Below are 56,527 nucleotides of genomic sequence, written 5' to 3' on the forward strand. Positions count from 1 at the left end.
CCGGCGCCGAGGCGGGGCTCTTCTCCACCACCCTGACCAGCTCGCTCTTCACCCTCCAGGTCGAGCTGGATCCGGCGCAGCGGGGCAACAACTCGGTGCACCTGTACGCGTACACCAAGGACAACCAGCCGCAGCCGGTGGCGGAGTGGCGGGCGACGGCCGCGCTGCCCTCGGCCGGGATCGAGCCGATCGAGCTGCCGCTGCTGCCGTTGACCGACAACCACTCGTACGGCGACGTCAGCCTGCCGGCCGCCGGCGACTGGCAGTTGAAGATCACCGTTCGCACGTCCGACATCGACCAGGCCACGGTGACCGCCACCGTGCCCATCCGTTAGAGAGGTTCCCCGCGCTCATGACCCGTCTCCGGCGTACCGCATCCGCCGCTGCCGCCCTGGCGTTCACCGCCGTCGCCACCGCCGTGCTCGGCTTCGCCGGTCCGGCGTCCGCCCACGTCACGGTGAACCCGAAGGAGGCGACCCAGGGCGGCTACGCCCGGGTGGCCTTCCGGGTGCCCAACGAGAGCGACACCGCGTCGACCACCAAGCTGGAGGTCGTGCTGCCGGAGAACGCGCCGGTCGGCTCGGTGTCGACCATCCCGGTGCCCGGCTGGACCGTGGCGACGGAGAAGCGCAAGGTGGACCCGCCGATCGACGTGCACGGCAGCCAGCTCACCGAGGCGGTATCCAAGATCACTTGGACGGCCACCGGTGACGCGGCGGTCAAGCCGGGCCAGTTCCAGGAGTTCGGCGTCTCCATGGGGCCGCTGCCGAAGGTCGAGTCGATGGTCTTCAAGACCCTGCAGACGTACTCGGACGGCAACGTCGTGCGCTGGATCGACGAGCCGCAGCCGGGCGGCGCGGAGCCGGAGAAGCCCGCTCCGGTGCTCACCCTCGCCGCCGCCGCGGCGCCGTCGGCGTCGGGCGCACCGGCCGCCACGGCCGTCGCCGCGGCCGACGATGACGACGACGACGAGAACGTGGGCGCCGCGATCGGCCTCGGCATCGCCGGCCTCGTCACCGGCCTGGCCGGCCTGGTGTTCGGCGGGTTCGCGTTCGCCCGCACCCGCCGGGGCCCGGTCGTCAAGTCCTGACCGTCTCGCCCCATCCGCTGGCCCGCCGGAGTTTTCCGGCGGGCCAGCGTGCTTCCCCGGGCCAAAGCCGCCCGTGCCGTCGATATCCCCTGATCAGCCGGTGTACGTCGGTAAGGTCGGCCGGGTATCTGGCTACGGAGGGGGACGCTGCGAATGCGGTTCGTGCGGGGGATCACCGGAATGCTGCTGTTGGTCATCGGGATTCCGGCGCTGCTCGCCGGCGGCGGGCTGTGGCTCGTGACCCGGCACGCCGACCCCGGTGGGGCCTTCGCCGCCCGGTTCGAGACGGTCCGCACACCCGGCCACGCGGTAGTGGTCACCGACCTGGACCGGCTGCTGCGGCGGGAGGCGCCCTTCGCGCGCGGCGCGCAGACCCACCTCCGGCTCGACGCCCGTACGCCCGACGGCCCGGCCTTCGTGGGGTTGGCGCCCACCGCCGAGGTGCGCCGGTGGCTGGAGTCCGTGCCGTACGCCTCGGTCCGCCGGGTGGCGTTGGCCCGAGGTCCGCTGCCGGTCCGCACCGACCCGGCGGTCCCGGCCGCGGCGCCGACCGCCGGTGCGGCGCTCCCGCCGCTCGGTCTTCCCTTCTGGGTACGCGAGGGTGTCGGCACCCTGGAGTGGAGCGCCGACGATCTGGGCGGTGAGTCGATGAGCCTGGTGGTGATGCGCCCGGACGGCCGCGCCGACCTGAGCCTGGATCTGCGCGCCGAACTGCGCGCGGGTTGGGTCGGCCCGGTTGCCTGGGGCCTGCTGGCGGCGGGAGTGCTGCTGGTGGCGTGCGCGGTGCTGCTCCTGCTGCGCCCGCCGCGTCCACGCGAGGTGGTCTTCGTGGTCGAACCGGATCAGGTGCCGGTGCTCGCCGACCGGCTCGGGGTCACGTCGCTCAGTGGCCTGAGCGCCCGGGATTCTCGTTCCGCTCCGCCGCTGCCGGCGGTGCGACAGCTCGCCCCGGTCGGCTCGGGCGCGGCCGAGTGGCCCCGATCGGCGACCGGTGCCGAACCGACCCGGCCGGTCACCCTCGCCGACCTGGACGCGCCGGCCCGGCTGCCCCGGCCGCCGGAGGTGGCGTTGAACCTGGCGTGGCCTCCTGCCGGCGCCGAACCCACGGCACGGCCGGTGCCGACGGACTGAGAACGGCGAGTGGCCCTCCGCGCTGCCGACGCGGAGGGCCACTCTCACCGGGGGATCGGTGCTACCCGAGCGACGCTTGAGGTAGGTGAGTCCAGATTAGCGCCGATCGTCGCTACTGGGGAGTTGTGTCCATTTGGCGCGACTTTTCCACCGCGCGGACCGGTCCGGCCGCGCGGACCGGCAGGGCCACCAGCAGCAGCAGGCTGAGCAGCACGTAGCCGTTGCGCAGCACGAAGTCCACCGGGTCGTCGGTGCGGACCGGGGCAACCCCCCAGTCGTGGAACGACACCACGCCATAGATGATCAACGCGGCGGTGCCCACCGCGAGCACGGCGAGCCATCGCCGCCGGCGGAACTCGTCCGGGCGGTTCGCGCTCAACGCCGCATCGGCGAGCAGCACCACCGCCGGCACGAACCAGTAGATGTGGTGGGTCCAGGTGATCGGGCTGACCAGCGCGCCGACCAGGCCGGTCAGGGTCAGGCCGGTCAACGCGTCGCCGGCACGCGCAGCACGGACCGCCCGCCACAGGCCGTACGCGGCCACCACCGCGACCACCAGCAGCCACAGCAGCCGGTCCGGCTTCTCCGGCGCGGTGAACCGGCTGAGCAGCCCGAAGAGCGACTGGTTGCCGGTGTAGTCGGTGCGACCCACCCGGTCGTTGTCCCACAGCTCCTGCGTCCAGAACCGCCACGAGTCCCCGGGCGCGACAGCCGCCGCGAGCAGGGTCGCCGCCGCCGCCGTCGCGCTCGCCACCGCGGCGGCCCGCCACCGTCGGGTGGCCAGCAGGTACACGATGAAGATGCCCGGGAAGAGCTTGAGCGCCGTCGCCAGCCCCACGCCGACCCCGGCCCAGCGCCGCGCCTGCGGTACGGCGAACAGCAGGTCGGCCAGGATCAGCACGACCAGCAGCATGTTGATCTGCCCGAACGTGATCGTCTCGCGGGTGCTCTCCACCGCCAGCACCAACAGCACGGCAACGGTCAGGGTGAACGTTCGCGGCAGGTGGTGGCGGGCGATCACCGGCGTCACCAGCCACCGGGTGGTCACCACCACGGCCACCACCGTGAGCACCGTGAAGATCACCACGGTGGCGCCGAGCCGGATCAGCCCGAACGGCCACAGCAGCAGCGCGCTGAACGGCGGGTACGTGAAGTACAGCTCACCCTGCACCCGGTCCGGCTGGACGTAGTCGTAGAGCGGGTGACCGGCCGTCCACCAGTCCATCGCCGACATGTAGATCTTCAGGTCGAAGAAGTTGTGCACCAGACCGGGCAGGTAGAGCGCGGGCAGCACGGCGATCAGCGCCACGATCGCGACCAGCCGACGGACCGTACGGCCGCCGGGATCGTCGTCGGTGACGGCGGGCGGTGCGACGGGATCGGCTGGCACTTGAGAAACCCTAGCGGTCCGCAGGGTCGAGAGCGCGCAGCCGTGGGGCGTGGGCTGCGCGTAGGCTGTCCCGGTGGCTGACCTCCTCGTCTGGATCGACTGTGAGATGACCGGGTTGGACCTCGGCAGCGACAAGCTGATCGAGGTTGCGGCACTGGTCACCGACCCCGACCTCAACGTGCTCGGTGATGGTGTCGACGTGGTGATCCACGCCGACGAGGCCGCGTTGGAGGCGATGCCGGAGATCGTCCAGACCATGCACGCCAAGTCCGGCCTCACCGAAGAGGTTCGCCGCTCGGCGGTCACCCTGGCCGAGGCGGAGGACCGGGTGCTGGAGTACGTCAGCACCTTCGTCAAGGACCCCCGTACCGCCCCGCTGTGCGGCAACTCGATCGCCACCGACCGTGGGTTCATCGCCCGGGACATGCCCCGCCTCGACGCGCACCTGCACTACCGCATGATCGACGTCTCGTCGATCAAGGAACTCTGCCGCCGCTGGTACCCCCGCGTGTACTTCGGCCAGCCGCAGAAGGGCCTGGCGCACCGGGCGCTCGCCGACATCCGGGAAAGCATCCGCGAGCTGGAGTACTACCGGCGCACCATCTTCGTCCCGCTGCCCGGCCCGGACGTCGAGACCGCCAAGGGCATCGCCGCCGACCTCTGACGGCGCCCGCTGCCTGCCGGCGGGGAACCCGCTGGACGCCGTGAGCGGTGGTGTGGCTATTATTGGTCCGCACCCCGCCCGGGGCGATCAACCGGGTGGCGGAGGCGTGGTGGCTGTAGCTCAGTTGGCAGAGCACCGGGTTGTGGTCCCGGTTGTCGTGGGTTCAATTCCCATCAGTCACCCAAATCTCAGGCCCCCTCCTCGGAGGGGGCCTGAGTCGCTTCAGGGCGTGATCCACTCCGTTTGCCGGAATCCGGGGTGTCCGACCGGGTCGGATACCCCGGATTCCTGGAACCCGGTGTCGATCGTGGCGCGTCGGTCAGGCGGTCGGCGTGGGGGACGGGGTGCCGGCGTCGTCCGGGGTCGGCGAGGCGTCCGGGTCGGCCGGCGGCTCGTACGGCAGGGCGCTGCCCTTCACGTACTCGTCCCAGCTCATGTTCCAGTCGGTCCAGCCGTTGCCGTTCTGGAGCTTGCGCTCGGTGCCCTTGACAGTGATCGGGTCACCGACCTGGGTGTTGCGGAACAACCAGTCACCGTTGGCCATCGACACGTTGACGCAGCCGTGCGAGACGTTGACGCTGCCCTGCTGTCCTTCGGACCAGGGGGCCGCGTGGATGAACTCGCCACCCCAGGTGAGCCGCTGCGCAAAGTCAATCTTGGTGCGGTAGCCCTCGTCGGGGCCCAGCTCCTCCATCGTGTCGAAGACGGTCTTGCGCAGCTTCTCGATCACGACCATCGTCCCGCTGGACGAGGGGGTGCTCTTCTTGCCCAGGCTGACCGGGATGGTCTTGATCACCGAGCCGTTGCGGGTCACCGTCATCCGCTTGGTCTTGTTGTCCACCGTCATGATCAGCGACGAGCCGATCTTGATGTCCACGGAGAGGTCCGAGCGGCCGTAGTAGCCGTCACCCATCGGCAGGCCACCGGCCTGGACGCGGTAGGAGACCTTGCTGTTCGCCTTCCAGAACTCCTTCGGCCGGTACCGGATCTCGGTGGGGCTGACCCAGTGCCAGATGCCGGCCTGGACCGGCGTCGAGGTCACCGTCATCCGACGCTGCACGTCGTCGCGGTAGTCCTCCGGAACGGCCCGGTCGAACTTCACGATCAACGGCATCCCGACACCGACGACCTGGTTGTCGCCGAGGAAGCTGCTCACCCGGATCTGCTTGGCCGGCTTGGCCATCGTGGTGAAGGTGCTCGTCGCGGTCGCCGGCCGGCCGTCGTCGCCGGTGGCGGTGACGGTGGCGGTGTAGCTGGTGCCGTACGCCAACGCCCCGTTCGGCAGCCACGTCTTGCCGTCCTTGGCGAGGGTGCCCTCGACGGCCTTGCCGGCTGCGTCCTTGAGGTCGACGGTGGTCTCCTCGGCGTCCTTCGTGGTGAAGGTGATGCCGGTGGACGCCGGTACGTCCTTGGCGTCCGCCGCCGGCTCGCTGATTGTCGCCGCCGCCTTCGGCGCGGGGCTCTCGCCGCCGCCCTGCCACGAGGACGGCTTGCCGCCGTCGCTGTCGGTGCAGGCGGAGGTGAAGGCCAGCGCCACGGCGAGAAGCCCCGCCGCGAGCACGCGGCGTCGCCCACGGGGCCGGATCAGCTGGTCCTGGCTAGCTCGCATGATGTCCTCACAGTCGTGGTCCCTGACCCATCGTCTCCTAATGACGCGCGGGAACCGGCCTCGGTTGCCGAGGGTGAACCGGAACACGCCGATCAGGATGCCGGAATTTTGGTACTATCCGGCGTTTCGTGATTCGGGCTCGTCTTTGTGCCCGGGAGTGAGGGGTCGCCGCCGCCGTCGTCGCGACGCGGGCAGTGCAAGGGTACGCGCCGGCCCGTGCCATCGGCAGGGGCCGGCGCGGAGGAGTCGCACCCTCAGAGCGCGGGGCCGGACCCACCCTTGGGCACCGGCAGCGCGCTGCCCTTCACGAACTCCGACCAGCTCAGGCTCCACGCCGTCCAGCCGTTGCCGGCGGCGATCTTGCGCTCGGTGCCCTTGATCGTGATCGGATCGCCGATCCGCGTCTTCTCGAACAGCCACCTGGCGTTCGCCGTCGACACGTTCACGCAGCCGTGCGAGACGTTCGACCGGCCCTGTACGCCCTCGGACCAGGGCGCGGCGTGGATGTACTCGCCACCCCAGGTGAGCCGCTGGGCGAAGTCGATCTCGGTGACGTAGCGGTTGGCCGGGTCCGGGTCGTCGCGGGTGTCGAAGACCGTGGACTCCTTCTTCTCCATCACCACCATCGTCCCGCTCGACGACGGGGTGCTCTTCTTGCCCAGGCTCACCGGGATGGTGCGCGAGAGCGCCCCGTTCTCGTACACCGACATCTTCTTCGTGGCGTTGTCGACCTTCATCACGAACGACCGGCCGATCTTCGCGGTGGCCTTGCGGTCGATGTCGCCGTACTTGCCGTTGCTCAGCGGCACGCCGGCCAGGGCGATCCGCACGGTGATGGTGGTGCCCGGCTGCCAGTACTCCGGTGCGCGGTAGTAGGCCTGGGTGCCGTTGTCGACCCAGTGCCAGGCGCCCGGCTGCGGCGGGTCGGTCTTGACGAACATCCGCTTCTGCACCGCGGCCCGGTCCTTCTTCGGGATGCCCGGGTGGAACTCGGTGACCACCGGCATGGCGACCCCGTAGCTCTTGTCGTCGAAGAGGTACAGGCCGGACCCGATCGTCGACTTCGGCTTGGCCATCGTGGTGAAGGTGCTGGTGCCCTGACTTGTCGTCCCGTCGGCCCCGGTGGCGGTCACCGTGGCGGTGTACCTGGTGCCGTACTTCAGGGGAGCGGACGGCACCCAGGCGGAGCCGTCGGTGCGGAGCTTGCCCTCCACCGCACCCCCGCCGGCCGCGGCCAGGGTGACCGTGGACACCTTCCCACCCTCCGGGAGCTTGGCGCTGATCTCCGTGCTCACGGGCTTGTTCTTCGTGTCGTTCGCCGGGCTCAGCGTCAGTGCCGGCCCGCTGGGCGCGCTCGACGCACCAGGCGTCGACGGCGCAGCCGAGTCGGGTACGGCACCTGCGTCTGTCGACGTTCCGCCGACGAATTCCGGCTTCTTCTGCTCGTCGCCGCACCCGGTCAGTGCCAGCGACGCCGCCAGGGTCAGAGCGCCCACCACCGCCCCGGCTCGCGTGAACCGTGCCATCCCCACCTCTGTTCTCGCGTACCTGGCGGACATCGTGCCGCATCAGTGCCCAGACCCACGCCCCCGTCCCGAGCCCGACGGCCCATTTGTGGCCGTATGCCCGTTAAGCTCGACCGAAGGGGGGAGTCGGGTAACCGGATTGGAGCCCCGGTTGGAGGGGTGCTAATGTTCTCTCCGTTGCCGACGAGCGCCGCTAGCTCAACTGGCAGAGCAGCGGACTCTTAATCCGCGGGTTCGGGGTTCGAGTCCCTGGCGGCGCACCAGCGATATCCAGGGGGCATGGCTCATCAGCCATGCCCCCTGGATCATTTTCCGGGCCGGCCGCCGCGCCGTGACGACGGACCGCACCCCCCATCGGCCTCGTCCGGTGGCGCAGAATCGACGCCGTGGATCTCTCTGCGGACTGGGTCGCGTTGCTGGGCCACCTCGACCGGAACGTGTCGTCCGGGCGGCTCTCGCCGGACACGACGACGGTGTCCGAGCTGATGAGCAGCTATCGCGTGCCAGGGGTCAGCATCGCCGTCGGGCACGTGGACGGGCAGGTGTGGACGTCGTCGTACGGCGTGACGGGTGGTGAGCCGTCGACGCCGGTGACGGCGGGCACCGCGTTCGCGGCCTGTTCGATAAGCAAGCATGTCGCCGCCTTCGGCGCGCTGCTGCTGGTCCAGGAGGGTGTCCTCGATCTGGACACCGACATCGCCGCGTACCTCACCTCGTGGCAACTGCTCGACCGGGCGGGTCGACAGTCCCACGTCACCGTCCGACAACTGCTGGCGCACACGGCGGGTCTGTCCGACACCTGGTACCGCGGCTACCCAGCGGATCGCGTTCCGTCGCTGGTCCAGGTCCTGGAGGGCAGCGGCCCCACGACGACTCCACCGATTCGGGCGACCCTGTTGCCCGGCAGCCGATTCCGGTATTCGGGCAGCCACTACTCGGTGCTCCAGCAGTTGGTGGCGGACGCGACCGGAACTCCGTTCGAGGACCTCATGCGAACTCTGGTGCTGCAACCGTTGGCCATGGCCGACAGCAGCTTCGACAAGCGTTTCCCGCACCAGCGGCCGCAGCGGGTGGCTCGTGGCCACCACGGTGACGGCACCGGCGTCCCCGGCGGTTGGCGCGTCCAGCCGGAGACGGCCGCGGCCGGACTGTGGAGCACCCCGACCGACCTGCTCCGACTCGACCTCGAGATCCTCCGGGCGGCCTCGGGGGACTCGAGGCTGCTCGGTCGCGACCTGGCCACCGAGATGTGGAGACCGCAGATCGCCGGCGGTGGCTACGGGCTCGGCACCGAGATCGACGACCGCGCCGGGTACCGACGTTTCGGCCACACCGGGTTGAACGTCGGCTACACCTGCTTCTCCTACGTGTGGCCGGACAGCGGCACCGCCGTAGCCGCGATGACCAACTCCGAGGACGGCTGGGAGCTGCTGAACAGCATCCGCGCCGCCGCCGACCGCCGGTACGCCACAAGCGTCACCGCCGCGCCGCTGGATGCCGTGACGGGCCGCTACGTCCTGCGCGACGACTACCCGATCGACATCGCGGTGACCGACGGCCACCTGACCTTCTCGGCAGCCGCGCAGCAGCCGGTGGCCCTGCTGGCCGACGCGGACGGTCGCTACCTGCACCCGGGGCTCGACCTGGAGGTGCGGTTCGTGCGGAGCGACGACCAGCGGTACGTCCTGGAGCTGCGGCAGGAAGGGGTCACGCAGACCGCGAGGAGCCAGTGAGGGCGGCGCGCTGCGGCCGTCGAGCCGACCCGCGACCTCCTCAGCTGTCCAGGCTGGTGAGGCGTCCGTCGCGCATCTGGAGGGCCCGGTCGCAGCGTGCGGCGATGCCGTTGTCATGGGTGGCCATCACGAGGGTCGTGCCCTGCTCGTCGCGCAGTCTCAGCAGCAGGTCGACGATCGCGGTGCCGGTCTGACTGTCCAGGTTGCCGGTCGGTTCGTCGGCCAGTAACAGGGCGGGCTGGTTGATCAACGCGCGGGCGATGGCTACCCGTTGCTGCTGCCCACCGGAGAGCCGCGACGGCAGGGCGGCGGCCCGGTCGGCGAGCCCGACCATCGCCAGCAGTTCGCGTGCCCGCGCAGCCTTGTCGAAGTCGGTGCGGAACGGGATCAGCGGTGCCATCACGTTGTCCAGGGCGGTGAGCGTGGGCAACAGGTGGAACCGTTGGAACACGAATCCCACCCGTCGTCGGTACGCCGCCAACGCCCGGCCGGACAAGCCGGTCACCTCCTGGCCGCCGACGTCGATGCTGCCGCCGTCACTCCGTTCGATGGCGCCGATCAGGTGCAGCAGCGTCGACTTGCCGGAGCCGCTCGGCCCGGTCAAGGCGATCGCGGTGCCGGCGTCGATCGAGAGGCTGACGTCGTTTACCGCTACCAGCGGTGGGCCGTCGGGCAGCGGGAAAGCCTTCCGCACACCCGTGAGACACACCAGAGGCGTGGTGACCGTGGTCGACGCCCCGACTGACGTCCGTTCCATCGGACCTACTCCTTCGTCGCTCACCCCTCGGCGAGCAGTTGGGCGGTGGGCAGTCTGCGGAGCACGGCGATCGGCACCACCACCGACGCGGCGGAGACGGCGACGCCGAAGACCAGTGCGGCTGCGGAGCACCAGACGATGGGTGCGGTGACGCCGCCGGCGAAGACCGCGGCGGCGCCGAGGCCTGCGGCGGCGCCGAGCGTGCCGCCGATGACGCCCATGCCGATCGCCTCGACGACGACCAGCCGGTTGAGCATGGCGTCGGTCCAGCCGACCGCGCCGAACAGCGCGAACTCGGCGGCGCGCTCGGAGATGTTGAGATAGAGCACGTCGGCGACGGACACGATGCCCAGCACGATGGTGACCGCCACGGCGATGTGATCGACCGCGCGGGCCTGGAGGGTGACGGCATCACCGAGCAGGGTGCCGGTGAGCGCCCCGCGGAACGCGAACGTGATCGCCAGCAACATGGTCAGCGCGGCCACCCCGATCATCAGGCTCATCGCGCCGAGCGCGGTCCGACCGGGTGTGCGGGCGAGGTTCGCCAGGGCGAGGGTCGTCAGCCGGCGCGGGGCCTGCCGGTGTACGGCGAGACCCAGGACCGCGGGGCGGATGATCTCGCCGGGATCGGGTCGGGCGGCTCGCCAGGCCGGCCAGCCACCGGCGAGCAGGGCGAGGGCCACCGCCGCGGGAACGGCGAGCAGGGTGTGGCTCCAGGCGATGTTCAGCCCGAGACCGAGTGCGATCCCGAGTGCGAGCCCGGTGCCGGCGACGCCCGCCGCGAGGCCGATGCCGACGATCTCGATGAACATCAACTTGAGCAGATGTCGCCGGCCCCAGCCGAGGCAGGTGAGGATGCCGAACTCGGTGCGTCTGGCGCGGATGGCCGCGGTGTTGGCGTTGAGCACCGCCAGCGCGCACACGGCGAGCACCAGGACGGACAACAGCACGCTCTTGCGGTCGGCCGCGCGGACGAGCACCGCCGCGACGCCCTTCTGCACCCACGGCTCGGCGACGGCGAGGTCGGGCCGGCCGTAGTTTCCCGCCGGGTAGTGCACAGTCATGGCAGTGGGTGACGATCCCAGCGTGATGTCGACCTGGAGGCCGGTGCGTTGCGCGATCTCCTCGGCGATCACCCGGACCCGCTCCCGGGAGAGCGGGTCGACCCCCACGTCCCCGGCCAGCCGCACCCGCACCACGCTGATCGGCGCGGCCGTGTTGAGCTGGTACTCCGGGTAGCTGGGCTCGGTGCTGTACGCGCCGGGGTCGAAGACCGCCGGCAGAGCGTCCATCGTGGTGAGCATCAACGGCGGTTGGCTGAGCAGGCCCGTGACGTTCGAGTTGGGGGCCAGACGCCGGCCGCCCAACGCCTGCCGTGACGCCTCGTCGGCGCCCTCGGCGCCCGGGTTGAAGTACGTGTCCATGGGCACCGCCGACAAGGCGCTGCCCAGCGAGATCCGGGCGGGGTCGAAGGTGCCCACCGCGCCCAACGCGGCGTCCGGCATCTGCACGTCACCGGGTTGCGCCTCGTATCCGTGCGACAGGTTCCGGTGCACGGCGACACCGCTGCGCACACTGGTGTCGGCGAACTCCATCGGCACATGCCGGGACGACCCGCCGTCGTCGGCCCCCTGACCCCAGATCTTCAGGTCGTACGGGTCCGGCTGGGCACGCAGGCCGTCCCCGGACTGCACCCTCTTCGGCGGTCCGACGGTCCAGAACTGGTCGAGCCACATGGTGTTCGCCGTTGCCAGGTCGTACTCGACGCCCAGCTCGTCGGGCCGGAGCATCCGGTCGACCATGTCCTGGTACGGCTTCCGCAGCGGCGTCGACCTCTGTGCGACAGGGGTGCCGGCCTCGGCGCCCAGGGCTGCGCGTAGCCGCTTGTCGTCGGCTGTCGTCCGGACCAGCTCCGCAGCGTCCGGGTTCAGACGCTGCACGGCCACGTCGAGTGTCGAGTCGACCTGCGGCTGGTCGGCGACCAGGACCGGCAGCACCGAGTACGGATAGGGCATCCCGTCCAGTCGCCGTTGCGTCGGCGCCTCCGCGGGCGTGAAGTACCGGCCCGACGTCACGGCGTCATCCAGGCCCGCCAACGCCGCCTCCGAGTCGGGGTCCACGGCGGCCATCAGGAACGGAACCGTCCACACCAGAGTGACGACCGGCCGCATCGCCCTGCCCTCGCGATCAGTCGATCCGGGACCACCGACGCACGTCAGCGACGACCGGGCGCGCGGATCCGTCGGTGACAGCCAGTCCTGCTGGTCGACAGCCGCTGCCGCGGGGCAGATCTTCACCCGCCGGCCGTCGGCGTCGATCTCCTCGGGCGGCGGCAGGCCCCCGCCGCTGGTCAACTCCTTGTTGGGCACCACGTCCAGACGGTTCCGCGTCACGTAGAGAAACGCCGGTCCGTCCGGGATGTGACTCAGCCCCGCGTCGGTCAGCCACGTCGGCTGAACCCGCAACACCTGGCGCTCGGCGTTCGGGTCGAGGTGCTCCGACAGGTCGACAGTCACGGGCACGGTGCGCATCACGTACCCGATCATCGCGACCGGCGCCGCCACCGACACCCCCTGCACCGCCTGGATCTCGCGCCACTGGGCAGGAGTGATTCCGCCACGCATGCCCGCCAACTGACCCGACTGGACGAGGTTGCGCTCCCGCTCCAACGGCAGCACCGCGTCCTTCGGCCGCACCAGAAGGTCGTAGACGGGGCGGTAGTTCGCGCTCACGGTGCCCACCGCGTCCAGACGCGAGGTCACCGCGGCGCCGGTGAGCAGGGTGAACCCCGCCACGGCCACGGCGATCATCGACAGCAGGGCCACCGACCGACGCAGTCGTACTCGCCATTGCGACGCGGCTATCGCCAGCATTGACGCACCATGCCCCGCATTCGGTCCTCCAACGTGCGGCCGCCGGCCGGATGGCGATCTCCGGCCGGCGACAGCGTATCGACGATCAGCAGCAGCCCACGGTGTAGCTCACGGAGGGCGCGTCGCAGTATCGGCCCGTGTTGGCGACGCAGCGAACCTGACCCGCTACCACCTTGTTGTAGTAGTAGTAGCAGAAGGGCCCGCCACACCCGACATAGGCGAGAGTGCAGACGTTGCACGCGGATGCCGTGGCCTTCGGCAGCAGCGCAGCGAGTAGCTTGTCGCTCAACCTGTTGATAATCATACGACCTCTCTCCTTCTCCGTTGGTCCGGCGGTTCGCCGACCGGGCCCACGATGTCATCGACCACTTACGATCCGCTAACGATGCGCTAATGGCATCGCAGCCCTTGGTGGTGCCGCGTTTTCGCTGGCCACGGTCGACCGTGACAGGTGGTGGCGGCGCTCGACGCCATCCGGAGAGGTCGCTGTTCAGGAGAGGTGAACGGCGCGACTAACGCTGGCCGGCCGCCCGGATGATATTGACCAATCGGTTGATTCGTTGACCGGGCTTGACGCCGAGGTCCCCGGCCAGGATCTGGCACAGCCGCTCGTGCGTGGCCAGAGCGGATGCGATGTCCCCGCGCCTCATGTGCGCCTCGATGAGATGCTCCCAGGCCCGTTCCCGATACGGCCACTGCCGCACGAGCGGCTCCATCGCGTCGATGACGGAGTTGTGGTCGCCGAGGACGAGTTGCGCCTCGGCCAGATCCTCCATCGCCCGCCACCGACGCTCGTCCAGCGACGCCGCGAGGACCGCGACCCCGGCCGACCGGGCATCGACGCAGGTGTCCCCGCGCCAGAGCCGCAGTGCCGCGGACAGGGCCGCGACCCGGGCCGCGGCCCCGTCGGGGAGCCGGGCGCCGGCGGCACGGTGCGTCAGTTCGTCGAAGCGGGCGAGGTCCGTCGAGGTGAGGCGGGCGCACAGCAGGTACCCCGGTGGACGGGTCTGCAGCACGTTCACGGCGTCCGGGCCGCCGAGGCGTACGAGGCTCCGCCGCAGCGCGCTCACGTGGCCCTGGAGCTTCGTCGTGGCCGTCACCGGCGGGTGATCGTCCCAGATGACCTCGACGAGACGATTGACGCCGACCACCGTGCCCGGATTGAAGGCGAGTGCCGCCAACAGCGCTCGCCTTCCCTGGCCGCCGATGGCCATCGGCTGGCCTCCGACGGCTGCCTCGATCGGGCCCAACAGGGACACTCGGAGCAGCGTGTTAGCGTTCACATCGAGGTCCGACTGCTGATCGCGCCGTCGTAGCCGGACGCCTGGAGATGGAACAACTCGGCATAGCGTCCTCCCGAGGTCATCAGCTCGTCGTGACTGCCCTGTTCGAGGATGCGACCGTCGGACAGGACGGCGATGCTGTCCGCCTCACGGACGGTGTTGAGGCGGTGCGAGATGAGCAGGCTCGTGTGGGTGCGACGCAGCGCCATCAGCCGTCGGTTGATCTCGTGTTCGGTCGCCACGTCGAGACCTGACGACGGCTCGTCGAGGATCAACATGTCGGCGCCCTCCCGGAGCGCGGCCCGGGCGAGAGCCAGTCGCTGCCACTGACCTCCCGACAGCACGACACCCACCCCGGGCGCGTCCCCGTCGCTGAAGGCCCGCGTCAGCATGGTGTCGTACCCGTTGGGCAGCGCGTTCAGTGTGGAGTCCAGGTCGGCCGTGGCGGCTGCCCTTCGGACCCGCGCGCGGTCGTCGAGGGCGCTGATGTCGCCGACCGCGATGTTGTCGTGGGCCGAGAATTCGTAGGTCATGAAGTCCTGGAACGTCGCCCCGAGCCGGGCGCGGAGCGACGCCGGATCGATGGTGGTGATGTCGATGCCGTCCCAGCGGATGACGCCTCGGTCGGGAACGTGGAAGCCGCAGAGCAGTTTGACCACCGTCGACTTGCCGGCGCCGTTGTCGCCGACCAGGGCGAGAGAGGAGCCGCGGGGGATCCGCACCGTGAGGCCCCGCAGGACCCAGTCGTGGTCGGGGGCGTAGCGGAACCAGACGTCGTCGAACTCCAGACCCTGCTTGAGGGGCGGCGCGGAGGGCAGCGCAACGGCACGCCGGGACTCGCCGATCACCGCGGTGATGTCGACGTAGTGGCCGAACACGATCAACGTCTCGCCGAGCATCGCTATCTGCCGGACCAGGCTCGACGCGGACGTCTGCAACGCGGCCAGTGCCGCGATCACGACCACGAGGTCGCCCACGCTGCCGTGCCCGTCGGCGACCCGTGCGACGAACACGGCCAGCGCGACAAGCGACACGACGCCGGTCAGAGCCGCGAGAGTGCTGTCGACCCACAGAGCCAGGCGGTCCTGGTGACGCTCCTGTGCCTGGGCCGCTCGCAACTCGCGCAGCAGGCGGCCCTGGAAGAACTGGCCCAGCCCGAACAGTCGGATCTCCTTGGCGGCGCGCATGTCCAGGAGAAGCGCCGCGTAGAAGGTCTGTCGACGAAACATCGGCACGGTGCGCTCCAGCATCGCCCCCCGCATGCGCGCCAGGCGGATCTGGGCCACGAGTGTGGGCAGTACCGCGAGCACGACCAGTGCGCTCACCAGGGGAGACCAGCGCACCAGCGTCACACCGAAGGCCACGATGGTGATCAGCTCCTGCCCGATCCCCAGGATCATGCTGTTGAGCTGGGTCGGCGCGAAGCGGCTCGCCTCGTGGGCGAGCCGGAGCTGGTCATGAAACCTGCTGTCCTCCAGCTCCGTCAGGCGGGGATGCGCCGACACCGCGGTGAACAGTTCCTGCTGTGTCCGTATCGTCACCCGGCGTTCGGCGTCCCGCTGCGCGTACTGCGAGACGTGCAGGATGACTGGCGACACGATGGCGAGCGCGCCGAAACCGACGACACCGAGCCAGATGGCGGACTTCTCGCCGGCGGAGAGGCCGTCGATGATCGCTCGGGTGAACCATGCGGTGGCCACCGCGGTCAGGCCGCCCACCACCATGATCACGATGCTCACCGCCGCCGCCCAGGGCGCCGCGCCGAAGTAGATCCCGAACGCGCGACGCATCAGCGTTGACGACCGCCTCATCGGCTGCCCAATACCTCGCTCAGGTCATGACTGCGCGCCGCCACCCGGCCGTCCGCGCCGAACAGCACGAATGACGGGGTGCCCTGCACCTGGAAGGCGGCCATCACCGCGCTCGGGCTGTCATCCATGACGAGGAGGCCGGCCTTTCGCAGTGTCGGGCCGAGTTCGTCGGTCAGGCCCTCGGCCACCGTGAGGAAGCTGATCACCCGAACGCCGTTGCTGGTGATCTCCTCGGCGCGGTCGGCCAACTTCTCCGCCTGCGCGGGGCAGTGTCGGCATCCGGCGGAGAAGAACCCGATCAGGGTCGGGCTGCCCGCGAGGTCGGCGCTGGCGACCTGGCCGTCCGGCGACACGAACTCCGGCATGGTGGCGCCGAGCGGCAGCCCCGAGGCGGGCGGCGACGTCATCTCGATGAGTTTCGTCTCCGTCTCACGCAACCTCCTGATGACCGCGGCGCTCAGCGCGAGATCGGCGAGGACGAGCGCCGCGAGTATGGCGACAGCAGTGGACAGAAATAACACGATTGGCTCCTTCAATCGGTGCGCCAAAATGCAACGCGCGTTGGCTGCGCATTCGGTTCCGAGAGTTTCAGCGCGTGTGTGGGACTCCGCGGAGGAGCCAGGCCAGGTCATCAAGTCTGACCAGCGTCGTGACGATGAACGCCGCTATGGTGAAGGCCACCAGAAATTGCGGTGGTTCCAGAATGGTGAGCGATACCGCGGGCAGGGTGAGCCCGGCGACAAGGGCGCCCGCGGCCATGCCGGCGAGGAGGGCGCTGCGAACGACGTGCCGCCACGCGACGGGCGTGTCCGATGGGCCGAAACAGTGACACCCCACCGGGGCGCCCCGTCGGACAGCCTGCGCGAGCACGATGGTGAACACGCCGAAGAGCAGCACAGCTGCGGCTAGGCCGACGACGGCGCTGCCGGGCCAGAGGACGAGGGCGAGCACGCCGGCCTCGGCCGCGATCGAGGCCGCCGCCACCGGGCGGGACCAGCGCGCGGAGGTGGCCCGCAGTTCCGTGACAGCCTCGGCGAACGCCTCGAAACTCAAACGGTTGCGCATCTTGCCGATGACGGATATTGCAAGAACGCCGGCCAGCGTCAATATTGCCGCGATAACAGCGACACCCACTACGTCCCCCGTTCCCCGTGGCACCCGTGTGTCGAGGGGCGCGACTCACTCAGGCCCCAAGAACCTCCGCTGGGAATGCCGAGGGTATCGGCGTGTGACGATGTTGTCAACGGCTTGATTCGGCGTTGTAAAGATGAGAGTAATAACCGGGAGGAGACGTATGACCGACCGATCACAATTCCTGCTCGTCGTCCTGGGCGGTTTTGCCGCGCTTGTGGTGCCCCTCGTCGTTGGCGTCGTTGTGGCGCGTCGGCGCTTCGTGATCGTCGATGTCGCGGGCGACAGCATGGTGCCCAGCCTGGTGCACGGTGACCGCCTCCTGGTGCGCCGCACGCGTCGGTTCCGGGCCGGCGCCATCGTCGTCGCGCACCATCAGGAGGGTGGGCGTCGGGTCGTCGCCGGTGGCTCCCCGGCGTCCGCCTGGCTCGTCAAGCGCCTCGTGGCGCTGCCCGGCGACGTCGTCCCGGAGGCGGTCGCGTCGGCCGTCGGCGATCGGACGCGACGTGTGCCGGCCGGCATGGCCGTGCTGCTCGGTGACCACCCGGACAGCGTCGACTCGCGGCGGTGGGGCTTCGTTCCGCTGCGCGACATCGAGGGCGTGATGGTCGGCCGGCTGAGGGCCGGTGGGCGGTAGGGGTGCGGCGGTATTGCCAGCCCATTGGCGCACATCTATAGTTGCGCGGATCACCACATTCATGGCCGTGGTCAACGCGGCCGAATCGTCGAAGCGCTTCGACGATTCGTCGTTCAGGCCCGTCAGCCGGGTGTCGAGCCTGGCCACGCCGGTCTCGGCGCCCGTTGGGCGTCTGTCGTACGACATGAGGAGAACCGCATGCGGAACAGGCGCCTCCGGCGCGGAATCACCGCGCTCGCGCTCGCCCTGCTCGCCCTACCGGCCGTCCCCGGCACGGCGCACGCCGAACCCACCTACCCGTTCCGAGATCCACATCTGCCCGTGCAGGTCCGGGTCGACGACCTGCTCGGCCGGCTGACCCTGGACGAGAAGATCTCGTGGCTGCACCAGTACCAGCCCGCCGTTCCCCGGCTGGGCATCGGCCTGTTCAAGACCGGCACCGAGGCGCTGCACGGCGTCGCCTGGTCCACCGACATCGACAACGGCGGCGCGGTCGTGAAGGCGCGCGGCACGTCGTTCCCCCAGCCGGTGGGCATGGCGAGCACCTGGGACACCGACCTGATCCAGCGGGTCGGCTCCGCCGTGGGCGACGAGGCGCGCGGCTACCACGCGCAGAACCCCCGGGTCTGGGGTCTCAACCTCTGGGCGCCGGTGGTCAATCTGCTGCGCGACCCGCGCTGGGGCCGCAACGAGGAGGGCTACTCCGAGGACCCGCTGCTCACCGCGAAGATCTCCACCGCGTACGGCTCGGGCATGACCGGCGGAGACCCGGACCACCTGAAGAGCGCTCCGACCCTCAAGCACTACCTGGCCTACAACAACGAGGTCCGGCGCGACGTCACCTCGTCGAACGTACCGCCGAGGGTCTTGAACGAGTACGACCGCGCCGCCTTCAAGCCGGCCATCGCCGCCGACGCGGCGACCGGGGTGATGGCCTCGTACAACCTGGTCAACGGCCGTCCCGCCACTGTGGATCCGGACCTGGCCACTGTAGTGCGCGGCTGGACCGACCAGCCGTTGATGAACGTCACGGACGCCTGGGCGCCGAACAACCTCGTGGCCTCCCAGGGCTACTACGCCACCCAGCCCGAGGCGAACGCCGCGATCGTCAAGGCCGGCGTCAACAGCTTCATCACCGACGACACCAACGCGCAGCCGACAGTCACCGCCATCAAGCAGGCGCTGGCCACCGGTCTGCTCACCGAGGGCGACATCGACGCCCGGATCTCCGAGACCCTGAACGTCCGGTTCCGCCTCGGTGAGTTCGACCCGGGCGGCGGCCGCCACGGCGGCATCACCCCGGACGTCATCAACAGTGCCGAACACCAGCGGCTGGCCCGCCAGGCCGCCGGCGAGGCGATGGTGCTGCTGAAGAACTCCCGGCAGGCCCTTCCGCTCAACCCGGCCCGGACCCGCAAGGTGGCAGTGCTCGGCCCGCTGGCCGACACCCTCTACACCGACTGGTACGGCGGTGACCTGCCGTACGAGGTGACCGCCCTCGACGGCATCCGCGAGCGGTTGGGCGGCTCCGCGAGCGTCAGCGGGCTCGACGGGGCGGACCGGATCGCCCTGAAGGACCCGGCGACCGGCCGGTACGTCACGGCAAGCGGCACCACCGACGCCGACCCGGTCGCCGCGACCGGCGCCACCGCCTCGCTCGCCGCCCAGTTCGACGCGGTGGACTGGGGCCAGGGTGTGGTGACGCTGCGCAACGCCGCCAACGGCCGTTACCTCGGCTACAACTGGGGGCCCTTCATCACCCGCGACGAGCAGCCGAACGGCTGGTACGTCCAGCAGCAGTTCACGCTGGAGCCGCAGGCCGACGGCACTGTCGCGCTGCGCTACACCGGCTACGAGACGACGGAGAGCTGGTTCGGCGTCAACAAATACGTCACGGTCGGCGACGGCGGTGCCCTCACGCTCGGCGCGTCCACCGCGGCGGACGCGACGCACTTCGCGCGTGAGGTGATCAGCAGCGGAGTCGACCGGGCCGTCGCGGCGGCCAAGGCGGCCGACACCGCCGTCCTGGTCGTCGGCAGCAACCCGTTCATCAACGGGCGCGAGGCGCACGACCGGACCTCGACGGCGTTGAGTGCCGGCCAGGAAGCGCTGGTCAAGGCCGTGACCAAGGCCAACCCGCACACCGTGCTGGTGCTGCAGACCAGCTACCCGGTCACCATCGGGTGGGAGCAGGAGCACGTCCCGGCCATCGTCTGGACCACCCACGCCGGCGCCGAGACCGGGCACGCCGTCTCCGACGTCCTGTTCGGCGACCGCAACCCGTCGGGCAAGCTCACCCAGACCTGGTACCGCTCGGACCGGCAACTACCGCCGGACCTGCTGGAGTACGACATCATCTCGTCCGGGCAGACCTACCTCTACAGCACCGCGAAGCCGCTCTATCCGTTCGGCCACGGGCTGTCGTACACCCGGTTCCGGTATGGCCAGCCCCGCGCGGACGCCCGCGCGGTCGCGGCCGACGGCACCGTCACGGTAAGCGTCGACGTGACAAACACCGGCAGCCGGGCCGGGTCCGAGGTCGTCCAGCTCTACACCCACCAGCGCACCTCGCGGGTGAAGACCCCGATCCGGGCGCTGAAGGCGTTCCAGCGGGTGCAGCTCGCACCCGGGCAGACCCGGGCGGTGACGCTCCGCCTGCCCGTCGCCGACCTGGCGAACTGGGACGTCACCCGCAGCCGGTGGGTGGTCGAGTCGTCCACGTACGACCTGCTGGTCGGCGCGAACGCGGAGGACATCCGGGCCCGGACGGCGGTCGCGGTGCGCGGCGAGACGATCCCGGCCCGGGACCTCTCGCGGATCACCCGGGCCGAGAACTTCGACGGGTACGCGGGCGTCCGGCTCGTCGACGAGACGAAGGTGCGGGATACGGCCGTCGGCGCCACCGCCGCCGGCCAGTGGATCTCCTTCGCCGGTTCCGCCCTGCGCCCCGGCACCCACACGTTCACGGCGAGGGTCGCCAGGGCGACGGTGGGCACCGGCACGATCCAGGTCCGGCTGGGCTCGCCCACCGGCCGGCTGCTGGGCACGGCCACCGTCCCCAGCACCGGCGACGACTACCGGTACGTGAGCGTCAGCGCCGAGGTGGCCCGAGCCGCCGGCACCCACGACGTGTACCTGGTGTTCGACTCCGCGCTGCGGTTGGCGGACTTCTCCCTCAGGTGACGGCTCGGCTCGGGTCGGGGTGCCGTTCGGCCCCGGCCCGAGCCGGTCTCGACCGTGCTGCCCCGCCGAAAGCGTGGGGATGAATTCATCGGATGATCCGATGCGGGGCCGTAGTCCAGACGGCCGTTCCGCCCCGTTTAGATGGCATTTACGCATAGACGGGTTACGATCTCGTATTGCAGTCGTCACACGTGTGACTTACGCTCCGGGAGAGAGCGCGTAGCGATTGGCAAAGAGTGCGGCCGGGCGGCAGGTGCCCCCGCCGGTCCTAAGTGGCGTCGCTGTTTCCTGCTCGTCGCTCGATACACGCATCAGGCACCGCATCGACGACCAGGAGAGGAACAGCACGTGAGATCAGCCGCATCCATCACCCGAACGGCACTGCTCGCGGCGGCGATGCTCGTCGCCGCCACGCTGCCGGCCGTGCTGACGCAGCAACTGCCGGCCATGGCCGCCGCCCAGGCCACCTACTACGTCGCCCCGGACGGGAACGACGCCAATCCCGGGACGCTCGAAGCTCCGTTCAAGAGTCTGCAACGCGCGCGGGACGTCGTCCGTACGGTCAACACGAACATGACCGGCGACATCAACGTGTTTCTGCGTGGTGGCACCTACCCGGTGAGCAGCACAGTCGAGTTCGGGTCGAGTGACTCCGGCACCAACGGCTTCCGGGTCGTCTACGCCGCCTACCCCAGCGAGACGCCGGTCCTCGACGGTGGCGTCCCGGTGACCGGCTGGAGCCAGCACAGCGGCAACATCTGGAAGGCGCCGCTGGACCGCAGCACCAAGCTGCGGACGCTCTACGTCAACGACAAGCGGGCGCAGATGGCGTCGAAGACGATCAGCTCGGGAGGGTGCTACGGCACCTACACCATCACGGCCGGTCAGGCCGCCTGGGCGTGGGAGTCGGGGTCGCAGTGCGACGGCGCCAAATACAGCCTGAACGACTTCCCCGCCATCGCCCGCAACCAGGACGACCTGGAGATCGAGACGGGGACGACCTGGACCACGGCCATCGTGGGGGTCCGTCAGGTGACCACGAGTTCCGACGGCGCGAACCGGGTCGCCCTCTTCCAGCAGCCGGGCGCGGCCATCGCCCAGGGCTCGTTCAACGGCAACGCCCAGGTCGGCGGCACCCACAAGCTCATGAACGCGTACGAGTTCCTGGACGCGCCCGGCGAGTTCTACTTCGACAAGAGCGCCCGTACGGTCTACTACTACAAGGCCAGCTCCGAGGACATGTCGACCGCGTCGGTCTTCGCGCCGAACAACGTCACCACGGTGCTGCGGGTCGCCGGCACCTCGACGAGCAGCCACGCGCGCAACATCACGTTCTCCGGCCTGACGGTGGAGCACTCCGACTGGAACCTGTTCAACGTCGCCGGCTCGTCCTTCAAGCAGGCGCAGCAGGGCAACCTCGGCGCCCAGGTGTACGCGAAGGGCAACTTCCACGTCTACTACTACCGCAACGTGGACGTCACTCCCGGCATCGTCCAGGTGCAGAACGCCGACGGGATCCTCCTGCAACGCAACCGGATCCAGCACACCGGCGCCGACGGGATCAGCATGGTCAACGACGTGCAGAGCACGCAGTTGATCGGGAACTACACCAACGACATCGCCGGGTCCGCCATCAACGTCGGCCATCCCCAGCACGTCTACATCGGAGACGGCACGTCGACCAACCGGGAGAAGTACTCCCCGCAGGTCGAGGGGCTGCCGAAGAACATCGACATCAAGAACAACTACATCTACGACAGCGCGGTCCTGTTCAACGGGCACAGCCCCATCTCGGCGTACTTCGTCGACACCCTCACCATCCAGCACAACCGGATCGAGAAGTCCTCCTGGTCCGGCATCACGATGGGCTGGGGCTGGTGGAACTTCGACGGGTCATCGGGCTCGATCGTGCCCAACCGGCCGACCACGACGGCGCGTAACAACACCATCAGCTACAACCACATCATCGACACGGTCCAGCGCCTCAGCGACACGGCGCCCATCTACACGCTGGGCAGTCAGCCCGGGACCACGATCACCAACAATTATCTCCAGGGCGTGCCCTCGGGCCACAAGTACGGGCTCCACCCGGACGAGGGGTCGGCGTTCATCACCTTCCGGGACAACGTTCTGAGCATCGACAAGAACGTCACCTGGATGATCAACTCCGACGACTTCGGCCGGAAGCACGATCTGAGCATCACGCAGATCTACGGCCCGATCAACAAGGTCTCGAACAAGAACCTGCCGAACAGCACTGTCGCCGACATCCTCGTCTCCTCCGACTACGTCTGGCCGGCGGCGGCCTACAACATCGCGGCGAACTCCGGCCTGGAGGACGCCTACCGGGACATCATCCCGGCGAGCAGGTTCTCCGCGCCGAACTACGTGCTGCCGGCCAGCACGTTCGTCACCAGCGCCACGGCGACGATCCCGATCCGCAGCACCGGCGACGCCACCAAGTCGGTCTGGCTGGCGCCGTCCGGCACGACCACCTTCACCGCCGGGGCGACGATGACCAGGGCGGCAGGCACCGCCACGTCCATCGCCGTGCCGGCGACTCAGGGCGAGTACCGGCTCTTCGTCGTCGACGCACAGGGCAACCGGTCGGCCGAGTCGACCTCGATCGTCCGGCAGCAGAGCGGCGGCGGCACCCCGCAGGGCGGGCAGCTCGTGGGCGGCCAGTCCGGCCGCTGCGTGGAGGTCCCCAACTCCTCCACCACCAACGGCACCCAGGTGCAGCTCTGGGACTGCGGCAGCGGCACGAACCAGCGGTGGACCTCCACCGCCACCAAGCAACTGACGGTGTACGGCAACAAGTGCCTGGACGCCTCCGGGTCGGGTACGGCCAACGGCACCCAGGTCATCATCTGGGACTGCCACGGCGGGCTCAACCAGCAGTGGAACATCAACTCCAACGGCACCATCACGAACGGCCAGTCCGGGCTCTGCCTCGATGCCAACGGCGCTGCCAACGCCAACGGCACGAAGATCATCCTCTGGGCGTGCAACGGTGGCGCGAACCAGCGGTGGAGCCTGCGTAGCTGACCGACCGAGCACACCGGGGCCGGGCCGATCTCGGCCCGGCCCCGGGCCGTTCCCGTCGTCGCCCACACCCCGTCGATGCCGCATGTGCCACCGGACAACAAGTGGGTAATGGTGGGTGATGAAGACAACCTGGAAGCCGCACGAGAAGCACGGCGGCCTGTCGGAGAAGGACAAGCGCGAGTTGCCGGAGAGCGTTTTCGCGTTCCCCGACGAGCGCAAGGAGCCGATGACCGACGCGAGCCACGTCCGTAACGCCATCGCCCGCTTCGACCAGGTGCAGGGTGTCACCGACAAGGACCGTGACCTGGCCTTTCAGAACATCCTCGCCGCCGCCAAGCACTACGGCGTCGACGTCGCCGAGACGAACTGGCGTCAGCTCGGCAAGCTGCCGCACACGCCCAACCCGGCGCACTGAACCCGGGTGCGGGACGGGTCCGAAAGCAGGATCGGCGACGTGTTAACGTCTCTTCCCGTTGCCGGCGAGCGCCGCTAGCTCAACTGGCAGAGCAGCGGACTCTTAATCCGCGGGTTCGGGGTTCGAGTCCCTGGCGGCGCACCAAGATCAAGGCCCTGACCTGGTGGTTCACACCGGGTCAGGGCCTTTTTCGTATGTGGCGGTGGCGGGTGGTCGCTCGGCGGGCTCGGTAGCCGTTGGACGGGTGAAGCCTGCGAGGTCACGTGCGGCGATGGCGATGGACCAGCCATCGGGCGGATCGCACTGCGGTCGTGCGGCCTCGCCACCCTCGACCTGGCCATCCGTAACGAGTGAATCCGAGGAGAAGTCGTGCTCGCTGAACCCACTGGCAGCCCGGACACGATCCTCGTCTGCATCCGGGGCAACTCCGGCTCGGGCAAGAGCAGCATCGCCCGTGAGCTACGACGTCGGCACGGCCGGGGCTGTGCCCTGGTCGAGCAGGACTACCTGCGCCGCATCCTGCTGCGCGAACGGGACAAGCCCGGCGGCGCCGCGCCGGCGTTGATCGCGCAGACCGTTCGGTTCGCCCTCGACCACGGCTATCACGTCGTGCTGGAGGGCATCATGCACAGCAGCCGCTATCGGGGCATGGTGACCTCTCTGCGGGACCACCACCCCGGCCGGTCTCTGTTCTGCTATCTCGACGTGTCCCTGGCCGAGACCCTGCGTCGGCATCTCACGCGCCCGCAGGTCGGTGAGTTCACCGGCGAGCAGATGAGCGGCTGGTACGCCGCCCATGACCTCCTGGGCTGGCCCGACGAACTCGTCCTCCCCGAGACCACGACCCTGGACGGGGCCGTCGAGGCCATCGCCGCTGCCGCCGGGCTACCCCAGACCGGACGCGACGACGACCTGCTCCCGAACGTTTCGTCCCCGTAGAGCAGCCGAGTCGCCTACCGATATCGCCGGATCAGGCCGTAGCGGGCCGACGTGCTCGTACCCGTGCCGTCAGGTGATCGGTCAACGCGGGGCCGAGGCCGTCGCGGCCAGCCGGGACGAACGCCACCGTCGACGCCACCACCTGTGGCAGCATCGACGGTGCTGAGTGAGAGTGGACCGTTCGACGGGAGTGCGCATGGCGTTGGGCCCCGTACTGGTGATCGGTCTTGATCCGGTGCGGATCCCGGGCTGGGACCCGGCGCCGGTCGTGGCGGCGATAGCACGCGGTCAGGCCCGTTTCGCGGAGCACGGCGTCGAGGCCGATCTGTGTTTGGTCGTGCCCGACGACGACGCCGAAGCCGCAGTCGTCGAGGCGTTGACCCGCAGGGACTACGCCTGCGTGGTGGTCGGTGGCGGCATCCGCAAGCACGAGCCGCTGCTGCCGCTCTTCGAGAGGATGGTCAACCTCGTCCGGCGGTACGCGCCCGACGCGGCGATCGCCTTCAACAGCACCCCGGAGGACACTCTCGACGCCGCGCTGCGGTGGCTGCCCCGCGACACGGGCGATCACCGCACCCCTTGACGACGCCTCGCCGGGGCTCGATGTCAGTACACCAAGAGCATGTCGCCGCCGAGGCGGGAACGACGGAACGCCCGCGGTCGTCGACGCGTACCTGATGATCGAGCGGGGTGAGCCGCGCGGTCGACGAAGCAGGTTGCGACCGGTGCCCGACAGTGCGCGGGAACACGGGCGGCCCAGCCCTACAGTCAGCCTCCATGAGGCTCATGGCGCGACTCGCGGCCGGGGCCGTCGTACTGCTGGCGGTACTGGTGGCCGGGCAGGGCACGGCGGCCGCGGACGGTGGTCTGGGGCTCGGGCTGCGCGCGGAGCGACAGTCGTATCGGGTCGGTGAGCCGGTTCGACTGGACCTCACGGTCACCAACTCGACAGACGCGGCCTGCGCGCTGGCGACCGAGGCCACCGGGACGGTCCAGGTGACCGGGGTACGCCGGGACGGGCGGGACCTGGCCCCGGTGCTCGGCCGCAGCTTCTACGCCGACGGGGTGGCCGCCGTCGCCACCGCCGGCCTCGCCACTGTCGAGCCCGGTGCGACAGTGACCGTGCCGTTGACAGCTGTCCGGGTGCACGACGGCGACGACGCCGGAGACGTGGTGCTGCGTTCGGTGGCCGCGACGCCCGACGGCGGTGGACTGGACACGCTCTGGCCGATCGGGGCGGCCGGCCGGTACGAGGTGACCGCCGGATACGTGACGTTGCCGTTGGGCGCTGCCGCGAACTCCTGCGCGGGCGTCACCGCGGTGCGGACCGCCACCTTCGTCGTCGATGACGGTGGTTCGGGCGTACCCCGATGGGCCTGGCTTCTCGGCGGTGCCGCGCTGGTGGGGCTGCTGCTCGTGGTCGCGACAGTGATCCTGCGGGTCCGCCGCCGGTCCCCGGCGGGCGCCGCCGCCCTGCTGCTTGTCGTCGTCGGTGGGTTCGTGGTCACGGCGGCGCCGCCCGCGCGGGCGAATTACACGGTCGACCCGAACTCCGGCGCGCCCGTCGCCGGCGTCGACTTCCAGGCGGCGGTCGACGGCTGTCTGCAGGGGTTTGCGGCGACCGGCGGCGATCCGGCGGGGATCCTGCCCCGACTGAAGGATCCGAAGTCGCCCAGGGTGCGGATCATCCCCACCCGAGGCGGCTCGGGTGCCTTCGAGACCCCGGAGAGCGCGGACGGCAAGGGTTCCTCCACTGTCACCTGGAACCCGACCTCCACCGACCCGTACGGCGACGGGGTGGTCCGCGACCCCTGCGCGGCGCTCTACCACGAGCTGAACCACGCCGACGACATCTCCCGCAGCGCCGTCCCACCGGGCGAGTGCGGCGCCACCGGGATCAAGACCGCCGAGGTGAAGGCGACGCTCGCGGAGAACCGCTACCGCGCCGCGAAGGGACTGCCGCCGCGCACCGAGTACGACGGCAAGCCGTTGCCGAAGAACCTCGACGAGTGCAAGAAGCCGGCGAAGAAGAAGCCGCCGGCGAAGGGGCCGACGAAGCTCTGCGAGGAGGGTGCTGCCTGCGCGAGCACCAACGGCGACCCGCACCTGGTCACCTTCGACCGGGTCTACTACGACTTCCAGGCCGTCGGCGAGTTCGTGCTCGTGGCCGCGACCGGCGGCGATCCGCTTGAGGTACAGGTCCGGCAGGCGCCGATGGCCGGCACCCGGACCGCCTCGGTCAACAGCGCCGTCGCCTTCCGGGTCGGCGGGCGCCGGGTCAGCCTCGCCCTCACCACCGGCGAAACCCGGGTGTACGTCGACGGCGCGGCGGTCGCCGTACCGCCCGACCGGATCGACCTCGGCGGTGGCGGCGCTCTGGTCCGCCGGCCCTCCGACACCGGTCCGGCGGGCGGTTACGACCTGCGCTGGCCGGACGGCTCGGCGGCGGCCGTGGACCAGATCGGCCACTACGGTTACCGGCTGCTGGTGAAACTGGACGGGAGTCGGGCGGGGAAGGTGCGCGGCCTGCTCGGCGACTTCGACGGCGACCCGAGCGACGACATCGCCGCCGCCTCCGGGCCGGCGCTGCCGCAGCCGGTGCCCTTCGAGAAGCTCTACCCGGCGTACGCGGACGGTTGGCGGGTCACCCAGGAGCGCTCACTGCTGCCCTACGAGGCCGACCAGAACACCGGCACCTTCACCGACCGTGGCTTTCCGGAGCGGCCGATGACGACGGCCGACCTCGACCCGGGTCGCCGGGCGGCGGCGGAGGAACTGTGCCGCTGGGCCGGTGTCACCGCCCCGGCCGCGTTCGCCGACTGCGTCTTCGACGTCGGAGTCAGCGGCCGACCCGAGTTCGCCGTCGGCGGCGCGGCCACCGAGCGGGTCGCGCCATCGCCGGCCACGCCGATCACCGCCACGCCGGTCGCCACCGCCGCCCTCACCCCGGGTGGCGACCGGCTGAGTTTCCCGGCCCGCGCCGGGGACGCCGTCTTCGTCGACGTCGTCGCCCCCGGCATGGCGGATCGCTGCTCGGCGTACCGGCTGCTCGACCCGGCGGGCCGGGAGGTGAGCAGTGGCTGCAACATCAACGGGTCCGGCTACGTCGACCGCGTGGACCTGACCGCCGCCGGCGACTACGCGGTCGAGGTCACCGCCGCGGCGGGTGACACCGGCCGCGCCACCGTACGGGTCTACGTCGCCTCGGATACCGCCGGCACTGTCGAGTCGAACGGACCGGCAGTCTCCGCGGTTGTCGCGCAGCCGGGTGCGCAGGCCCGCTACCGGTTCACGGGCCGGGCCGGCGAGCGGGTCTTCGTGGAGGTGCCGGCGAGCACCCTGAGCGACCAGTGCTCGCCGCTGCGCATCGAGGACGCCGACGGGCACCTGCTGAACACCGGCTGTGTCGTCAACGGCGTCGGCGAGGTCGACGGCACGGTGCTGCCCGCCGACGGCACGTACACGGTGGTGGTCGACCCGGTGGACCGCACCACAGGTGAGGTCGCGCTGCGGATCTTCGCCGGTCGGGACGGCAGCGGCACGCTCACCGTGGACGGGCCGGCGGTGCTGGCTGTCGTGGAACGGCCGGGTGCGGTGCTCAGTTACCGGTTCACCGGCTCGGCGGGAACCTCGGTGGGCCTGACGGCGAGCGCCGCCACCCTGCCCGACCAGTGCGGTGTACTGGAGTTGCGCGGCCCCGACGGCATCCTGCTGGCCAGCGGCTGCGTCATCAACGGCGCCGGCGCTGTCGACGCGACAGCGCTGCCGGCCACCGGCACGTACACGGTGGTCGTGAACCCGTCGGGCACCGCGACCGGGCAGGTCAGCGTCACCCTGCACCGTTGAGCCCGAGGATCGACGTGGTGACGGCAATGGACCGGCCGTCCGTTGTCCTCCGCGTGGACAGGGCCTGACGAGCCGAGGCCGACGATGCTCCCTCGGGGGGTGGAACCGGCTCGCGCGGCGGGGGGAGGTCGTGGCTCGCGCGAGCCGGCAACGTGGATCCCGACAGCGACGACAGTCGCCACGAGGGAGGACCGATGAGGAACACGTTCCGAGGACTGGGCACGGCGGCGATCATGGTCGGCGTGACGCTGGTCGCCGTGCCGGGCGCCAACGCCACACCACAGGGGCCGAGGGTCGCCAGCGTCGGCGGGTCGGGCGAGGTCAGGTTGACGTACTCGCCGGACAACGACGTACGCAGCTTCACCTTCGACGCGCGAGCGACCCCGTACACCCGGGCACTGCCCGGCGCGCCGCACGGCCTGCCCACCGACGCGACCGGCACGGTCCGCGTCGCCCACCGGCTCGCGGCGAACGGTCTCACCGTCCGCTTCGCGGCCCGCGTCGACTGCCTGGTCACGGCCGAGCGGACCGCGACCCTCACCGCAGTGGTCACCGAGGCCGACACGCCGGCGGCCGACCTGGTCGGCAGGCGCCTGGGCTTCAGCGTGTACGACGGGCCGGGCGGCGATCGGGTCGGTTTCTCCTGGTCGGTGGTCAACGCCGATCAGGGGCCCGACGGTCAGTGGCGCGAGGGGACGGTCGGAACCTGCCTGGCGCCGGCGGCGTTCGCCCCGGTGACCAGGGGCGGCTGGACCGTTCGGCACGCCGAACTGCTGCCGCCGCCACCGGACAAGTAGGCCACCAACGGCGGGCGACCGGCGCTCGATCGCCCGTACCGGACGTCGCGTGTCCGGGGCCGCTGGGACAGCGCGACGTCCGGTAACCCGTGGCGGTTCAGGTGTCGAATCGCGGCGCGTTCGCTCTCGACGCGTCCGAGGCCGCCGGATAGGTCCACGTCTGGTGGGTAAGCGACGCGACGTGCCCGCCCACCAGGAGTCGGAGGCCGACGGCGACCCGGCGCCGCACCGACGGCTCGGGGCTCGCCGGCTGGTCGGCGGTCTGCGGGAGCGGGCACGCGAGGGGCTGCGCTCGCGCACCTGGCGGCTACGTCTGTACGGCCTGCTCGCGGTGCAGGCCGGCATCGCGGCGACGATCGCCTGGTTCGTGGGGTACCGGTTCCTGCACAACCCGTCCCCGGTCCTCGCGCCCACCACCGCCGTCGGCATCGTGGCCGCCTCGATGGGGTCACGCCTGCGGCGCACCGTCGAGCTGCTGGTCGGGGTGATCCTCGGGTTGGCCGTCGGCGACACGCTCATGCCGTTCTTCGGTATCGGGGCCTGGCAGACCGGCGTGGTCGTCGTGCTGGCGATCGTCCTCGCCGTCCTGTTCAAGGGTGGTGGTTCGCTGCTCACCCAGGCCGGTGGCACCGCGGTGCTCATCGCCACCCTGGAGCCACCCGTCCGCGATCTGTCAGTTCCCCGCTTCGTCGACGCGGCCGTCGGCGGACTGGTCGGGCTGGGTGTCGGTCTGCTTCTGGTGCCCATCCACCCGCAGCGGACGCTGCTGCGGCTGGCCGAGCCCGTCGTCGGGCCGGCGGCCACGACCATCCACGAGCTGGCGGCGGCGCTGCGAGTGCGTGACCTCGCCGACGCCGAGCGGAGCCTGCGCGGATTGCGGGAGCTCGGCCCCCAGTTGACGGCGCTGAAGGAGGGGCTCGGTGCCGCCCAGGAGGTGGGGCGGCTCGCGCCCCTGCGCTGGCGGGAGCGCGACTCCCTGGCCTTCCACACGGCGTCGATCCAGCATCTGGACCGTAGCCTGCACAGCTGCCGCTCCCTGTCCCGACGGCTCACGACGGCGCTCAAGGACGAGGAACCCATCCCCGAGGAGTTTCCCGCGGCCATCGACCTGCTGGCCTGCGCCCTGCTGACCCTGCGCTGGACGATCCAGGCCGGTGCGGAGCCGCGGGAGGCCCGCGAGCAGATCCTGGTGGGCGTCGAAATGATCGGACGGGCGCAGGGGGAGGCCGTGGGGGACCCCACCCGCCCGCACGTCCACCGTCTGGGTTATTCCGGGCTGATCGCCGCGGGCGAGTTTCGCATGGCCGCCCACGACCTGCTCATCGCCAGCGGACTGGACGCCGAGAGGGCGGCCGTGCTCGTGCGGAGGGCGGTGGACGGGCACCGGCGGAACTGAGGGAAAGACTCGACACGCCAGGTCAGGCCGGCCTGAGGGACGCGACGATGTCGAGGTAGTGCGGGTTGGTCATGACGCCCAGCACGTTGCCGAAGGGGTCCACCACGGACGCGGTCACGAACCCCTCGTCCCCGTGCGGTGTGATCGGCTGGTACTCCGTGGCGCCCAGGGCCAGGAGCCGTGCCACGGTGGCATCGAGGTCGTCGACGTGCCAGTGCATGACGGCGCCGCCCGGCCCGGTCGCCGCGCCGGGTGGCGCGTACCGGCGGTCGATGATGCCCAGCTCCCCCTGGTAGTCGCCCACGCGGAACTCCGTGTAGGCCGGACGTCCGTCGGGGCCGGGCCGCGAGAAGTACGCCTCCTGGCCCAGGAACCGGGCGTACCACTCGGTGGCCGCCGCCACGTCGTCCGCCCAGATGTTCAGCGTGGCGAATCCGCGCAGGCTCATCCGGTGTCCTCTCGTCGATGTCGTCCGGTGGTCACGCTATCGGCGGTCACCGACACGTTCGTCCCACACGGAGATGACGGACCGTGTAGTGCGCGGTATCCCGGGTAGTCGCCGCCGTCAGCCCGACGAGCGGCGGGAGCCCACGTGGAGACGACGTACCCCGCAGTGGAGGAGCACGGCCTGATCGGCGACCTGCAGACCGCCGCGCTGATCAGCAAGGACGGCACGATCGACTGGTTTTGCGCGCCCCGCTTCGACTCGCCGAGCGTCTTCGCCGCCCTGCTGGACCGTCGCCGGGGCGGGCACTTCCAGCTCTCGCCGGACGGCGTCGAGTACACGAGCAAACAGCTCTACCTGCCGGGTACGCCGATCCTGATCACCCGCTTCCACAGCGCCGACGGCGTGGGGGAGCTGGTGGACTTCATGCCCGTCACCGGTGAGCAGGCCACCGACCAGCACCGGTTGATCCGGCTGGTCCGGATGGTCCGGGGGAGCATGCGCTTCCGCTTCGACTGCCGGCCACGTTTCAACTACGGGCGGGATCCGTACGAGCTCGAGGTCCATCCGGAGGGTGACGTCTTCCGCAGCTCGACCCTCTCCCTCACCCTGACCCCCTTCAAGAACGCGGAGCGGTTGGTCGACACCGGGGCGATCCGTCGGGACGCGGAGGGCGTCTGTGTCCGCTACGAGCTGCACGCCGGCGACATCGGCGGGGTCGTCCTGGAGACGGCCTGCCCGCACGCGCCCCGGGCGCTCAGCATCGAGCAGGCCTGTGAACTGCTCGCCGAGACCCGTGACCACTGGCGTCGGTGGATCGGCCGCTCCACCTACACCGGCCGCTGGCGGGAGATGGTCGAACGGTCCGCGATGACGCTCAAGCTCATGACGTACGCCCCGACGGGGGCTCTGGTCGCGGCGCCGACGGCCGGGTTGCCGGAGCAGATCGGCGGGCCGCGGAACTGGGACTACCGCTACACGTGGATCCGGGACGCCTCGTTCTCGGTGCACGCGCTGCTCCGCCTCGGCTTCACCGACGAGGCGCAGAAGTACCTTCGCTGGCTCGACGCGCGTATCCGGGACGCCCGCGACGGCGACGTGCCCCTGCAGATCATGTACCGCATCGACGGCTCACCGGACCTTCCCGAGGAGGTGCTGGGCCACCTGGAGGGGTATCGCGGGTCGGCGCCGGTGCGGATCGGGAACGGCGCGGCGGGCCAACTGCAGCTCGACATCTACGGCGAGGCGCTCCTGGCTCTGGATCTCGCCAGCCGAAACGGGCTTTTCGTCTCGTACGAGGCGTGGCGAAAGACGGCGGCGCTGATGGACTGGCTCTGCGACCACTGGAACCAGCCCGAGGACGGCATCTGGGAAACCCGGTCCGGCCGGCAGGACTTCACCTACGGGCGGTTGATGGCCTGGGTGGCGTTGGACCGTGCCATCCGTCTCGCGAAGCGCCATGGACGCCCCGGCGACACGGCCCGCTGGACCAGCGAGCGCAACGCCGTCTACGAGCAGGTCATGACACGTGGATTCCATCCCGGACGTGGCGCGTTCGTGCAGCACTACGGCAGCGACATCCTGGACGCCTCGCTGCTCGCGATGCCTGGGCTCGGCTTCATCTCGCCGACCGATCCGATGTGGCAGTCGACGCTGCACGCGATGGACGGCGACCTGGTCTCCGACAGCCTCGTCTACCGCTACGACCCGAAGGCCTCGCCGGACGGGCTCGCCGGCTCCGAGGGCACCTTCAGCATGTGCACCTTCTGGTACGTCCAGGCCCTCGCCCAGTCCGGCCGGCTCGACGACGCCCGGCTGACCTTCGAGAAGATGCTCACGTACAGCACGCCGCTGGGGCTCTACTCGGAGGAGATCTCTCCCAACGGTGAGCAGATCGGCAACTTCCCGCAGGCTTTCAGTCACCTCTCGCTGATCAGCACGGCCGATCACCTCAACGACCTCCTCGACCGCGAGCGGTGACCGAGGGGCGTACCCGCTCAGAAGAGGGTGAGGGGTTCGACAGGGATCGGTTCGGGCAGGGCGTCGAGGCCGGGCACGCGTGCGCGTACCTCGTCGTGGAAGCGGCGGGCGAGCTGCGGCGCGTCGGCGTTGTCCGGTGTGTGGACGAACACGGTGGGGGAGCGACCCTCGCGCAGCCAGTCGGCGGTGATCTCGACCCAGCGTCGCCACCCCTGGACGGTTCGGGCGCTGTCGTCGCGGCCCAGGTAGCGGACGATCGGGCGGTCGGTGAGTGCGACCGACCGCAGCGGCAGCCGCGGCTTCTTGGTCCACGCGTCGCGTTCCGCGTCGCTCGTCGGCGGAGTGGTGAAGAACGCCGTGGTGTCGAAGGGAATCCACTCGGCCGAGGCCGCGGTGAGGGTCTCCTCGAGCAGTCGGATCGCGCGGGGTTCGGTGAAGAACGCCTGGTGGCGGACCTCCACGGCGTACCGGTGGGAGTGGGGGAGCTGGCCGAGGAACCGGCCGAGGGTGGGCACGTCGGCAGGCGAGAACGACCCCGGCAGCTGGATCCAGAGAGCGTGGGCGCGTGGACCGAGGGGCTCGATCGCGTCCAGGAAGGCGCGCAGCGGGTCGGTGACGTCGGTGAGCCGGCGTTCGTGCGTGACCACCTTGGGAAGTTTGAGGACGAACCGGAAGCTCGGATCGGTCTGCGCCGCCCAGGACGCCACGGTGTCCCGGGCCGGCGTGGCGTAGAACGTGGTGTTGCCCTCGACGGCGTCGCACCAGCTCGCGTAGTGCCGCAGGCGTTCCTGCGGCGTACGTGGCTGCGGCCACGACCGGTGGGTCCACATCGCGCACCCCACGTGCAGCCGCATTGACCGCGCCCCTCCTCCGGTGACAACGCGCCCACCGTAATACGCGCGGCCGGGTCGTCGCCCGTGCACGGGCGTCAACCGAGGGTTGACGACGCGCGATCGTCAACTTATGGTTGACGCATGACCGAGCCTTTCCAGATGAACAACCAAGTCAAGCTCGACGACCTGATCCAGGCGATCAAGAAGGCGCACACCGACGCGCTCGACCAGCTCACCGACGCGGTGATCGCCGCCGACCACCTCGGTGAGGTCGCCGACCACCTGATCGGGCACTTCGTCGACCAGGCCCGGCGCTCGGGCGCCTCGTGGACCGACATCGGCCGCAGCATGGGGGTCAGCAAGCAGGCCGCGCAGAAGCGCTTCGTGGCGAAGGGCTCCACCGAGGCCGCGGCGCTCGATCCCAACGCCGGCTTCGGCCGGTTCACCCCCCGGGCCCGCAACGTGGTGATGGCCTCGCAGGAGGAGGCCCGCGCCGCCCGGAACGCCGAGATCGGCCCCGAGCACCTCGTGCTGGGGCTGCTCGCCGAGCCCGACGGGCTGGCCGCCAGGGTGATGGCCGGCCGGGGCGCGACCCCCGAGGCGGTCCGCGAGGCCGTCGGCGCCGCCCTTCCGCCCGGGGTCGACGAGGTCCCCGACCTCATCCCCTACAACGCGCCCGGCAAGAAGGCGCTGGAGCTGACCTTCCGGGAGGCGCTGCGTCTCGGGCACAACTACATCGGCACCGAGCATCTCCTGCTCGCCCTGCTGGAGTTGGAGGACGGCGGGGGTGTGCTCACCGAGCTGGGCCTGACCAAGGAGGCCGTCGAGGCCGATCTGGCCGCAGCCCTCGCCGCCGTCGTCAAGGCATCGGCCTCCGGGAACGACGCTTCCTAGCGCCGGTCCCGGACGGCCGCTGGCTCGCTCAGGAGGCGTCGGGGAAGCCGTACCGCAGGGCGTGTTCCGGATCGGTCGGATCGATCTGGCGCACGCCCGCGTCGGCGAGACGCTTGTTGACCTCGTCGAGCTGCTCGCGGACCAGTCGGGCCTCCTCCTCGGTGACCCGGCCCCGGTGCGGCTTCCCGGCGTGCTCCAACGTGCCGTAGTCGATCTTCTCGGTGCTCTTGCGGGCCTTGGGCGGGCGGACCCGCTCGGCCGTCCTCAGCAGTTGTGCCATCGGAACGTCGGTGGCCATCGCGTCGAACTCGCTGGCGGTGAGGACCACCCGCCGGGGCTCGCCGCCGCCGTGCCGGTCGTGGATCTCCACCACCGCCACGTCCAGCGCGGCGTCGTCGATGCTCTCCACCTCACCCGGGGTGGCGTCGAGCTGCACGGGCCCGGCGACCAGGTCCGGGTGCTCCAGGACGACGACACGAACCACCTCGTCGTCCTGTTGCAGAACGGTGCCGGTGAAGTCGGAGACGTGGATCGTCTTCTTGCCCATGCGCGGAGCTTCTCCTGTCGTAGGCCGGGGTGCCGGACCTGGAAGAAATTACCCGACAGGTGTGCGAATGCCGCCGCTGGTCCTCCTGCGGTGTGTCGCCCCGGGCTGACATCAGAGAGTTCCCTTCGGTGCCACCCACTCGGTGGGTTGGCCGGTGACGGCGCTGATCCGGTCGTAGTCGGCGTCGTAGTGCAACACGGTCACGCCGTGCTCCTCGGCGGTCGCGGCGATGATGAGATCGGGCAGCCGGAAGTTGCGATGCTGGCTGTCGGCGGCCAACATGCGGTGAACCGCCAAGGCGCGGTCCATCGCTGCTGCCGTCACGTCCAGCCATCGATGGCCGCGCAACGCCTGCCAGAGGATCTCGTACCCCTTGGGGTGGGGTGCGTTGTTGAGGAACTCCAGGCTGGTCATCTGGCAGGCGGCCAGCCGCCCCTCGGTCAGCAGCGATTCGAAGCGCCGCCGGACCGTCGCGTGGCGGCCCTGCAGCACGTAGACCGACGTGTCCGCGAGGTAGATCTGGCCAGCCATCATGCTGCCTCGGCGTCGCGCGCCTGCTCGGCAAGCCGGTCCAGATCGCGTCCGCCACCGTAGCGCCAGGCATCGGCAGACCCGGCGAAGTCCATCTCCACCTGGTCGAACGCGGCGACGATCTCGCGGGCCTGCCGTCGGACGGCGAAGGCGTGCAGTGCCGCATTGATGGTGGCAACCTTGGTGTCGGTGCCGAGCACCTCCCGTGCGGCGTCCAGCCAGTCGTCGTTCACGTCCACGGTGATGCGGGTCATGCCGCGAAAGATACACCACCTCAGGTGCTTCGAGGGCACCAATTGACGGCGAAGGTTGGTGCGTCAGCGCGTGTTGAGGCCGTGCCGACTGGAGCTGCCGGCCGGCAGCTTGTTCAGCTTCGCCCAGGACAGCTCCCCTGTCGTGCGGGTCACCCGGTAGCGCGGCTGGGCCGGAAAGGGTCCGGTGGCCTCCGCTGCTCGCCAGAGTCGCGTGGGTTCCTGGTGGAAGCGGTCGTTCGGCTGAATCGGCATGACCATACCGTCCCAAAGAAAGGTGTCCATGTATGGAAATACCTATGACGGTCGATCTCGCCACCCGGTTCCCGGATCCCGGGCAGCATTCCGGCGCCTCGGCGCAGTCGTGACCCCGGGCCACCCGGCCCCGGCAAGAAGGCCCGCCCGGTCGGGCCGCCCGGCGTACGGTGATCCACGACGTGTGGGTGACGGGAGGTACGCATGCTCGACCGGCGGCTGCAACTGCACCTGGCCTCCTGGCTCGGCCAGTGGCCGGCCGGTCCGGGGCTGCACGTGGTCGCCTCGCATCGCCGGGTCAGGCCGGCCTGGGACGGTCGGTTGCGTCCGGCCCTGGCCGTCGACACCGGTAGGAGCGCGGTGCTGTCCGTCGCGCCCGACCGGGTGGCCGCGATCCGGGCGTTGGCCCGGCGCGCACCGGAGCGCATGCTCGCGGCACTGCCGCAGGCCGTCGGACTGCCCACCTTCTGCGTCCACGACGGCTCGTTCCGCTGGAGTCTCTCTCCCGCGCCGCTGCCCGACGTGGGGGAGTGGATCGCGTCGACAGCCCCCGGCCTGCCGCCCTGGCTGCGGTTGTTCGACCGGCCGGTGCTCGTGGTCCGCGACTCCGACGGCGCGTACCTGGCCGGCGCCGGGATAAAACGCCACGACGCGTTCGGGCACGAACTGGCCGTCGGCACCGCACCGGCGGCCCGGGGTCGGGGCCTCGCGCGCCGGCTGGTGGCGCAGGCGGCACGGCGGGTCCTGGACGAGGGCGCGGTGCCGACGTACCTGCACGAGAGGGACAATCACGCCTCGGCCCGGGTCGCGGAGGCGGCGGGCTTCCCGGACCGGGGTTGGCGGGCGTACGGGGTCTATCCGCGGTGAGACGGGGGAGCCGTCGGGCGCCGGTCTCAGTGCGCGGACCGTGGATCCCGGGCCGGATCCACGGTCCGCAACCCGCCCCCAGGTCCCGGTTCTCGGGCGGTCGGCCGCGTCGCTGACGGGCCGATCCGATGTCGATCACGCTACGTATCGAAGCTGCCTGGTGCAAGATGCGAGCTGTCGGATCGGAGTGTCGAATAACGGACTTGACCTGCGGCGGAGTCGGCTGGCGGCGCTGAACCGGTCAGTGACGCAGCGTGCGGATGAGGTCGAGCACCTGTCGGGTCACCGGGCGGAGCACTCGCAGCCGCGACAGCGCGACCAGCCGGTCGACAAGCGGCACCACGCCGTCGATCAACTGCCGGGTCTTGGCCTGGCCGGGCGACCGGTCGTGCACCCAGTAGAGGACGACACCCATGTACGCCAGCCAGAGCAACTCGGGCAGCTGAGGACGCAGCTCCGCGTCGACCTTGGCGGTCGAGCCGGTCAGCACCTCGGCGAACAGATCGATCGCCGCCTGCCGGGGGCCTGACGACTCGGCGGAGAAGGGGCTGAGCGGAGAGGTCGGCTCGGCCGCGGTCTTGAAGAACGTCGCCGCGAAGTCGTGCGACGGGGTCAGGACGTCGATGCCGGCGTGCAGCACCCCGGCCAGCCGCGCGGCGAACGCCTCCTCCCGGTCGAGCACCGGTTGGGCAGCCGCCCGGATCTCGACCTGGGACTGGGCGTAGAACTCCTGGATCAGGTGGTCCTTCGAGCCGAAGTAGTAGTAGGCGTTGCCCACCGCGACGCCGGCTTCCTGCGCGATCGCCCGCATCGTGGTCTGGGCGTAGCCGCGCTCGCGGAACAGCCGCATGGCGGTGTCCCGGATCAACAGTCGGGTCTGCTCGCCCCGGGGGGTCGCAGGTTCACCCGCAGTGGTCGTCGGCGCAGGTTGCTCGGTCATCGAGGTCACGGTATCCCGCCGGATCGTCGGTCGGCTCGGCCCACGGATCGCGGACCCGCTCCCGGATCGCGGAGGCCGTCGCCACCACCTGCCGGGCCAGCGGCAACAGGTGCGGCCGGGACAGCCGTTCGGCCGCCGACCGGTGGTCGGCCAACGCCCAGAGGCACGCGAACCAGGCGCCGTCGCCCGCGTACACCTCGCCGGTGTCGGCGACGACGGTCAGGTCACGCAGCGTCGCGTCGTGGTCCAGGCCGGGGAAGCGCCGCCGGGCCTCGGTCGAGCCCGCCGGCACGAACTCCAGGGGTACGAGCTGGGCGCGGGACGAGAGCCACCGGCGGGCGGCGCGGCAGAGCGGGCAGTTCGCGTCGAACAGGACGGTGAACCCCCGTACCCCACCGCCGGAGTCAGCGGTGGGATCCGGGACCTGGCCGACACCGTGGGCCGGCGGCACGGTCATCGGGTCGGTGGGTTGTTCGCCGGCCCGGTGCCCTGCTGCGGTGCCGTCGGCTGCGGTCCGGCCGGGTATCCGCCCGCCGGGTGTGGTCCGGCCGGGTACGCGCCGACCGGCTGCGGTCCGGGCGGGGTGGACGGCATGGGGAGTCGGCCGATCGGAGCGATCGGGGGGTGGGTGGCGAGCTGGCGGAGACGGTTGCGGCGGTAGCGGCCCAGCGCGAAGACGTTGAAGAAGTGCAGCGCGCCGAGCACGAGGAGCACGAGACCGATCTTGAGGGACAGCTCCTCCATGGCCTGGCTCGTGGTGAGCACCGGGTCGGGGTGCTTCATGGCCACCGTGACGTAGCCGAGGTTGAGCAGGTAGAAGCCGACCACCAGGAGGCTGTTGACGGCTCGGGCGAGTCGTTCGTCGGCGAACACCTCCTCCAGGAAGACCTGCCCGTTGCGGGACAGCGCCCGTGCCACCCAGATGGTCAGGCCGACGCTGACCGCGAGGTAGATCACGTACATCCAGACCTTGATGTCCATGGGGACGCCTTCCTTGAACGTGTTCAACTACCGACGACGTCAGCCTAGGGTGATTGTTGAACATGTTCAAGAAGGGGCGACGAGTGACTGTGGACACTGTTGCGCGGCGCGGGAGGCGCCGTCCGGTCGAGCCTTGGAGCCCGCCCGGACGGCGCCCAGCCTCAGTGCGCCAGGCCGAGCACCTCGGCCGCCGCGCGGCCGTTGGCGTGGCTCGCGCCGTACGTCGTGACGAAGGCGCGTACGCCCGCGGGGCGCCACTGTGCCGGCCAGCCCATCTCCACCACCGTCACCGGATGCGCCGCGGCCAGGGCGGCGATCAGCTCCGGGCCGCCGGGCAGCCGGTGCAGGTGCCGTCCGACCAGCACGATGGGACGGTCGCCGGCCAAGCCGCGCAGCGTGGCCGGATCGGTCTCGGTGGCGATCACCCGGATCTCCGGCACGCCGTCCAGGTGGGGGCCGAGACCCCACGGAACCCGTCCCTCGGCGATCGTGGACTCGGTGTGCAACTGCACCACCAGCGGCTGGTTCAGGCCGGTGAGCAGGCCGTCCACCCGGACCGCGCGGCGCGCTGCGGCGTACCCCAGCTCGTGGTCCTCGGTGGTGGGTGACCCGCCGGCGGCCCGGGTCCAGGCGGCGAGCGCGGCGGCGCGGCCGGCCGCCTCCTCGACCCGGGCGATCGGCAGCCGGCCGTCGGCGGTCGCCTCGACGATCTCGGTGGCCACCCGCTCGACGAGCGCGGCGTCGACTTTCGCGCCGACGCAGAGCAGGTCGGCGCCGGCCGACAGGGCCCGGACCGCGGCCGGCCCGACACCCCCGGCGGCCACCGCGGCGCCCTTCATCTCCAGCGCGTCGGTGATCACCGTGCCGGTGAAGCCGTACTCGGTGCGCAGCAGGTCGACCAGGACGGCCCGGCTGAAGGTGGCCGGATCGTCGCCGGTCAGCGCCGGCACCCGGATGTGCGCGGTCATCACGGCACGCGCCCCGGCGGCGACGACCGCGGCGAACGGCGGCAGGTCCCGCTGGCGCAGCAGCTCCAGCGGGACATCCACAGTGGGCAGTTCGTGGTGGGAGTCGGTGACTGTGGCGCCGTGGCCGGGGAAGTGCTTGGCGCAGGCCGCGACACCGGCGGACTGCAGGCCGCTCACGGCGGCGGCCGAGTGGGCGGCCACCCGGACCGGGTCGGCGCCGAACGAGCGGGTGCCGATCACGGGGTTGTCGTCGGCGGTGTTCACGTCGACGGTGGGGGCGAGGTTGACGGTGATGCCGAGCGCGGCCAGCTCGGCGCCGATCGCCCGGTAGACCCGTCGGGTGAGCGCCACGTCGTCGATCGCGCCGAGGGCGGCGTTGCCGGGGTACGGGCTGCCGGTGGCGTGCGCCAGCCGGGTCACGTCGCCACCCTCCTCGTCGATGGCGATCAGCACGTCCGCCCGGCCGGCGCGCAGCGCGGCGGTGCTCGCCGCCACCTGGGCGGGGTCGTGCACGTTCGTGCCGAACAGGGTGTGCCCGGCCAGCCCGTCGGCCACCAGATCGACCGCCCAGTCCGGCGGAACCGGCCCCGGATACGCGGCGAGCAACGTGCCCAGCGCGAGCCGACGCAGTCCTGGATCGAGTCCCACGTGATCTCCCCCTTCGGTCCTCCCGGGTACGAACGTCGTACCCGCGGTGGTCGTCGCCCTGCCGGGTCGGCCGAGCACTCTGCCTCCGGGTGGCCGTTACGCTACGGCTACCCGTTCGCAGGTCGGTTTACAGTTAGCAAGGTTTACTAAAACTAGAGGACGTGGCATGAGTGCGACCCGGCTGCCCGGCACCCCCCGCCTGTTGCGGGCGCTCAACGACCGTGCGGCGTTGGAACTGCTCCTCGAGCGCGGGCCGCTCACCCGGGCCCGGCTCGGCGAGCTGACCGGCCTGTCCAAGGTCACCGCCTCGCAGCTCGTCGAGCGGTTGGAGGAGCGCGGCCTGGTCAGCCGGGTCGGCGAGCAGGCCGGCGGGCGGGGGCCGAACGCCCAGCTCTACGCGGTGCGCCCGAGCAGCGCCCACGTCGTCGGGGTGGACGTCGGGCCGGACCGGGTGGTGGCCGCCTGCGCCGACATCACCGGCGCCGTCATCGGCCGGGTGGAGCAGTCGACGCGGGACACCGACGACCCGGTGGGCGTGGTGCACAACGCGGTGGTGCAGGCCGCCAGCAGCGCCCAGGCGCAGCTCAGCAGCGTCCGGCGGATCGTGCTCGGCACGCCGGGCCTGGTCGATCCGCACACCGGCGACATCACCTTCGCCTTCAACCTGCCGCGCTGGCACAGCGGTCTGCTCGCCGCGCTGCGCGACGACCTGCACACACCAGTGGTCTTCGAGAACGACGTCAACCTGGCCGCGGTGGCTGAGGCGCAGTCCGGCGCCGCGCAGGGAGTTGCCGACTTCGTCCTGGTCTGGGTGGGCGCCGGCGTCGGCCTGGCGATCATGCTGGGTGGCCGCCTGCACCACGGCAGCAGCGGCGCGGCCGGCGAGATCGGCTACCTGCCGGTGCCCGGAGCGCCCATCCCGCGCGACGTCTCGCGTCGTGCCAAGCCCGCCTTCCAGCAGGTGATCGGCGGCGACTCGGTACGCGCGGTGGCCCGCGAGCACGGCTACCCGGACACCGACGCCGCCGAGGCCGTCCGCGCGGCCGTCGCCGGTGGCGCTGCCGGCGGCCCGATGCTCGACGAGCTGGCCCGTCGGCTCGCGCTCGGCGTGGCCAGCACCTGCGTGGTGCTCGACCCGCCGTTGGTCGTGCTGGCCGGCGAGGTCGGCCAGGCCGGCGGGGCGGCGCTCGCCGACCGGGTGCAGCGGGAGGTCGCGGCGATCACCCTGGTCCGGCCGCGGGTGGTGCCCACCGGCCTCACCGAGGAGCCGATCCTGCGCGGCGCGCTGCGCACCGCCTTGGACGCGGTCCGCGACGAGGTGTTCGGCTCCACGGTCGGCTGAGCCCGCTGGAGCGGTCATGTGAAGGAATATTTCACCGCAGGCCGTCAAGCTGCAAGCTCTTGCCGGCGCTCTCGCCGGGCCGCCCCGCTCGCTGTGGACGGCCCGGAGAGCCCCTCAGAGCAGGTCGCGGCGACGGAAGACGGCGAACGCCGCCACGGTCAACCCACCGGTGATCACGAGCAGCACCACCAGCGACGGTCCCCAGGTCAGGCTGTAGAAGCCCGAGCAGGGGTCGGTGCCGGAGCTGCTCGTGCAGAGCTGGTTGTCCCAGAAACGCACCTTGCCGTTGAGCCAGGCCGCGATGTGGCTGGAGAGCATCAACCGGTCCGGCCGCCGGGCGTCGACGATCTCCAGCACCAGCCGCGCGCCCAGCTCCCACACCACCGTGTACGCGGCGGCCGCGCCGAGCGCCGCCGAGGTGTGCCGTCCCAGCGTCGCGATGGCGAAGCCCAGCGCGGTGGCCAACAGCACCAGCACCAGGCCGCGGCCGTGGATGGCGCCCAGCGAGCGCCAGAAGTCGTCACCGGGCCGACCGCCCAGCCCGGCGGTCTGCCCGATCACCCAGAAGGTGGCCAGGTAGACCAGGGAGGCCCCCACGGCCAGCGCCAACACCGTGCCGAGCAGGGTGCCCAGCTTCGTGCCGAGCACCGTCAGCCGGCGCGGTCGCCACAGCAGCAGGTTCACCACCCCACCCGAGTTCAGGTCCGCCCCGATGTACGAGGCGCCCACCAGGAACCCGAACAGCACCAGGAACGCGATGAGGAAGTACAGCAGAGGGCGGGCCTGCTGCTCGAAGCTGAACACCCCGGGCAGGTAGTCGGCCGCGATCGGCAACCGGTCCTGCCGGATCGGGTCGAACTCCGAGCAGTCGGTCGCGTAGAAGTCGTCCGTTTCGCCGGGCGGGGTCATGCTGTTCTGCCGAGCCAGGCACTGCTGGTGGGTGGCCTCCATGCCCTGCAGCGCCTCGGCGGCCTGCGTCCGCGCCGAGCTGAGCTCGGCCTCGCTCGGCCGGTGCGAGCCGGCCAGGGTGGTCGCCGCGGTGACGGCGAACGCCAGCGCCAGCAGGACGACCATGAGCTGCACGAAGCGGCGCGCGGACAGCCGCTCCAACTCGGCCCGGACCAGGTTCACGCGTCCACTCCCCGTACGTCGAGATCGATCACCGCGGCGTCGTCGGCGCCCGCCGGCAACGCCGAGTCGTCGACCTGGCGGGGCACCGACGGATGCTCGCCGGCGCCGGTCAGCTCCAGGAAGACGCTCTCCAGATCGGGCCGGAGCGGCGTCAGCTCGCCCACCCACAGCCCCTGCTCGCCCAGCACCCGGCTGATGACAGTCGGATCGGTCACCCCGCTCACCACAAGCGCCGTGCCCTCGACGGCGGCGGTCAGCTCCGCCTCGTGCAGCAGGTCGACGGCGCGCTCCGGCTCGGCCACCCGGACCAGGAACTCGTGCCGGTCGTGGCCGGCCAGCACCTCGTCCACCCGACCGGCCGCGACCCGCCGCCCCCGGGAGATGATCGTGACGTGGTCGCAGATCAGTTGGATCTCGCCCAGGATGTGGCTGGACACCAGCACGGTCACCCCGGCCGCCGCGAGCGACCGCATCAGGTCCCGCATCTCGCGGATGCCCGCCGGGTCGAGACCGTTCGCCGGTTCGTCCAGGATGAGCAGCCGCGGATCCTTCAGCAGCGCGGACGCCACCGCGAGGCGCTGCTTCATGCCCAGCGAATAGCCCTTCACCCGATCGTCGCCCCGGTCGCGCAGGCCCACCAGCTCCAGCGCCTCGTCCACCCGGGAGATCGACACCCCGCCGGCGCGGGCCAGCAGTCGCAGTGTGCGACGCCCGGTGAAGTTGCCGAAGAACTGCGGACTCTCCACGATCGCGCCGACCCGACCGGCCACCCGGGGCAGCAGCTCCGGCGACGGCTCGCCGAGCACCGTCATCCGCCCTCCGTCGGCCCGGACCAGGCCGAGCAGGGCGCGCAGCGTGGTGGTCTTGCCGGAGCCGTTGGGCCCCAGGAAGCCGTGGATCTGCCCGGCCTCGACCAGCAGGTCGAACCCGTCGACCGCCACCCGTTTCCCGTGGCGCACGCTGCGGAAGGTCTTGCGCAGACCCTCGATCTCGATGACCGCGCTCATCCGCGCGGCTCCGTACGTCGATCGGGCATGGGTCGTCCTCCGGCTGTGGTGATCAACGACACGGTGCCTCAGCCTATGGGCGGGGCGCCGCCCATGGGGGGCACCCCGACGTTGCGTGGTTGGATGGTCGGGTGACTGGTGACCTGATCCCCGGCGCTGCCGGCGCCGCGCCTGCCGCCGCACCCGTGGACCCGGATCTGGTGGTCAGCCTCGACAGCGTCGGCGTCCGCCGCTCCGGCACCGCCCTGCTGCAGGACCTGACCTGGCGGGTCGAGCTGGACGAGCGCTGGGTGGTGCTCGGCCCCAACGGCGCGGGCAAGACCACCCTGCTCAACATGGCCGCCGGCCGGCTGCACCCCACCTCCGGCGTCGCGCACGTGCTCGGTGAGCGGATCGGCCGCACCGACGTCAACGAGCTGCGTACCCGCATCGGGCTCTCCACCGCCGCGCTCGCCGAGCGGGTGCCCGCCGACGAGCAGGTGAGCGACGTGGTGGTGACCGCCGCCTGGTCCGTGGTCGGGCGCTGGCGGGAGAGCTACGAGCGCGGCGACGAGGCGCGAGCGCGGGCGCTGCTCAGCCAGCTCGGCGTGGGCAACCTCGCCGAACGCCGCTACGGCACCCTCTCCGAGGGCGAACGCAAGCGCGTCCAGATCGCCCGGGCGCTGATGACCGACCCGGAGCTGCTGCTGCTCGACGAGCCCACCGCCGGGCTCGACCTGGGCGGTCGCGAGGACCTGGTCGCCCGGCTGGCCGAGCTGGCGTACGACCCGGACGCCCCCGCCATGGTGCTCGTCACCCACCACGTGGAGGAGATCCCGCCCGGGTTCACCCACGCGCTGCTGCTGCGCGAGGGCGCAGTCGTCGCCCAGGGTCTGCTCGCCGAGACGTTGACCGGCGACAACCTCTCCAAGACCTTCGGTCTGCCGCTGGTGGTCGAGCGGTCCGGAGACCGCTACACCGCGCGCGCCGCCTGAGCGGGTGACCGTGCCGCAGACGCGGGTGGTCGTGGTGGGCAGCGCCAACATGGACCTGGTCGCGATGGCCCCGTCGCTGCCCCGACCGGGCGAGACCATGCTCGGCACCGACTTCGTGATGGTGCCCGGTGGCAAGGGCGCCAACCAGGCCATCGCCGCGGTCCGGGCCGGCGCCTCCTGCGCCTTCCTCGGCGCGATCGGCTCCGACGCGTTCGGCGTCACGCTGCGGGCCCGGATCACGGCGGCCGGTGTGGACACCGGCCACCTGCGGGTCGTCTACGGCACCTCCGGTGTGGCGCTCGTGATGGTCAACGCGCAGGGGGAGAACGCCATCCTGGTCACCCCCGGCGCGAACGACGCGCTTGTCGGCCTCACCGACGAGGAACTGGCCACGGTACGCGGAGCGGACGTCCTGGTCGCCCAACTGGAGATCCCGGTGCCGACGGTGACCGCCGCCGCGCTGGCCGCCCGCGCCGCCGGCACCCGGGTCATCCTCAACGCCGCACCGGCCCGGGACCTCCCGCCGGAGCTGCTCGGGGCGGTGGACCTGCTGGTCGTGAACGAGGGCGAGGCGCAGGCGTTCACCGGTCGGGGGCGGGAGGAGCCCCGGGCGCTGCTCGACCTGGTGCCCCGCGCCGTGCTCACCCTGGGAGACGCCGGCGCGTGGTACGTCGACCGGGACGGCACCGAGGCGCACGTGCCCGCGGTCCGGGTCGACGTGGTCGACTCCACGGCGGCCGGCGACGCGTTCACCGCCGCCCTGGCGGTGGGTTGGGGCGAGGGGCGGGACGTCGTCGACGCGGTGCGCTGGGCGGCGGCGGCCGGCGCGGCCTGCGTCCGCAAGCTCGGCGCCTCGGTGGCGCTGCCGCGACGCGCCGAGATCGACGAGCTGTACGCGCCGGGCTGACCCGCCCCGCGCCGCACCCGCCTGGGACGGCGAGCTGACTCGACCGCGCCATACCGGCCTGGGACGGCGAGGTGACTCGACCGCGCCGCACCGGCCGGCGCGCCGGCGTGGGCTCAGCCGGCGGGTTCGTCGCTGAGCTTCTCGCCGCGCCGCCGCAGCATTCCGAGGCCGGGGATGCCCGCCACGGCGAGCTTGAGGTCACGGGTGACGTCCAACAGGTCGTGCAGGTCGGGCCCGACCCGGTCCAGCGTCGCCAGGATCGGCAGGATGTCGGCGGTCAGGTGCTCCTTGAGCTTGGGCAACTCGTCGATCAGGTGGATCGCTGCGGTGATCTCCTCGTGGCTCAACTCCTCGACGAACCTCCCGGTCATCGGCGCGGCCCGCCGCAACGCCGGCTCGTACGCCGCCAGCAACTCCGCCGCCGTGGCCGCCGCCTGCGCGGCGGTACCGACGGTGACCGCCGCGTTGCCGGCCACCGCCTCGGCCTCGGTGACCACAGTGCCGGCGACCTGCGCGACCTTCTCCGCCTCGGTGACCACCACGGCGGCGGCCGTCGCCACTTCGCTTGCGGTGTCGATGGCGGTGGTCGCGGCGGCGCTGATCACCGCCACCTCGCGGACCGCCGCCTCGGCGTCGGTGAGCACCTGGTCGGTCCGGTCCAGGGTCGTCTCGATCCGATCCACCACGCCGTTGATCCTGGCCAGCAGTGCCTCCACCCCGTCCAGCACCGCGAACGCGCGGGCGGGCACGGCGGCGAACGAGGCGGCCGAGCCGAGCGCCTGGTCGAGCGCGGAGCGGGTCAGGCCGACCACGGCGGTGGGGGTGGGGAGGGGAATCGCCATGGGACCAAGTGTGCGTCGACCCCGCCACAACCGCTCGCGGGCGACCGTCGGCGCGGTCTGCGGTGTGGCGTCCGACGGTAGGGTGCCCGCATGTCGGCCGCCTCGCCGCACCACCCGCCGAGCACCCGTGCGGCCGTCCTGCTCGCCGTGCTCGCGGCGCTGGCCGCCGCGCTCGGCACGGCGGTGCTGGTCCGCGCGGACGCCGGCCTCTCCGTGCGACAGGTCACCGTCGGTGGCGTTCCGATGACCGAGGTACGCGCCGGCCCGCCGACAGCTGACGCCCGGCGCCCCGGCGTGGTCATCGCGCACGGGTTCGCCGGCTCGGCGCGACTGATGCGCCCGATCGCCGACACGGTGGCCCGCCGGGGAGCGGTCGCGCTGCTGTTCGACTTCGCCGGGCACGGTGCCAGTCGGGCCCGTCTCGGCCCCGACATGTCACCCGCGACGCTCGCCGCCGACCTGGACGCCGCCGTCGGACACCTGCGCGCCCAGCCGGACGTGGACCCGGCCCAGATCATGCTTGTCGGACACTCGATGGGCGCGGGAGCGGTCACCCGGTACGCGGCCGGGCACCCGGAGATCGCCCGGACCGTGGCGATCTCGCTGCCCGACGCCGGCGAACTGCCGCCCGGTCGCCCGGCGGAGCTGCTGCTCATCGTCGGCGGCGCGGAGTTTCCCGCGTTCCGGCGCGCTGCCGACGACGCCGTCGGCCGCGGCGCGTCGGTGGGCCGACGGCCAGCCGTGGTGGTGCCTGGTGTGGAGCACATCTCGGTGCTCTTCGCCCCGCGTACCCACGAGGAGATCGCCGACTGGCTGCCCAGCGTCGACGGGACGGCGGCGCCTCGACCGCTCGTCCGTCTCGCCGGGGCGGCGCTGCTGCTGCTGGCGTTCGCCGTCGGCGTCGTCCCGTTGGCGGCCCTGCTCCTGGGCCGGCGGGGCACCGGCAGTCCAGGGCCCGGGGGCGGTCCAGCGTTGGCGGGCAGTCCAGGGCCGGCGGGCAGTCCGGCGTTGACGGGCGGTCCAACGCCGGCCGGGGCGCGCGTGCCGCTCGGTGGTGCGGCCCTGCTCGGGCTGGCGGTCCTCGCGACCGGAGTCGGCGCTGCCGTCGCGGCGCTGCTGCCGACCAACCGACTCCCGCTCGCGGTCGGCGGTTACGTCACAGGCTTCCTGCTGGTCAGCGGCCTCCTGGTGATCGCCGGCCAACGCTTGCTGCCCGGCAGGTCACGAACGCCCGGCACCTGGCAAACGCCCGGCACGATCGTCGACCCGGCGGACGGCCGCGCGCCGGCGGGCGCCGTCGGCGCGGCGCTGGCACTGACGGCGTACGCGGTCGTCGCCGTCGCGCTGCCGATCCACCTCGGGCTGACCTCGGCGCTGCCGGTCGGTGCCCGCTGGTGGTTGCTGCCGCTGGTGGTGGCCGCCTGTCTGCTGTTCCTCCTGGGCGTCGAGCTCGTCGCGGCCGGCCGGACCTGGCGTCGCCTGCTGGTCGTCGCGGTCACCGTGCTCGTGTTGAGCACGTCGGCGGTGGTCGGCGTGGCACCCGGCTTCGTGCTGCTGGTGGTGCCGTTGTTCGCCGTACTGCTCGGCTGGCACGTGCTGTGGGCGGCAGTGCTGCGCCGGTACGCGGCCCCGCGCTGGCTGCCGGCCCTCGTGGGCGCGGCCCTGCTGGGCTGGCCGATCGCCACCACCCTGCCGTTGCGCTGACCAGCTCCGCCGTTGCGCTTGCCGGTCTACCGGCCGGCGCGGGCGACGCGCAGCGCCCACCAGATCAGCGGCACCTGCAGCGGCACCCGGCCATAGGCGATGGCCCGCTTCGTCGGCCGCCGGTGCCGCCAGTCCACAGCCATCTTCACGTTGGCCGGCAGCACGGCGACGAACAGCGCGGCGGCTGCCCGACCGCCGGCCCGCCGGGTGGCCGGGTGTGCCACCGCCGCCGCGACCGCCAGCTCGGCGACCCCGCTGGCGTACGTCCAGAGACGGGCCGGCCCGGGCAGCGCACCCGGCACGATCGGGTCGTAGAGGCGAGGTCGGAGCAGGTGGGTGACGCCGGCCGTGGCGAGCAGCCCGGCCAGGGCGACGGCCTCGTGGCGACGGGTGGTCGTCAATGGTCCCCCTGCTGCTCGACGGCGCGCTGCACGGCCCGGTAGATCTGCCCGAACCGTAGCGCGTCCGGCGTGCGCAGCAGCATGTGCTCCTGGCCGTGGTGCTGCACCCACAGCTCGTGCACGTGGCTGCCGCGCTCGTAGGAGCGGTCCAGCCAGCCGAGGGGAATCTCCAGGAACGGCGCCAGTGCCAGCGCTCCCACCGCGCAGGCCGCGAGGATGATCAGCGCCAACTGCCAGTTGCCCCGGTCCTGGGCGGACCAGGCCAGCGAGACCACGCAGACCAGCCCGACGAGGGGCGGCAGCGACAGCAGCAGGACCAGCACGCCACGACCCAGCACCCGGCCGCGGACGGCGAGGGTCTTCTGCCCCCGTTCATGCCAGACGAACGTCACGTCGGGCAGGGCGATCACCTGACCGCCCGCCCGGATCGACTCGGAGGTCACCTGCACCGCGTCGTCCCGGTAATAGAGGGTCATCACTAAGCCTAACCACCGACAGGCAACCCCGCAGCGCTCGCACGTGCGGGCGAGGTGTCGGGAGTGAGGGTCAGCGGCGGGCTGTGGGGCGGGCGGGTTGGGTGTGCTCCATCGCCCGCTGCACCGCCCGGTAGATCTGACCGAAGCGCAGCGCGTCGCCGGTCTGCAGCAACCGCACCGGCTGCCCCCGCCAACGGGCCCAGATCTCCAGGTGCCGGCTGCCCCGGGCGTACGAGCGGTCCAGGTGTTCGAAGAGGAAGTCGGCGACCGGGCCGACGGCCAGCCCGACAAGTACCGAGGCGCCGACGATCGCGATCGTCACGGTGGGGGAGCGGTGCAGCCAGACGGCCAGGCCGATGCCGAGCACGGCCGCGACCAGCGGGCCGGCAAGCGCGGCGCCGAGCGCGCCCCGCCCGACCAGCACCCGCCAGGAGCGGCTGCCCCGGCGGTGCCAGACCATGGTGATCTCGGCCAGCGAGTAGCTGCGGCCGTCGACCCGGACGGCGGTGGAGGTGACCTGCACCGACCTGTCGTCGTAATACGTGATCATGGCTGGACTCCCGCCCGCGGGGCTGACACCACACTACTTACCCCAACGAGCCGGGTCGTAAGGTTGGCACGCGACTTCGACGAGGAAGTGAGGGCAGCGTGGGCGAGTTCGTTCGGCTGGAGACCACTGACGGCATCGGCACCATCCGGCTGGAGCGGCCGCCGATGAACGCGCTCAACACCCAGGTGCAGGAGGAGTTGCGCGCCGCCGCGACGGCGGCCACCGCCGACCCCGAGGTCCGCGCCGTCATCGTGTACGGCGGGGAGAAGGTCTTCGCCGCCGGGGCGGACATCAAGCAGATGGCCGACATGTCCTACGTGGACATGGCCGAGCGGGCCGCGAACCTGTCCAGCGCGCTCGGCGCGATCGCGCGGATCCCCAAGCCGGTGGTGGCGGCGATCACCGGGTACGCCCTCGGCGGTGGCTGCGAGCTGGCGCTGGCCTGCGACTGGCGGGTGGTCGCCGAGGACGCCAAGCTCGGCCAGCCGGAGATCAAGCTGGGCATCATTCCCGGTGCGGGTGGCACCCAGCGGCTGGCCCGCCTGGTCGGGCCGGCGCGCGCGAAGGACCTGATCATGTCGGGCCGGATGGTGGACGCGCAGGAGGCGCTGCGGATCGGCCTGGCCGACCGGGTCGCCCCGGCGGGCGAGGTGTACGACGCGGCAGTCGCGCTCGTCACGCCGTACCTCAGGGGGCCTGTGCAGGCGCTGCGCGCGGCGAAGCTGGCTGTCGACGGCGGCCTGGACATGGATCTGAACTCCGGCCTGGCCTGGGAGAGCCAGCTCTTCGCGGCGCTGTTCGCGACCGACGACCGGCGCGAGGGCATGGCGGCGTTCGTCGAGAAGCGTAAGCCGGACTTCACCGGCCGCTGACGTCCGGTCCGGCGGTGAACCGAGAACGGTTCACATTATGCCTACCGGCCAGTAGCGTGGGGCTTCGATCATGAGCGACGATGAGGAGCGGCGATGACGGAGCGGATCGAGGGTCACGGCGGAGAGCTGGCCCTCGCGGCACTACGCGCGCACGGCGTACGGGAGATGTTCACGCTGTCCGGCGGGCACGTCTTCCCGCTGTACGACGCCGCGCACAAGGCCGACTTCCCGATCTACGACGTCCGGCACGAGCAGTCCGCGGTCTTCGCCGCCGAGGCGGTGGCCAAGCTCCAGCGCCGACCCGGCCTCGCCGTGCTCACCGCCGGCCCCGGCGTCACCAACGGCATCTCGGGCATGACCAGCGCGTTCTTCAACGCGTCCCCGGTGCTGGTGCTCGGTGGCCGGGCGCCCGCCTTCCGCTGGGGGTCCGGCAGCCTCCAGGAGATGGACCACCTGCCGCTTGTCGCCCCGGTCACCAAGCACGCCGAGACGGTGTTCAGCACCGACGACATCCCGCGCGCGGTGGACGCCGCCCTCACCGCCGCGCTCACCCCGCACCGGGGCCCGGTCTTCCTGGACTTCCCGCTGGAGACGGTCTTCTCGGTCGCCGAGGCCGACCTGCCCGCGTCGTCCGGCGTCGCCCCCGTCGAACCGGACCCGGACGAGGTCAGCCGGGCCGCCACGCTTATCGCCGGCGCGCAGCGGCCGGTCATCATCGCCGGCTCGGACGTGTACGCGGGCGACGCGGTCGCCGCCCTGCGCGAGGCCGCCGAGGCGCTTCAGGTGCCGGTCTTCACCAACGGGATGGGCCGCGGCTCGCTGCCGCCGGAGCACCCCCTCGCCTTCGCCAAGGCCCGCCGCGCCGCGCTCTCCGGGGCCGACGTCGTCGTCGTGGTCGGCACGCCGCTGGACTTCCGGCTCAGCTTCGGTGACTTCGGCGACGCCAAGGTGGTGCACATCGTCGACGCGCCCAGCCAGCGCGCCACGCACGTGCAGCCGGCCGTCGCCCCCGCCGGTGACCTGCGCCTGATCCTCTCCGCGCTTGCCGACCACGCCGGTGACCGGGCCGACCACAGCGACTGGATCGCCGACCTGCGCACCGCCGAGGACGCGGCCCGCGCCCGCGACGCGGCCGAGATGGCCGCCGAGACCGACCCGATCCGGCCGGCCCGCGTCTACGGCGAGCTGCGCCGGGCGCTCGCCCCCGACGCGATCACCATCGGTGACGGCGGCGACTTCGTCTCGTACGCCGGTCGGTACCTGGAGCCCGCGCAGCCCGGCACCTGGCTGGACCCGGGCCCGTACGGCTGCCTGGGCACCGGAATGGGTTACGCGATGGGCGCCCGGGTCAGTCACCCGGACCGCCAGATCTGCGTGCTGATGGGCGACGGCGCGGCCGGGTTCTCGCTGATGGACGTCGAGTCGCTGGTCCGGCAGAAGCTGCCGGTGGTGATCGTCGTCGGCAACAACGGCATCTGGGGGCTGGAGAAGCACCCGATGCGGGCCATGTACGGCTACGACGTCGCCGCCGACCTCCAGCCCGAGCTGCGCTACGACACGGTGGTCAGCGCGCTGGGCGGCGCGGGGGAGACGGTCGCGAAGGCCGCCGACCTTCAGCCGGCCCTACAGCGGGCGTTCGACGCCGGCGTGCCGTACCTGGTGAACGTGCTCACCGACCCGACCGACGCGTACCCCCGCTCGTCGAACCTGGCCTGAGTCGCACCCGCCGCCGCCGTCGCCCCTCGCGGGCGGCGGCGGCGCGGCGTCTTCCCGCAGCTAAATAGACGGAATGTCAGCGTCGGTCGACGTAACGTCAGCGCGGGAACGGCGGGATGTCAGCCCTGTCGCCCATGGTGGTGTCATCACCCGCAGACGACAGGAGTTGCGATGGACCACGCGATCCGCGCCGAGGGTCTGGTGCGGCGTTTCGGCGCCACCACCGCCCTCGCCGGAGTTGACCTGGCGGTCCCCACGGGGACGGTCTTCGGTCTGCTCGGGCCGAACGGCGCCGGCAAGACCACTGCGGTACGGGTGCTCGCCACCCTGCTGCGCGCCGACGAGGGACATGCCACGGTGGGCGGGTTCGACGTGGTCCGCGACGCCCACCGCGTGCGTCAGCTCATCGGCCTCACCGGCCAGTACGCCTCGGTCGACGAGACCCTGACCGGCGCGGAGAACCTGCTGCTGATCGGGCGGCTGCTCGGGCTCGGTCGGGCCGACGCCAAGCGGCGGGGCCGGCAACTGCTCGACGACTTCGGGCTCAGCGACGCCGCCGACCGGGCGGTGAAGACGTTCTCCGGCGGGATGCGGCGGCGTCTGGACCTCGCCGCCAGCCTGGTCGGTCGGCCGCAGGTGCTGTTCCTCGACGAGCCGACCACGGGCCTGGACCCGCGCAGCCGCAACGACCTGTGGGACATCGTCCGCACACTTGTCGCGGACGGTGTCACGGTGCTGCTCACCACCCAGTATCTGGAGGAGGCCGACCAGCTCGCCGGTCAGATCGCCGTTGTCGACCACGGGCGGGTGATCGCCCAGGGCACGCCGGAGGAGCTGAAGGCCAAGACCGGCGGGCAGACCCTCACCGTGCGCCCGGTCGACGTCGCCGACCTCGCCACAGTGGTCGCCATCGCCGGCGAGGTGGCCGGCGTGACCCCCGACGTCGCGCAGACCGCGGTCACCGTCGCGGTGAACGATCCTCGCGTGCTGCCCGTCATGGTGGGCCGCCTCGACGCGGCAGAGATCCCGGTCGCCGAGCTGGCGCTGCGCGGCGCCAGCCTGGACGAGGTCTTCCTCTCCCTCACCGGCCACCGGGCCGAGGACGCCCCGGCCGACACCGACCTGGAAAGGACCCCGGCATGACCGCCGTGACCCTCAGCCCCGCCCTCGCCCCGGCCCGTCGACTCGGCGTCACCGCCGGGTTGCGGCACACCTTCACGCTGGCCTGGCGCAGCCTGGTGCAGATCAAACACAACCCGATGGAGCTGCTCGACCTGAGCATCCAGCCGGTGATGTTCGTGCTGCTGTTCACCTACGTCTTCGGCACCGCCATCGCCGGCTCGTCCGGCGAGTACCTCACCTTCATGCTGCCCGGCATCATGGTGCAGAACGCGCTCTTCGCCACGATGACGACGGGGTTCGGGCTGAACAACGACCTCACCAAGGGCGTCTTCGACCGGCTGCGGGCGCTGCCCATCGCCCGGTGGGCGCCGCTGGCCGGCCGGATCCTCGCCGACACCGTCAAGCAGGCGTGGTCGATCGCGCTGCTGCTCGGCGTCGGGTCGATCCTCGGTTTCCGGGTCGGCAACGGCGTGCTCGGCGTGGTGGGGGCGTTCGCGCTGCTGCTGGCGTTCACGCTTGCCGCGTCCTGGATCTCGGTGCTGGTCGGGGTGCTGGTGAGCGAACCCGACAAGGTGCAGATCTTCGGCTTCATGGTGATCTTCCCGCTGACCTTCACCAGCAACATCTTCGTCCCGACCGACCGGATGCCGGGCTGGTTGCAGAACTGGGTGGAGGTCAACCCGGTGACCGTGGTGGCCGACGCGCTGCGCGGGCTGCTGGTCGGCGGGCCGGTGGCCGGGCCGGTCCTCCAGACGCTGCTCTGGGGCGCCGGCATCGCGGTGGTCTTCGCGCCGCTGGCCGTACGCGGCCTCAAGCGTCGAGTGTGACCCGCAGCAGCTCCGGCACCCCGTCCGATCGGACGCGCCGGCCGCCCGCGTACGCCTCGGTGAACTCCGACTCGCCGAGCGCCGCGCGGGCGGCCAGCGCCACCCGGATCGCGTCGAGCGCGCCCTGGTCGTCGCCGCCGCGTACCCCGTCGGCCGCGCCGAGCACGGTGGCCGCCACGGCCGGTCGTCCGCTGCGCAGGGCGAGGTCCGCGTAACCGACAAGCGTGATCGCGACCACCGGCGCGTCGCCGGAGGCGAGCGCCAGCTCCAGGGCCTGGTCCAGGTGGGTACGCGCGACCGCAGGCTCCCCCTGGGCCGCGGCGACGTGCCCGAGCGAGGTGGCCAGCATGGCACTCCACTGCGGAGCGATGCTCCGCCGCCGGACCAGCTCCGCCGCCCGATCCGCCCAGCGGGCGGCCTGCTCCCAGTCGCCGCAGTCGCGCAGCAGCTCCGACCAGACGTGGGCGACGCCGGCCCGCGGTTCGTCGGCGCCCAGCCGTTCGGCCTCCTCCTGCGCCTCGGTGAGCAGCGTGCGGGCCAGCTCGTGCTCGCCCACCTGCCAGTACAGCTGAGCCAGCCGGGACCGCATCTGCGGCACGTCCTCGGCGGCGCCCAGCTCCTCGACGTCGCGCAGGGCGGCGCGGAGCTGGTCGATGGCGAAGTCCCGGTCGCCGGTCCGACCGGCCAGCTCGCCCAGGGAGAAGCGCGTGGTGGAGAGGCCCCACCGGTCCCCGACGCCGCTGAACAGCTCCAACGCGGCACGGAAGTCGTCGGCCGCGCTCTCGGCCGGCACGCCCAGGTTGAGCTGGGTGTGCCCGTGCATCATGCGGGCCGCCCCGGCCACCCACGGGTCCTCGTCGGTGAAGAGTCGCCGCAGGGCGGCCAGCCCCTGCACCTGCGTCGCCGGATCGAACATGAGGGTCATCGCTCCGGCCATCCGCAGCAGGGGCGAGTCGGCGCCGCCGTCGGCCAGGGTCACCACCCGGTGCATCCAGACCTGGGCCGTCTCGAAGTCGGCGTGGGCACTGAGGGTGTTCAACGCCCCGGCGAGGTACGCGCTCGCCAGCGCGGTCGCGGTCGGTTTGTCGTCGTCCCCGTCCGGCCGGCCGACGGACCGTTCGGCCAGGACGAGCACCTCCCGGGCGAGGTCCGCGCCCTCCAGTCGGTTGCCGCGCGACCACCAGTACCACCCGAGCGCGCCGGTCAACCGGACCGCCCGGGTGACCTCGTCGGCCCCGATCGCCCAGCGCAGCGCGC

General features: G+C 71.4%; 52 protein-coding genes and 3 tRNA genes (2 of these 55 only partly in view). 28 read left to right on the plus strand and 27 right to left on the minus strand.

Annotated elements, in window-relative coordinates:
• From MILUP08_RS07290 to MILUP08_RS37365, 3 genes are all read left to right on the plus strand, one after another.
• Positions 1-335 carry the final stretch of a copper resistance CopC/CopD family protein gene (locus MILUP08_RS07290; protein WP_007456175.1) on the plus strand. The gene continues 1,330 nt to the left of window position 1, outside the view, so the window shows 335 of its 1,665 coding nt (coding positions 1,331-1,665); its start codon lies off the left edge, out of view; it ends in the stop codon at positions 333-335.
• Positions 336-352: 17 nt separating this feature from the next.
• Positions 353-1,090 carry a YcnI family copper-binding membrane protein gene (locus tag MILUP08_RS07295; protein WP_007456177.1) on the plus strand — a complete coding sequence of 246 codons (738 nt, stop codon included), beginning with the start codon at positions 353-355 and terminating at the stop codon, positions 1,088-1,090.
• Positions 1,091-1,243: 153 nt separating this feature from the next.
• Complete coding sequence (locus MILUP08_RS37365; protein ID WP_007456179.1) at positions 1,244-2,221, plus strand: hypothetical protein; 978 nt, start codon at positions 1,244-1,246, stop codon at positions 2,219-2,221.
• Between the two features lie 112 nt (positions 2,222-2,333).
• Here MILUP08_RS37365 and MILUP08_RS07305 read toward each other — a convergent pair whose 3' ends face one another.
• Positions 2,334-3,611 carry a glycosyltransferase 87 family protein gene (locus MILUP08_RS07305; protein WP_007456181.1) on the minus strand — a complete coding sequence of 426 codons (1,278 nt, stop codon included), beginning with the start codon at positions 3,609-3,611 and terminating at the stop codon, positions 2,334-2,336.
• Positions 3,612-3,684: 73 nt separating this feature from the next.
• Here MILUP08_RS07305 and orn point away from each other — a divergent pair, with 73 nt between their 5' ends.
• Both orn and MILUP08_RS07315 read left to right on the plus strand, forming a co-directional pair.
• A complete protein-coding gene (gene orn / locus MILUP08_RS07310) occupies positions 3,685-4,275 on the plus strand; it encodes an oligoribonuclease (RefSeq protein ID WP_007456183.1) in 591 nt (196 codons plus the stop codon).
• Between the two features lie 109 nt (positions 4,276-4,384).
• Positions 4,385-4,457: transfer RNA gene (locus tag MILUP08_RS07315), tRNA-His, on the plus strand.
• A 137-nt stretch (positions 4,458-4,594) separates the two neighbouring features.
• Here MILUP08_RS07315 and MILUP08_RS07320 read toward each other — a convergent pair.
• Positions 4,595-5,884: a L,D-transpeptidase gene (locus MILUP08_RS07320; protein ID WP_007456185.1), complete on the minus strand. Its 1,290-nt coding sequence runs from the start codon at positions 5,882-5,884 to the stop codon at positions 4,595-4,597.
• A 254-nt stretch (positions 5,885-6,138) separates the two neighbouring features.
• Positions 6,139-7,410, minus strand: a complete 1,272-nt coding sequence (locus MILUP08_RS07325) for a L,D-transpeptidase (protein ID WP_007456187.1) — start codon at positions 7,408-7,410, stop codon at positions 6,139-6,141.
• Positions 7,411-7,597: 187 nt separating this feature from the next.
• Between MILUP08_RS07325 and MILUP08_RS07330 the strand changes: the two genes are divergently transcribed.
• Positions 7,598-7,673: transfer RNA gene (locus tag MILUP08_RS07330), tRNA-Lys, on the plus strand.
• 123 nt (positions 7,674-7,796) lie between these two features.
• A complete protein-coding gene (locus MILUP08_RS07335; RefSeq protein WP_007456189.1) occupies positions 7,797-9,143 on the plus strand; it encodes a serine hydrolase domain-containing protein in 1,347 nt (448 codons plus the stop codon).
• A 40-nt stretch (positions 9,144-9,183) separates the two neighbouring features.
• Here the strand turns inward: MILUP08_RS07335 and MILUP08_RS07340 are convergent, their stop codons facing one another.
• From MILUP08_RS07340 to MILUP08_RS07370, 7 genes are all read right to left on the minus strand, one after another.
• Complete coding sequence (locus tag MILUP08_RS07340) at positions 9,184-9,900, minus strand: ABC transporter ATP-binding protein (protein ID WP_007456190.1); 717 nt, start codon at positions 9,898-9,900, stop codon at positions 9,184-9,186.
• A 20-nt stretch (positions 9,901-9,920) separates the two neighbouring features.
• A complete protein-coding gene (locus MILUP08_RS07345; protein ID WP_007456192.1) occupies positions 9,921-12,773 on the minus strand; it encodes an FtsX-like permease family protein in 2,853 nt (950 codons plus the stop codon).
• Positions 12,774-12,858: 85 nt separating this feature from the next.
• Entirely contained in the window at positions 12,859-13,077 is a 219-nt protein-coding gene (locus MILUP08_RS07350) for a hypothetical protein (RefSeq protein ID WP_007456194.1), read from the minus strand.
• Positions 13,078-13,285: 208 nt separating this feature from the next.
• The gene (locus MILUP08_RS07355; RefSeq protein WP_007456197.1) at positions 13,286-14,032 is read right to left on the minus strand and encodes an AfsR/SARP family transcriptional regulator; all 747 of its coding nucleotides are present in this window, start codon (positions 14,030-14,032) and stop codon (positions 13,286-13,288) included.
• A gap of 20 nt (positions 14,033-14,052) precedes the next feature.
• Positions 14,053-15,867, minus strand: a complete 1,815-nt coding sequence (locus MILUP08_RS07360) for an ABC transporter ATP-binding protein (RefSeq protein WP_007456199.1) — start codon at positions 15,865-15,867, stop codon at positions 14,053-14,055.
• Entirely contained in the window at positions 15,864-16,403 is a 540-nt protein-coding gene (locus MILUP08_RS33665; RefSeq protein WP_167626034.1) for a peroxiredoxin family protein, read from the minus strand. Before MILUP08_RS33665 ends, MILUP08_RS07360 begins: the two co-directional genes overlap by 4 nt.
• A gap of 52 nt (positions 16,404-16,455) precedes the next feature.
• Entirely contained in the window at positions 16,456-17,001 is a 546-nt protein-coding gene (locus MILUP08_RS07370; protein ID WP_007456204.1) for a MauE/DoxX family redox-associated membrane protein, read from the minus strand.
• Positions 17,002-17,161: 160 nt separating this feature from the next.
• Here MILUP08_RS07370 and MILUP08_RS07375 point away from each other — a divergent pair, with 160 nt between their 5' ends.
• The 10 genes from MILUP08_RS07375 to MILUP08_RS07420 all read left to right on the plus strand — a co-directional run bounded on the left by MILUP08_RS07375 (position 17,162) and on the right by MILUP08_RS07420 (position 31,259).
• Positions 17,162-17,635: a S26 family signal peptidase gene (locus MILUP08_RS07375; RefSeq protein ID WP_007456206.1), complete on the plus strand. Its 474-nt coding sequence runs from the start codon at positions 17,162-17,164 to the stop codon at positions 17,633-17,635.
• 198 nt (positions 17,636-17,833) lie between these two features.
• A complete protein-coding gene (locus tag MILUP08_RS07380) occupies positions 17,834-20,818 on the plus strand; it encodes a glycoside hydrolase family 3 protein (RefSeq protein WP_007456208.1) in 2,985 nt (994 codons plus the stop codon).
• A 396-nt stretch (positions 20,819-21,214) separates the two neighbouring features.
• Complete coding sequence (locus MILUP08_RS07385) at positions 21,215-23,866, plus strand: RICIN domain-containing protein (RefSeq protein WP_420329267.1); 2,652 nt, start codon at positions 21,215-21,217, stop codon at positions 23,864-23,866.
• Between the two features lie 118 nt (positions 23,867-23,984).
• Positions 23,985-24,281 (plus strand): DUF6582 domain-containing protein, encoded by a 297-nt coding sequence (locus tag MILUP08_RS07390; protein WP_007456213.1) that lies wholly within the window; start codon positions 23,985-23,987, stop codon positions 24,279-24,281.
• Between the two features lie 68 nt (positions 24,282-24,349).
• Positions 24,350-24,425 (plus strand) — tRNA-Lys (locus MILUP08_RS07395).
• 225 nt (positions 24,426-24,650) lie between these two features.
• Positions 24,651-25,220 (plus strand): kinase, encoded by a 570-nt coding sequence (locus MILUP08_RS07400; RefSeq protein WP_007456215.1) that lies wholly within the window; start codon positions 24,651-24,653, stop codon positions 25,218-25,220.
• Positions 25,221-25,416: 196 nt separating this feature from the next.
• Complete coding sequence (locus MILUP08_RS07405; protein WP_007456216.1) at positions 25,417-25,803, plus strand: hypothetical protein; 387 nt, start codon at positions 25,417-25,419, stop codon at positions 25,801-25,803.
• Between the two features lie 194 nt (positions 25,804-25,997).
• Positions 25,998-29,066 carry a VWD domain-containing protein gene (locus MILUP08_RS07410; RefSeq protein ID WP_007456217.1) on the plus strand — a complete coding sequence of 1,023 codons (3,069 nt, stop codon included), beginning with the start codon at positions 25,998-26,000 and terminating at the stop codon, positions 29,064-29,066.
• Between the two features lie 194 nt (positions 29,067-29,260).
• A complete protein-coding gene (locus tag MILUP08_RS07415; RefSeq protein WP_007456218.1) occupies positions 29,261-29,863 on the plus strand; it encodes a hypothetical protein in 603 nt (200 codons plus the stop codon).
• 163 nt (positions 29,864-30,026) lie between these two features.
• Positions 30,027-31,259 (plus strand): FUSC family protein, encoded by a 1,233-nt coding sequence (locus tag MILUP08_RS07420; protein ID WP_007456219.1) that lies wholly within the window; start codon positions 30,027-30,029, stop codon positions 31,257-31,259.
• 22 nt (positions 31,260-31,281) lie between these two features.
• Here MILUP08_RS07420 and MILUP08_RS07425 read toward each other — a convergent pair whose 3' ends face one another.
• Positions 31,282-31,707 carry a VOC family protein gene (locus MILUP08_RS07425; RefSeq protein WP_007456220.1) on the minus strand — a complete coding sequence of 142 codons (426 nt, stop codon included), beginning with the start codon at positions 31,705-31,707 and terminating at the stop codon, positions 31,282-31,284.
• Positions 31,708-31,851: 144 nt separating this feature from the next.
• Between MILUP08_RS07425 and MILUP08_RS07430 the strand changes: the two genes are divergently transcribed.
• Positions 31,852-33,684: a glycoside hydrolase family 15 protein gene (locus MILUP08_RS07430; protein WP_007456221.1), complete on the plus strand. Its 1,833-nt coding sequence runs from the start codon at positions 31,852-31,854 to the stop codon at positions 33,682-33,684.
• Between the two features lie 17 nt (positions 33,685-33,701).
• On the opposite strand, the gene MILUP08_RS07435 is transcribed toward MILUP08_RS07430, so the two are convergent.
• Positions 33,702-34,514: a DUF72 domain-containing protein gene (locus tag MILUP08_RS07435; protein ID WP_202805249.1), complete on the minus strand. Its 813-nt coding sequence runs from the start codon at positions 34,512-34,514 to the stop codon at positions 33,702-33,704.
• 144 nt (positions 34,515-34,658) lie between these two features.
• Here MILUP08_RS07435 and MILUP08_RS07440 point away from each other — a divergent pair, with 144 nt between their 5' ends.
• Entirely contained in the window at positions 34,659-35,411 is a 753-nt protein-coding gene (locus MILUP08_RS07440; protein ID WP_007456223.1) for a Clp protease N-terminal domain-containing protein, read from the plus strand.
• 28 nt (positions 35,412-35,439) lie between these two features.
• Here the strand turns inward: MILUP08_RS07440 and MILUP08_RS07445 are convergent, their stop codons facing one another.
• The 4 genes from MILUP08_RS07445 to MILUP08_RS07460 form a co-directional block, all read right to left on the minus strand.
• Complete coding sequence (locus MILUP08_RS07445) at positions 35,440-35,958, minus strand: hypothetical protein (RefSeq protein ID WP_007456224.1); 519 nt, start codon at positions 35,956-35,958, stop codon at positions 35,440-35,442.
• A 111-nt stretch (positions 35,959-36,069) separates the two neighbouring features.
• A complete protein-coding gene (locus MILUP08_RS07450; RefSeq protein WP_039907424.1) occupies positions 36,070-36,489 on the minus strand; it encodes a PIN domain nuclease in 420 nt (139 codons plus the stop codon).
• On the minus strand, positions 36,489-36,743 hold the full coding sequence (locus tag MILUP08_RS07455) for a type II toxin-antitoxin system VapB family antitoxin (RefSeq protein ID WP_007456226.1): 255 nt from the start codon (positions 36,741-36,743) through the stop codon (positions 36,489-36,491). Before MILUP08_RS07455 ends, MILUP08_RS07450 begins: the two co-directional genes overlap by 1 nt.
• 63 nt (positions 36,744-36,806) lie before the next feature.
• Positions 36,807-36,995: a hypothetical protein gene (locus MILUP08_RS07460; protein ID WP_039907426.1), complete on the minus strand. Its 189-nt coding sequence runs from the start codon at positions 36,993-36,995 to the stop codon at positions 36,807-36,809.
• A gap of 204 nt (positions 36,996-37,199) precedes the next feature.
• Here MILUP08_RS07460 and MILUP08_RS07465 point away from each other — a divergent pair, with 204 nt between their 5' ends.
• Positions 37,200-37,862, plus strand: coding sequence for a GNAT family N-acetyltransferase (locus MILUP08_RS07465; RefSeq protein ID WP_007456231.1), 663 nt, complete (start codon positions 37,200-37,202; stop codon positions 37,860-37,862).
• A 241-nt stretch (positions 37,863-38,103) separates the two neighbouring features.
• Here the strand turns inward: MILUP08_RS07465 and MILUP08_RS07470 are convergent, their stop codons facing one another.
• The 4 genes from MILUP08_RS07470 to MILUP08_RS07485 form a co-directional block, all read right to left on the minus strand.
• On the minus strand, positions 38,104-38,802 hold the full coding sequence (locus MILUP08_RS07470) for a TetR family transcriptional regulator (protein ID WP_039905564.1): 699 nt from the start codon (positions 38,800-38,802) through the stop codon (positions 38,104-38,106).
• Entirely contained in the window at positions 38,765-39,259 is a 495-nt protein-coding gene (locus tag MILUP08_RS07475; protein WP_007456236.1) for a thiol-disulfide oxidoreductase DCC family protein, read from the minus strand. The genes MILUP08_RS07470 and MILUP08_RS07475 overlap by 38 nt, the downstream gene beginning before the upstream one ends.
• Entirely contained in the window at positions 39,256-39,783 is a 528-nt protein-coding gene (locus MILUP08_RS07480) for a hypothetical protein (RefSeq protein WP_007456238.1), read from the minus strand. The genes MILUP08_RS07475 and MILUP08_RS07480 overlap by 4 nt, the downstream gene beginning before the upstream one ends.
• Positions 39,784-39,944: 161 nt before the next feature.
• Positions 39,945-41,399, minus strand: coding sequence for a glycoside hydrolase family 3 N-terminal domain-containing protein (locus MILUP08_RS07485; RefSeq protein ID WP_007456240.1), 1,455 nt, complete (start codon positions 41,397-41,399; stop codon positions 39,945-39,947).
• A gap of 166 nt (positions 41,400-41,565) precedes the next feature.
• Here MILUP08_RS07485 and MILUP08_RS07490 point away from each other — a divergent pair, with 166 nt between their 5' ends.
• Positions 41,566-42,741 carry an ROK family transcriptional regulator gene (locus tag MILUP08_RS07490; protein WP_007456242.1) on the plus strand — a complete coding sequence of 392 codons (1,176 nt, stop codon included), beginning with the start codon at positions 41,566-41,568 and terminating at the stop codon, positions 42,739-42,741.
• A gap of 114 nt (positions 42,742-42,855) precedes the next feature.
• Here the strand turns inward: MILUP08_RS07490 and MILUP08_RS07495 are convergent, their stop codons facing one another.
• On the minus strand, positions 42,856-43,872 hold the full coding sequence (locus MILUP08_RS07495) for an ABC transporter permease subunit (RefSeq protein WP_007456244.1): 1,017 nt from the start codon (positions 43,870-43,872) through the stop codon (positions 42,856-42,858).
• On the minus strand, positions 43,869-44,879 hold the full coding sequence (locus tag MILUP08_RS07500; RefSeq protein WP_007456246.1) for an ABC transporter ATP-binding protein: 1,011 nt from the start codon (positions 44,877-44,879) through the stop codon (positions 43,869-43,871). The genes MILUP08_RS07495 and MILUP08_RS07500 overlap by 4 nt, the downstream gene beginning before the upstream one ends.
• A 131-nt stretch (positions 44,880-45,010) precedes the next feature.
• On the opposite strand from MILUP08_RS07500, the gene MILUP08_RS07505 reads away from it, so the two are divergent.
• Positions 45,011-45,853 (plus strand): ABC transporter ATP-binding protein, encoded by an 843-nt coding sequence (locus tag MILUP08_RS07505; RefSeq protein WP_007456248.1) that lies wholly within the window; start codon positions 45,011-45,013, stop codon positions 45,851-45,853.
• 10 nt (positions 45,854-45,863) lie between these two features.
• On the plus strand, positions 45,864-46,760 hold the full coding sequence (locus MILUP08_RS07510; protein ID WP_039907430.1) for a ribokinase: 897 nt from the start codon (positions 45,864-45,866) through the stop codon (positions 46,758-46,760).
• Positions 46,761-46,873: 113 nt separating this feature from the next.
• Here MILUP08_RS07510 and MILUP08_RS07515 read toward each other — a convergent pair whose 3' ends face one another.
• Positions 46,874-47,602, minus strand: a complete 729-nt coding sequence (locus MILUP08_RS07515) for a hypothetical protein (protein ID WP_007456252.1) — start codon at positions 47,600-47,602, stop codon at positions 46,874-46,876.
• A 90-nt stretch (positions 47,603-47,692) separates the two neighbouring features.
• Between MILUP08_RS07515 and MILUP08_RS07520 the strand changes: the two genes are divergently transcribed.
• Positions 47,693-49,306: a dienelactone hydrolase family protein gene (locus tag MILUP08_RS07520; protein ID WP_007456254.1), complete on the plus strand. Its 1,614-nt coding sequence runs from the start codon at positions 47,693-47,695 to the stop codon at positions 49,304-49,306.
• A gap of 26 nt (positions 49,307-49,332) precedes the next feature.
• On the opposite strand, the gene MILUP08_RS07525 is transcribed toward MILUP08_RS07520, so the two are convergent.
• From MILUP08_RS07525 to MILUP08_RS07535, 3 genes are all read right to left on the minus strand, one after another.
• On the minus strand, positions 49,333-49,707 hold the full coding sequence (locus MILUP08_RS07525; RefSeq protein WP_007456257.1) for a DoxX family protein: 375 nt from the start codon (positions 49,705-49,707) through the stop codon (positions 49,333-49,335).
• Entirely contained in the window at positions 49,704-50,183 is a 480-nt protein-coding gene (locus tag MILUP08_RS07530) for a DUF6232 family protein (protein ID WP_007456259.1), read from the minus strand. Before MILUP08_RS07530 ends, MILUP08_RS07525 begins: the two co-directional genes overlap by 4 nt.
• 70 nt (positions 50,184-50,253) lie before the next feature.
• Complete coding sequence (locus MILUP08_RS07535; RefSeq protein ID WP_007456261.1) at positions 50,254-50,733, minus strand: DUF6232 family protein; 480 nt, start codon at positions 50,731-50,733, stop codon at positions 50,254-50,256.
• A gap of 98 nt (positions 50,734-50,831) precedes the next feature.
• On the opposite strand from MILUP08_RS07535, the gene MILUP08_RS07540 reads away from it, so the two are divergent.
• The 4 genes from MILUP08_RS07540 (at position 50,832) to MILUP08_RS07555 (ending at position 55,270) form a co-directional block, all read left to right on the plus strand.
• The gene (locus MILUP08_RS07540) at positions 50,832-51,605 is read left to right on the plus strand and encodes an enoyl-CoA hydratase/isomerase family protein (RefSeq protein ID WP_007456264.1); all 774 of its coding nucleotides are present in this window, start codon (positions 50,832-50,834) and stop codon (positions 51,603-51,605) included.
• A 93-nt stretch (positions 51,606-51,698) separates the two neighbouring features.
• Positions 51,699-53,321, plus strand: coding sequence for an acetolactate synthase (locus tag MILUP08_RS07545; protein ID WP_007456266.1), 1,623 nt, complete (start codon positions 51,699-51,701; stop codon positions 53,319-53,321).
• A gap of 171 nt (positions 53,322-53,492) precedes the next feature.
• On the plus strand, positions 53,493-54,464 hold the full coding sequence (locus MILUP08_RS07550) for a daunorubicin resistance protein DrrA family ABC transporter ATP-binding protein (protein WP_007456268.1): 972 nt from the start codon (positions 53,493-53,495) through the stop codon (positions 54,462-54,464).
• Positions 54,461-55,270 (plus strand): ABC transporter permease, encoded by an 810-nt coding sequence (locus MILUP08_RS07555; RefSeq protein WP_007456270.1) that lies wholly within the window; start codon positions 54,461-54,463, stop codon positions 55,268-55,270. Before MILUP08_RS07550 ends, MILUP08_RS07555 begins: the two co-directional genes overlap by 4 nt.
• On the opposite strand, the gene MILUP08_RS07560 is transcribed toward MILUP08_RS07555, so the two are convergent.
• Positions 55,254-56,527, minus strand: partial view of an AfsR/SARP family transcriptional regulator gene (locus MILUP08_RS07560; RefSeq protein WP_039907432.1) — the 3' portion only. It continues 1,996 nt past the right edge of the window; 1,274 of the gene's 3,270 nt are visible here — the last part of the coding sequence; its start codon lies beyond the right edge, outside the window; it ends in the stop codon at positions 55,254-55,256. The genes MILUP08_RS07555 and MILUP08_RS07560 overlap by 17 nt on opposite strands.

The sequence above is a fragment of the Micromonospora lupini str. Lupac 08 genome, assembly GCF_000297395.2.
Lineage (GTDB): Bacteria > Actinomycetota > Actinomycetes > Mycobacteriales > Micromonosporaceae > Micromonospora > Micromonospora lupini.

Bases quoted from the DNA above. Each gene is read 5' to 3' on its own strand.
- MILUP08_RS07545 (WP_007456266.1), top strand. From the start codon at position 51,699: ATGACGGAGCGGATCGAGGGTCACGGCGGAGAGCTGGCCCTCGCGGCA.
- MILUP08_RS07515 (WP_007456252.1), bottom strand. From the start codon at position 47,602: ATGGCGATTCCCCTCCCCACCCCCACCGCCGTGGTCGGCCTGACCCGC.
- MILUP08_RS07520 (WP_007456254.1), top strand. From the start codon at position 47,693: ATGTCGGCCGCCTCGCCGCACCACCCGCCGAGCACCCGTGCGGCCGTC.
- MILUP08_RS07530 (WP_007456259.1), bottom strand. From the start codon at position 50,183: ATGACCCTCTATTACCGGGACGACGCGGTGCAGGTGACCTCCGAGTCG.
- MILUP08_RS37365 (WP_007456179.1), top strand. From the start codon at position 1,244: ATGCGGTTCGTGCGGGGGATCACCGGAATGCTGCTGTTGGTCATCGGG.
- MILUP08_RS07460 (WP_039907426.1), bottom strand. From the start codon at position 36,995: ATGCCGATTCAGCCGAACGACCGCTTCCACCAGGAACCCACGCGACTC.
- MILUP08_RS07360 (WP_007456199.1), bottom strand. From the start codon at position 15,867: ATGAGGCGGTCGTCAACGCTGATGCGTCGCGCGTTCGGGATCTACTTC.
- MILUP08_RS07440 (WP_007456223.1), top strand. From the start codon at position 34,659: ATGACCGAGCCTTTCCAGATGAACAACCAAGTCAAGCTCGACGACCTG.
- MILUP08_RS07500 (WP_007456246.1), bottom strand. From the start codon at position 44,879: ATGAGCGCGGTCATCGAGATCGAGGGTCTGCGCAAGACCTTCCGCAGC.
- MILUP08_RS07425 (WP_007456220.1), bottom strand. From the start codon at position 31,707: ATGAGCCTGCGCGGATTCGCCACGCTGAACATCTGGGCGGACGACGTG.
- MILUP08_RS07435 (WP_202805249.1), bottom strand. From the start codon at position 34,514: ATGTGGACCCACCGGTCGTGGCCGCAGCCACGTACGCCGCAGGAACGC.
- MILUP08_RS07380 (WP_007456208.1), top strand. From the start codon at position 17,834: ATGCGGAACAGGCGCCTCCGGCGCGGAATCACCGCGCTCGCGCTCGCC.
- MILUP08_RS07450 (WP_039907424.1), bottom strand. From the start codon at position 36,489: ATGGCTGGCCAGATCTACCTCGCGGACACGTCGGTCTACGTGCTGCAG.
- MILUP08_RS07455 (WP_007456226.1), bottom strand. From the start codon at position 36,743: ATGACCCGCATCACCGTGGACGTGAACGACGACTGGCTGGACGCCGCA.
- MILUP08_RS07490 (WP_007456242.1), top strand. From the start codon at position 41,566: ATGAGTGCGACCCGGCTGCCCGGCACCCCCCGCCTGTTGCGGGCGCTC.
- MILUP08_RS07350 (WP_007456194.1), bottom strand. From the start codon at position 13,077: ATGATTATCAACAGGTTGAGCGACAAGCTACTCGCTGCGCTGCTGCCG.
- MILUP08_RS07475 (WP_007456236.1), bottom strand. From the start codon at position 39,259: ATGACCGTGCCGCCGGCCCACGGTGTCGGCCAGGTCCCGGATCCCACC.
- MILUP08_RS07445 (WP_007456224.1), bottom strand. From the start codon at position 35,958: ATGGGCAAGAAGACGATCCACGTCTCCGACTTCACCGGCACCGTTCTG.
- MILUP08_RS07345 (WP_007456192.1), bottom strand. From the start codon at position 12,773: ATGCTGGCGATAGCCGCGTCGCAATGGCGAGTACGACTGCGTCGGTCG.
- MILUP08_RS07535 (WP_007456261.1), bottom strand. From the start codon at position 50,733: ATGATCACGTATTACGACGACAGGTCGGTGCAGGTCACCTCCACCGCC.
- MILUP08_RS07470 (WP_039905564.1), bottom strand. From the start codon at position 38,802: ATGACCGAGCAACCTGCGCCGACGACCACTGCGGGTGAACCTGCGACC.
- MILUP08_RS07415 (WP_007456218.1), top strand. From the start codon at position 29,261: ATGAGGAACACGTTCCGAGGACTGGGCACGGCGGCGATCATGGTCGGC.
- MILUP08_RS07465 (WP_007456231.1), top strand. From the start codon at position 37,200: ATGCTCGACCGGCGGCTGCAACTGCACCTGGCCTCCTGGCTCGGCCAG.
- MILUP08_RS07385 (WP_420329267.1), top strand. From the start codon at position 21,215: ATGCTCGTCGCCGCCACGCTGCCGGCCGTGCTGACGCAGCAACTGCCG.
- MILUP08_RS07320 (WP_007456185.1), bottom strand. From the start codon at position 5,884: ATGCGAGCTAGCCAGGACCAGCTGATCCGGCCCCGTGGGCGACGCCGC.
- MILUP08_RS07375 (WP_007456206.1), top strand. From the start codon at position 17,162: ATGACCGACCGATCACAATTCCTGCTCGTCGTCCTGGGCGGTTTTGCC.
- MILUP08_RS07410 (WP_007456217.1), top strand. From the start codon at position 25,998: ATGAGGCTCATGGCGCGACTCGCGGCCGGGGCCGTCGTACTGCTGGCG.
- MILUP08_RS07555 (WP_007456270.1), top strand. From the start codon at position 54,461: ATGACCGCCGTGACCCTCAGCCCCGCCCTCGCCCCGGCCCGTCGACTC.
- MILUP08_RS07390 (WP_007456213.1), top strand. From the start codon at position 23,985: ATGAAGACAACCTGGAAGCCGCACGAGAAGCACGGCGGCCTGTCGGAG.
- MILUP08_RS07480 (WP_007456238.1), bottom strand. From the start codon at position 39,783: ATGGACATCAAGGTCTGGATGTACGTGATCTACCTCGCGGTCAGCGTC.
- MILUP08_RS07295 (WP_007456177.1), top strand. From the start codon at position 353: ATGACCCGTCTCCGGCGTACCGCATCCGCCGCTGCCGCCCTGGCGTTC.
- MILUP08_RS07405 (WP_007456216.1), top strand. From the start codon at position 25,417: ATGGCGTTGGGCCCCGTACTGGTGATCGGTCTTGATCCGGTGCGGATC.
- MILUP08_RS07340 (WP_007456190.1), bottom strand. From the start codon at position 9,900: ATGGAACGGACGTCAGTCGGGGCGTCGACCACGGTCACCACGCCTCTG.
- MILUP08_RS07550 (WP_007456268.1), top strand. From the start codon at position 53,493: ATGGACCACGCGATCCGCGCCGAGGGTCTGGTGCGGCGTTTCGGCGCC.
- MILUP08_RS07325 (WP_007456187.1), bottom strand. From the start codon at position 7,410: ATGGCACGGTTCACGCGAGCCGGGGCGGTGGTGGGCGCTCTGACCCTG.